53 protein-coding genes (1 of these 53 running past the window's edge) are annotated in these 57,671 nt (G+C 44.3%); 46 read left to right on the top strand and 7 right to left on the bottom strand.

Translation table 11 applies throughout. The features are described from left to right. Positions 1-167: 167 nt before the first annotated feature. Positions 168-701, top strand: coding sequence for a dihydrofolate reductase family protein (locus DV872_RS05115; protein WP_114628784.1), 534 nt, complete (start codon positions 168-170; stop codon positions 699-701). 55 nt (positions 702-756) lie between these two features. Here the strand turns inward: DV872_RS05115 and DV872_RS05120 are convergent, their stop codons facing one another. Next, a complete protein-coding gene (locus DV872_RS05120) occupies positions 757-1,362 on the bottom strand; it encodes a helix-turn-helix domain-containing protein (RefSeq protein ID WP_114628785.1) in 606 nt (201 codons plus the stop codon). A gap of 90 nt (positions 1,363-1,452) precedes the next feature. Here DV872_RS05120 and DV872_RS05125 point away from each other — a divergent pair, with 90 nt between their 5' ends. After that, positions 1,453-2,472: a low specificity L-threonine aldolase gene (locus DV872_RS05125; RefSeq protein ID WP_114628786.1), complete on the top strand. Its 1,020-nt coding sequence runs from the start codon at positions 1,453-1,455 to the stop codon at positions 2,470-2,472. A 26-nt stretch (positions 2,473-2,498) separates the two neighbouring features. On the opposite strand, the gene DV872_RS05130 is transcribed toward DV872_RS05125, so the two are convergent. Next, a complete protein-coding gene (locus DV872_RS05130; protein ID WP_114628787.1) occupies positions 2,499-3,347 on the bottom strand; it encodes an AraC family transcriptional regulator in 849 nt (282 codons plus the stop codon). A 113-nt stretch (positions 3,348-3,460) separates the two neighbouring features. Between DV872_RS05130 and DV872_RS05135 the strand changes: the two genes are divergently transcribed. Beyond that, a complete protein-coding gene (locus DV872_RS05135; protein ID WP_114628950.1) occupies positions 3,461-4,690 on the top strand; it encodes a Gfo/Idh/MocA family protein in 1,230 nt (409 codons plus the stop codon). 5 nt (positions 4,691-4,695) lie between these two features. Here DV872_RS05135 and DV872_RS05140 read toward each other — a convergent pair whose 3' ends face one another. After that, positions 4,696-5,769 carry a GntR family transcriptional regulator gene (locus DV872_RS05140; protein WP_158546842.1) on the bottom strand — a complete coding sequence of 358 codons (1,074 nt, stop codon included), beginning with the start codon at positions 5,767-5,769 and terminating at the stop codon, positions 4,696-4,698. A gap of 220 nt (positions 5,770-5,989) precedes the next feature. Between DV872_RS05140 and DV872_RS05145 the strand changes: the two genes are divergently transcribed. The 5 genes from DV872_RS05145 (at position 5,990) to DV872_RS05165 (ending at position 13,397) form a co-directional block, all read left to right on the top strand. Then, a complete protein-coding gene (locus tag DV872_RS05145) occupies positions 5,990-7,276 on the top strand; it encodes a sugar ABC transporter substrate-binding protein (RefSeq protein WP_230391427.1) in 1,287 nt (428 codons plus the stop codon). Between the two features lie 91 nt (positions 7,277-7,367). Next, positions 7,368-8,252: a carbohydrate ABC transporter permease gene (locus tag DV872_RS05150; protein WP_114628789.1), complete on the top strand. Its 885-nt coding sequence runs from the start codon at positions 7,368-7,370 to the stop codon at positions 8,250-8,252. Then, positions 8,249-9,085 (top strand): carbohydrate ABC transporter permease, encoded by an 837-nt coding sequence (locus tag DV872_RS05155; protein WP_114628790.1) that lies wholly within the window; start codon positions 8,249-8,251, stop codon positions 9,083-9,085. The genes DV872_RS05150 and DV872_RS05155 overlap by 4 nt, the downstream gene beginning before the upstream one ends. Further along, positions 9,082-10,260, top strand: coding sequence for an aminotransferase class I/II-fold pyridoxal phosphate-dependent enzyme (locus tag DV872_RS05160; RefSeq protein ID WP_114628791.1), 1,179 nt, complete (start codon positions 9,082-9,084; stop codon positions 10,258-10,260). Before DV872_RS05155 ends, DV872_RS05160 begins: the two co-directional genes overlap by 4 nt. A gap of 5 nt (positions 10,261-10,265) precedes the next feature. Continuing rightward, positions 10,266-13,397, top strand: a complete 3,132-nt coding sequence (locus DV872_RS05165; protein WP_114628792.1) for a glycoside hydrolase family 38 C-terminal domain-containing protein — start codon at positions 10,266-10,268, stop codon at positions 13,395-13,397. 11 nt (positions 13,398-13,408) lie between these two features. Here the strand turns inward: DV872_RS05165 and DV872_RS05170 are convergent, their stop codons facing one another. Together DV872_RS05170 and DV872_RS05175 are read right to left on the bottom strand one after the other, a co-directional pair. Beyond that, on the bottom strand, positions 13,409-14,758 hold the full coding sequence (locus DV872_RS05170) for a Gfo/Idh/MocA family protein (RefSeq protein ID WP_114628793.1): 1,350 nt from the start codon (positions 14,756-14,758) through the stop codon (positions 13,409-13,411). Positions 14,759-14,803: 45 nt separating this feature from the next. Beyond that, positions 14,804-15,352 (bottom strand): hypothetical protein, encoded by a 549-nt coding sequence (locus DV872_RS05175; protein WP_147283103.1) that lies wholly within the window; start codon positions 15,350-15,352, stop codon positions 14,804-14,806. A gap of 178 nt (positions 15,353-15,530) precedes the next feature. Between DV872_RS05175 and DV872_RS05180 the strand changes: the two genes are divergently transcribed. The 6 genes from DV872_RS05180 to DV872_RS05205 all read left to right on the top strand — a co-directional run bounded on the left by DV872_RS05180 (position 15,531) and on the right by DV872_RS05205 (position 21,323). Next, entirely contained in the window at positions 15,531-16,748 is a 1,218-nt protein-coding gene (locus tag DV872_RS05180; protein WP_114628795.1) for a S1C family serine protease, read from the top strand. 68 nt (positions 16,749-16,816) lie between these two features. Further along, positions 16,817-18,805 (top strand): excinuclease ABC subunit UvrB, encoded by a 1,989-nt coding sequence (gene uvrB, locus DV872_RS05185; protein WP_114628796.1) that lies wholly within the window; start codon positions 16,817-16,819, stop codon positions 18,803-18,805. Then, a complete protein-coding gene (locus DV872_RS05190) occupies positions 18,805-19,212 on the top strand; it encodes a hypothetical protein (protein WP_114628797.1) in 408 nt (135 codons plus the stop codon). Before uvrB ends, DV872_RS05190 begins: the two co-directional genes overlap by 1 nt. A 52-nt stretch (positions 19,213-19,264) precedes the next feature. Then, positions 19,265-19,960 (top strand): YggS family pyridoxal phosphate-dependent enzyme, encoded by a 696-nt coding sequence (locus tag DV872_RS05195; RefSeq protein WP_114628798.1) that lies wholly within the window; start codon positions 19,265-19,267, stop codon positions 19,958-19,960. Then, entirely contained in the window at positions 19,894-20,397 is a 504-nt protein-coding gene (locus DV872_RS26360; protein WP_147283104.1) for a hypothetical protein, read from the top strand. Before DV872_RS05195 ends, DV872_RS26360 begins: the two co-directional genes overlap by 67 nt. Continuing rightward, on the top strand, positions 20,394-21,323 hold the full coding sequence (locus DV872_RS05205; protein WP_114628800.1) for an RluA family pseudouridine synthase: 930 nt from the start codon (positions 20,394-20,396) through the stop codon (positions 21,321-21,323). The genes DV872_RS26360 and DV872_RS05205 overlap by 4 nt, the downstream gene beginning before the upstream one ends. Before the next feature lie 27 nt (positions 21,324-21,350). Here the strand turns inward: DV872_RS05205 and DV872_RS05210 are convergent, their stop codons facing one another. Further along, positions 21,351-21,920, bottom strand: a complete 570-nt coding sequence (locus DV872_RS05210; protein ID WP_114628801.1) for an MBL fold metallo-hydrolase — start codon at positions 21,918-21,920, stop codon at positions 21,351-21,353. Next, the gene (locus DV872_RS05215; RefSeq protein WP_114628802.1) at positions 21,917-22,507 is read right to left on the bottom strand and encodes a pentapeptide repeat-containing protein; all 591 of its coding nucleotides are present in this window, start codon (positions 22,505-22,507) and stop codon (positions 21,917-21,919) included. Before DV872_RS05215 ends, DV872_RS05210 begins: the two co-directional genes overlap by 4 nt. 52 nt (positions 22,508-22,559) lie before the next feature. On the opposite strand from DV872_RS05215, the gene DV872_RS05220 reads away from it, so the two are divergent. From DV872_RS05220 to DV872_RS05375, 32 genes are all read left to right on the top strand, one after another. Beyond that, complete coding sequence (locus tag DV872_RS05220; RefSeq protein ID WP_114628803.1) at positions 22,560-22,838, top strand: hypothetical protein; 279 nt, start codon at positions 22,560-22,562, stop codon at positions 22,836-22,838. After that, the gene (gene murI / locus DV872_RS05225) at positions 22,838-23,659 is read left to right on the top strand and encodes a glutamate racemase (RefSeq protein WP_114628804.1); all 822 of its coding nucleotides are present in this window, start codon (positions 22,838-22,840) and stop codon (positions 23,657-23,659) included. Before DV872_RS05220 ends, murI begins: the two co-directional genes overlap by 1 nt. Beyond that, positions 23,656-24,582 (top strand): ribosome small subunit-dependent GTPase A, encoded by a 927-nt coding sequence (rsgA, locus tag DV872_RS05230; RefSeq protein WP_114628805.1) that lies wholly within the window; start codon positions 23,656-23,658, stop codon positions 24,580-24,582. The genes murI and rsgA overlap by 4 nt, the downstream gene beginning before the upstream one ends. Positions 24,583-24,680: 98 nt before the next feature. Next, the gene (locus tag DV872_RS05235) at positions 24,681-25,283 is read left to right on the top strand and encodes a hypothetical protein (RefSeq protein WP_114628806.1); all 603 of its coding nucleotides are present in this window, start codon (positions 24,681-24,683) and stop codon (positions 25,281-25,283) included. A gap of 1 nt (position 25,284) precedes the next feature. After that, on the top strand, positions 25,285-25,683 hold the full coding sequence (locus DV872_RS05240; RefSeq protein ID WP_114628807.1) for a hypothetical protein: 399 nt from the start codon (positions 25,285-25,287) through the stop codon (positions 25,681-25,683). A gap of 51 nt (positions 25,684-25,734) precedes the next feature. After that, on the top strand, positions 25,735-26,085 hold the full coding sequence (locus tag DV872_RS05245; protein WP_114628808.1) for a hypothetical protein: 351 nt from the start codon (positions 25,735-25,737) through the stop codon (positions 26,083-26,085). Between the two features lie 15 nt (positions 26,086-26,100). Continuing rightward, positions 26,101-26,700 carry a V-type ATP synthase subunit E gene (locus tag DV872_RS05250; protein WP_114628809.1) on the top strand — a complete coding sequence of 200 codons (600 nt, stop codon included), beginning with the start codon at positions 26,101-26,103 and terminating at the stop codon, positions 26,698-26,700. Positions 26,701-26,711: 11 nt separating this feature from the next. After that, a complete protein-coding gene (locus DV872_RS05255) occupies positions 26,712-27,272 on the top strand; it encodes a DUF2764 family protein (RefSeq protein ID WP_158546843.1) in 561 nt (186 codons plus the stop codon). Beyond that, complete coding sequence (locus tag DV872_RS05260) at positions 27,269-29,032, top strand: V-type ATP synthase subunit A (RefSeq protein ID WP_114628811.1); 1,764 nt, start codon at positions 27,269-27,271, stop codon at positions 29,030-29,032. Before DV872_RS05255 ends, DV872_RS05260 begins: the two co-directional genes overlap by 4 nt. 8 nt (positions 29,033-29,040) lie before the next feature. Further along, on the top strand, positions 29,041-30,342 hold the full coding sequence (locus DV872_RS05265; protein ID WP_114628812.1) for a V-type ATP synthase subunit B: 1,302 nt from the start codon (positions 29,041-29,043) through the stop codon (positions 30,340-30,342). Next, the gene (locus tag DV872_RS05270) at positions 30,343-30,942 is read left to right on the top strand and encodes a V-type ATP synthase subunit D (protein ID WP_114628813.1); all 600 of its coding nucleotides are present in this window, start codon (positions 30,343-30,345) and stop codon (positions 30,940-30,942) included. It begins immediately after the preceding gene. 1 nt (position 30,943) lies between these two features. After that, positions 30,944-32,767, top strand: a complete 1,824-nt coding sequence (locus tag DV872_RS05275) for a V-type ATP synthase subunit I (protein ID WP_114628814.1) — start codon at positions 30,944-30,946, stop codon at positions 32,765-32,767. 135 nt (positions 32,768-32,902) lie between these two features. Continuing rightward, positions 32,903-33,325: a V-type ATP synthase subunit K gene (locus DV872_RS05280; protein WP_114628815.1), complete on the top strand. Its 423-nt coding sequence runs from the start codon at positions 32,903-32,905 to the stop codon at positions 33,323-33,325. A 166-nt stretch (positions 33,326-33,491) separates the two neighbouring features. Beyond that, the gene (gene ispG, locus DV872_RS05285) at positions 33,492-34,553 is read left to right on the top strand and encodes a flavodoxin-dependent (E)-4-hydroxy-3-methylbut-2-enyl-diphosphate synthase (RefSeq protein ID WP_114628816.1); all 1,062 of its coding nucleotides are present in this window, start codon (positions 33,492-33,494) and stop codon (positions 34,551-34,553) included. Next, positions 34,490-35,596 carry a tol-pal system YbgF family protein gene (locus DV872_RS05290; RefSeq protein ID WP_147283105.1) on the top strand — a complete coding sequence of 369 codons (1,107 nt, stop codon included), beginning with the start codon at positions 34,490-34,492 and terminating at the stop codon, positions 35,594-35,596. Before ispG ends, DV872_RS05290 begins: the two co-directional genes overlap by 64 nt. A gap of 19 nt (positions 35,597-35,615) precedes the next feature. Next, a complete protein-coding gene (gene uvrA / locus DV872_RS05295) occupies positions 35,616-38,429 on the top strand; it encodes an excinuclease ABC subunit UvrA (RefSeq protein WP_114628818.1) in 2,814 nt (937 codons plus the stop codon). Positions 38,430-38,431: 2 nt separating this feature from the next. Beyond that, a complete protein-coding gene (locus tag DV872_RS05300; RefSeq protein WP_114628819.1) occupies positions 38,432-41,803 on the top strand; it encodes an LPS-assembly protein LptD in 3,372 nt (1,123 codons plus the stop codon). Positions 41,804-41,867: 64 nt separating this feature from the next. Further along, positions 41,868-42,830, top strand: coding sequence for a PhoH family protein (locus tag DV872_RS05305; RefSeq protein ID WP_230391429.1), 963 nt, complete (start codon positions 41,868-41,870; stop codon positions 42,828-42,830). After that, positions 42,808-44,997, top strand: a complete 2,190-nt coding sequence (locus DV872_RS05310; RefSeq protein ID WP_114628820.1) for an HD family phosphohydrolase — start codon at positions 42,808-42,810, stop codon at positions 44,995-44,997. Before DV872_RS05305 ends, DV872_RS05310 begins: the two co-directional genes overlap by 23 nt. 1 nt (position 44,998) lies before the next feature. Next, positions 44,999-45,457 carry an rRNA maturation RNase YbeY gene (gene ybeY / locus DV872_RS05315; RefSeq protein WP_114628821.1) on the top strand — a complete coding sequence of 153 codons (459 nt, stop codon included), beginning with the start codon at positions 44,999-45,001 and terminating at the stop codon, positions 45,455-45,457. Then, positions 45,458-46,243, top strand: a complete 786-nt coding sequence (locus tag DV872_RS05320) for a hemolysin family protein (RefSeq protein WP_370446649.1) — start codon at positions 45,458-45,460, stop codon at positions 46,241-46,243. Next, positions 46,230-48,200: a tetratricopeptide repeat protein gene (locus DV872_RS05325; protein WP_171832058.1), complete on the top strand. Its 1,971-nt coding sequence runs from the start codon at positions 46,230-46,232 to the stop codon at positions 48,198-48,200. The genes DV872_RS05320 and DV872_RS05325 overlap by 14 nt, the downstream gene beginning before the upstream one ends. A 72-nt stretch (positions 48,201-48,272) precedes the next feature. Beyond that, entirely contained in the window at positions 48,273-49,271 is a 999-nt protein-coding gene (gene gap, locus DV872_RS05330) for a type I glyceraldehyde-3-phosphate dehydrogenase (protein WP_114628823.1), read from the top strand. 63 nt (positions 49,272-49,334) lie between these two features. Continuing rightward, a complete protein-coding gene (pgk, locus tag DV872_RS05335) occupies positions 49,335-50,516 on the top strand; it encodes a phosphoglycerate kinase (RefSeq protein ID WP_114628824.1) in 1,182 nt (393 codons plus the stop codon). Positions 50,517-50,592: 76 nt separating this feature from the next. Then, positions 50,593-51,345, top strand: a complete 753-nt coding sequence (gene tpiA, locus DV872_RS05340; protein WP_114628825.1) for a triose-phosphate isomerase — start codon at positions 50,593-50,595, stop codon at positions 51,343-51,345. 129 nt (positions 51,346-51,474) lie between these two features. Then, positions 51,475-51,831 (top strand): preprotein translocase subunit SecG, encoded by a 357-nt coding sequence (secG, locus tag DV872_RS05345; RefSeq protein ID WP_114628826.1) that lies wholly within the window; start codon positions 51,475-51,477, stop codon positions 51,829-51,831. Between the two features lie 60 nt (positions 51,832-51,891). Beyond that, a complete protein-coding gene (locus tag DV872_RS05350; RefSeq protein ID WP_114628827.1) occupies positions 51,892-52,302 on the top strand; it encodes a hypothetical protein in 411 nt (136 codons plus the stop codon). Positions 52,303-52,403: 101 nt separating this feature from the next. Further along, positions 52,404-53,420, top strand: coding sequence for a peptidylprolyl isomerase (locus tag DV872_RS05355; RefSeq protein ID WP_171832059.1), 1,017 nt, complete (start codon positions 52,404-52,406; stop codon positions 53,418-53,420). A gap of 5 nt (positions 53,421-53,425) precedes the next feature. Continuing rightward, a complete protein-coding gene (gene nusB / locus DV872_RS05360) occupies positions 53,426-53,854 on the top strand; it encodes a transcription antitermination factor NusB (RefSeq protein WP_171832060.1) in 429 nt (142 codons plus the stop codon). Continuing rightward, positions 53,835-55,499 (top strand): hypothetical protein, encoded by a 1,665-nt coding sequence (locus DV872_RS05365; RefSeq protein WP_114628829.1) that lies wholly within the window; start codon positions 53,835-53,837, stop codon positions 55,497-55,499. Before nusB ends, DV872_RS05365 begins: the two co-directional genes overlap by 20 nt. A 21-nt stretch (positions 55,500-55,520) precedes the next feature. Beyond that, positions 55,521-56,273, top strand: coding sequence for a type I methionyl aminopeptidase (gene map, locus DV872_RS05370; protein ID WP_114628830.1), 753 nt, complete (start codon positions 55,521-55,523; stop codon positions 56,271-56,273). 77 nt (positions 56,274-56,350) lie between these two features. After that, positions 56,351-57,671, top strand: the 5' portion of a protein-coding gene (locus DV872_RS05375) for a Do family serine endopeptidase (RefSeq protein ID WP_114628831.1). Its footprint extends 170 nt past the window's final position; 1,321 of the gene's 1,491 nt are visible here — the first part of the coding sequence; it begins with the start codon at positions 56,351-56,353; its stop codon lies beyond the right edge, outside the window.

Below are 57,671 nucleotides of genomic sequence, written 5' to 3' on the forward strand. Positions count from 1 at the left end.
TATTGTTCATGAAAAAAGATATCTGGCTATGGTTGAATAAGCCAAAACCAATGGCAGAATCAATGTTTTTTTCAGATGGTCAAATGGGGCTGTTTTTATGAAGCAATTTTATCTTGGACAGCTGTGATAATATATAATAAAATCGAAACCATCCCGGAGGATCGTTAGTGAGTAATATTGTTTATATAGGAACAAGTATAGATGGATATATTGCAGACAGAAATGGGGGGCTCGACTGGCTGGAGTCTGTTCCGAATCCGGATAAGGATGACATGGGCTGGGCTGAATTCATTGATAGTATTGATGCAATCCTTATGGGCAGAAAGACCATGGAGACCGTATTAGGGTTCGGGGTCGGCTGGCCGTATGAGAAAAAGGTTTTTGTATTAAGCAATAGCCTCAGCACACTGCCCGGTGGTTTAGATAATCAGGTGGAGCTTGTCAAAGGGAGTCCTGTTGAAATTATATCAAGGCTTAATGCAGAGGGGTATAAAAATCTATATATTGATGGTGGAAGTACAATCCAGAGTTTCCTGGCAGAAGATCTCATTGATGAAATGATAATCACAAGAATCCCCATATTGCTTGGGGGGGGAGTGTCTCTTTTTGGATCACTTCCAGAGCATCTTATGTTTGAACATATCTCAACACAGACTTTTCTGGGTGAGCTGGTTTCCTCCCGTTACAGAAGGAAACGATAGATGATTTTGGCCTTATAGAGAGTGGTGCTGAGAGATTATTCTCATAGATTCTGAATTACTTACTGTAATACATAATAGTAAAGGCCTTTACCACCTCAGTTCCTGAATTACTGTAGTGATGCTTTCTATGACCTTTCAGGTGAAAAACTTCAGCTTCGGCGGCAGTGTATTCCTTATTTTCCAGATGCAGAGTCAAAGATCCGTTACAGATCATCACGAATTCTTCAACACCTTCAAAGTGTGTAGAGTCTTCGGTTATACAGCCGGGTTGATATTCATTGAAATAAAGTTCAAACTTCTTATCTTCATCAAAGTCCATCAGGGGATTGAAGGTATAACTGTCTCCATGGATGCTGTTCTTCTCATTTATTTTATATATGTCAGGGCTGTCCTTGTCCGAGCCTGTCAAGAAATAATTTAGGGGCTTTTTCAGACAGTTGGCCAGATTCCAAATTGTAGTGATCGAAGGATTCCTGATTCCTCTTTCAATTTCACTGATCATGCTCTTACTGACATCCGAACCTTCTGATAATTGCTCTATTGTCATGGATCTGTGTTTTCTGATGTTCTTCAGGTTTTCACCTATGTTTGTATTTATCTCTTTCATGGTCCCGCTCTCTGCTGATTTATAACTTGCCAAATCCTGGATTAATCTGTACATTCGATATAACGATCAAATATCTACAATATCGTTTTGTGAATATTCGTTCTATTTTATCATGAGATAACAATAGAAGCAAAGGAGAGTTATATGTACAGTTTCAAAAATGATTATTCAGACGGTGGTCATCCGAAGATACTTAAAATGATGAGTGAAACCGCTGGATTCCAGGATGAAGGTTACGGAGAGGACAGCTATAGTGAGAAGGCCCGGGCTCTCTTAAAAGATCAGATTGGGAGTGAAGAGGCTGATATTCACTTTATTGTTGGCGGTACATTGACTAATCTTGTAGCAATCTCTGCTTTTCTACGTCCTCATGAGGCTGTTATTTCTGCAGAATCGGGTCATATCTATGTGCATGAAACAGGGGCTGTCGAGGCAACTGGACATAAGGTTTTTCCTTTGAATTCTGATGATGGGAAAATAGTCCCTCATAAGGTCAGAATGGTAGTACAGGAACATCATTTTGAGCATATGGTAAAACCAAGGCTTCTCTATATCTCTCAGTCAACAGAAGTCGGTACTATCTACAGTCTGGATGAACTGAAAGAACTCAGAGCACTATGCGATGAACTTGGGCTTCTTCTCTATCTTGACGGTGCCAGACTCGGTTCGGCTCTCTGCTCTGCAAAGAGTGATATGAGCCTCAAGGATATAGCAGCTCTCTGTGATGCCTTTTATATTGGCGGAACAAAAAACGGTGCCCTTTTCGGTGAGGCCCTGGTTATCTGTAATGATACCTTGAAATCGGATTTCAGATATCTAATGAAACAGCGTGGTGCCATACTGGCTAAGGGTCGATTCCTGGGGCAGCAGTTTCAGGCCCTGTTTCAGGATGGACTCTTTTTTGATCTGGCAGAACATGCCAATAAAATGGCTGCAAAATTGCAGAAGGGCATTGTTGAAGCCGGTCATGAGCTTAAGTTTACATCATATACAAATCAGATCTTTCCTGTCCTTCCTGAAAGAGTTGTCTCTGAGCTTGAAGAGAAATACCATTTCTACAGATGGGAAGAATCTGAAGATGGAATGATCACTGTCAGACTGATATGTTCATGGCAGACAGAAGAGAAGTATGTTGATTGTTTTTTAGATGATCTGAAAAAGTAATAGGGATTCAGCTGATAAGAACAATGCTATTTTTGATTCTTCCGGTACTGACTTGGTGATATGCCCATATGGTTCTTGAAAGAACGGCTCAGGGAGTAGATGCTTTCATAACCGGTCAGTACTGCAATTTCTGAAATTGTTTTATCCGTAGTACTGATATACTTCATAGCCTCGGTAAGGCGGCTTTCGAGGATGAAGCGTCCTAAAGTAATACCCATTTTTTCTTTGAAATGACGTCTCAGATAAGTTTCTGAATAGCCGAGCTCGGTGCTCAGTTCTATTATTGATATTTTTCTCTTTTTATAAAGCAGCCAGCAGATCCTCGATACTATGGGTGAGCGGTCATAGGCATCATGAAGAAGATGAACAGTCTTCAGATCAAGGTTCTCCTTCAGGTTACTGAGAATTACAGCAAGCCGGTATGTCAGCTCATTTCCCTTATTCTCGTGATACAGGGATGTCGCCCTCTCGAGTGCATCAACCTGATCCTCCCTGTATGGCAGACAGAGATTTCTCATTGATTGCAGAGGTAGGTCCTCCTCCATATCAAATGTGATGAAAAGCAGGGATAGCTCCTTCTGTGCATCATTCAGAAAGCGGTGATATTGATATGGGAAGATGAGAATATATTGTCCTTCCATCAAAGTAGAGAGTGAACCGTCAATCATCAGCCGTATGACATCCCCGCAGTTGAAAATAAGAACATGGCGATAGTGGTGGTTGGTATCTATCCCAAGTTCTTTTTCTTTGAATCCATTTCTGTAGAAGATAAGAATATTCTGAGGTGGACTGAATGTTATCTTTCCAATCCCTTTGTAGTAATCATGCGGAGTCTTCAGTTTCCGGGCCTGCTGAATAAGTGATCCATAATTCATATCTAATTATTGTGCCGGAAATGATAAGAATCAATCCGTTTATGTTATTTATTTATCATATTTTATATTGGATTATATTTATACATGAATTTGTGATCAGGGAGTTTGAGTATATGAAAAAGATCAGGGCAGCAATTATAGGAGCAGGAAACAGGGGCGTGGATGCTTATGCACAATATGCAGAAAAATTCCCCCATGAACTTGAAATTACATCTGTTGCGGAGCCGAGAGAGGAACGCCGCAAAAACTTCTCCAGCCGTTTTAAGCTTGATGAAAGCAATGTTTTTTCTGACTGGAAAGAACTTTTGGATGCTCCGAAAAAAGCTGATTTAGTCTTTATATGTACTCAGGACACAATGCATGTACAACCGGCAATTAAGGCGATGGAGAAAGGGTATCATATACTTCTTGAAAAACCGATTGCTGTCACCAGGGAGGATACTCTCCTGCTGCTGGAATCTTCAAAAAAATATGATGTATCTATAGCAGTGGCTCATGTTCTCAGATACACCCCCTTCTTCTCGGCGATGAAAAGGCAGCTGGACTCCGGTGTAATCGGAGAAATACAGGGGATCTCCCATAATGAGAATGTAGGCCACATCCATTACTCCCATAGTTTTGTAAGAGGTAACTGGCGAAATAGGACTGAGTCTTCTCCCATGATCCTGGCCAAGAGCTGCCATGACATGGATATTCTGCTTTTCCTTACCGGTCAAAATTGTAAAAAAATATCTTCATTCGGCTCCCGTAGAGTTTTTCTCCCGGAGAACAGACCGGCAGGAGCTCCGGATCGCTGTCTGGATGGTTGTTTCCATCATGCCGAATGTCCTTACTATGGACCAAAGGTTTATCTGAATGGTAACACCGACTGGCCTGTCAGTGTACTCACTACCGACCTTACAGTTTCAGGAATCAGTAAGGCATTAAAAGAAGGTCCCTACGGTCGATGTGTATATGCCTGTGATAATGATGTTGTGGAGCAGCAGGTTCTGAATCTTGTGTTTGACAATGGCATCCCTGCAACATTCACAATGAGTGCCTTTACCAATGAGACCTCCCGAACAATCAAGATCATGGGAAATAAGGGAGAGATCCGCGGGAATATGGAAAAAGGGGAAATCAAGATCTATGACTTTGAGACATCTGAAGTCAGTACTGTCTCTCTATATGCATCTGAAACAGGTCATGGCGGAGGAGATGATGGCATTGTCAGGGAATTGATTCTTCATCTGAATGATAGAACAAGGCCTCTGACAAGTTCTCTTGAAAAGTCTGTTCAGAGCCACCTTATGGCTTTTGCAGCTGAAGAAGCTATGCAGACAGGGAAGCTGATCGAGCTCTGATGCCTTCAGATTTTTCTGTTATCAAGAATATCAGCTTTTAGAACAAGCTGTGTTATGGGCATTTCAGGATCTTTGATTAATCTCAAAAGAAGAAGGGCTGCTTCTTTTCCCATCCTCGTTATCGGTTGAACAACGGAAATATCACTGTATTGTTCTCTGTTGCTGGTAACGATTGTAGCCGTAAGGCACTCCATGTTTAAATGTTGAACTATTTGTTTACCTGCATCAAGGAGTTGCTGGTTAATACCAATAACGGCCGAGAAGGGACCCCTTTCTTCAATTTCATGATAAACGGCATCAGACAGTTTATTGTTGAGATATAGTTCTTTCTCATTAACAACTAATTCATAGCATGAAAACTCAGAATCCCCGGTAGAGTAGATATCAAGAATCCCCTGGACCCGTTCATTTGAACTTGTTGCATCAAAGCCATTAACAAGAAGGATATTCTTGAGATTTTCACTCTTTAGCAATTCAGCCAGAGACCGGAAAATTTCTCTGTTATTCAATACTACCCGGTTATCTTCACGATGGATAAGGAAACGATCTACAAGAACATATGGAATTTTCCTGCTTTCCAGAAGCGTTATAACCTCATTGTTTGTATGGTCAGCCCTTGGACCTAATACCGGAGTATATATGAGACCCTTGATCTGGGCTGTGGTGATGAGTGATCGTATTTGGTCAACTATGGATTCACCTTCCTGATAAGTGTTGCAATAGACCGTGTGATAACCGTTTTCCCATAGACCTTCATGGATACCCTGAAGAATGTGTGATGCAAAAGCAGGAGTGTGGTTATCTACGGCAACAACAATAAACCCTTCATTATTCTTATCGCCTTCTATTTTTGTTTTATCTTTTATTGAAGCTACAAAAGTTCCCTGTTTCCCGGTTTTATATTCCAGCAAGCCTTCTGAAACAAGTTCTGCAAGAGCTCTTTTTATAGTCAGACGGCTGACATCATGAATTTCTGCCAATTGTCTTTCAGAGAAGATTTTGTCACCCGGGTTCCAGAATCCTTCAGCAATTTGTGCCTTTATAGTTCTGCAAATCTGCTGATATTTAAGCTCTTTCATTGTTAGCCTCATGAAGTGGTAGTACCAATATAATGAAAGTATACCACTTTTTTAAAATAAAACAAGCTAAACTTAATTGAGACAGTGTTTTACTGCCTCTTGAAGGTTGAACATATCTAGTATTATGATTTTTTATATAAAATTCTCTTGACAAATGAGCAAAGCAAATCAAGAATGGTAGTACCAAATCACGATATGGTTATACCAAAGGAGTGTTTTAATGGCTAAGATGAATAAGGTTTTCATGCTGGGGTTGATTTTCTGTGTTGCAGGATTTTCCCTTTTCGCTGGTGGACAACAGGATGCAGCTGGTGACGGTGCGGTTTCTCTGACTTTTTTTGAGACAATGACAAGCCCCGGAAGAACAGCAACAATACAGGGCATTATCGATGACTATAAAGCGGCTAATCCCGGTGCGGAGATCAATTTAATTTCTCCCCCCTACGAGCAGGCTGACAACAAATTGACATTGATGCTGACTTCAAATCAGGATCTGGATGTAGTAGAAGTAAGAGATCATACTATTAAACAGTTTGTTAATAATGGCAAACTCATGGATCTCAGTGGGTATCTCAAGGACTGGGATGAAGCAGGAGACCTTCTGCCTCTGGCTAATTCAGCTGCCAGAACAGTTGATAATACTCCCTACCTGATTCCTCAGTTTTTCTTTGTAAAGGCTCTGTTTGTAAGAACTGACATCCTTAAACAGTACGGTTATGACACGATGCCTGCCACAATGGAAGAGATGTATGAAATGGCAATTGCAATTTCCGGTGAAAATGCAGCTCAGTTCGGGTTCGGATTCCGTGGAAAAGGAAGTTCCTTCAAAATCTCTGATGTTATGATCCTTTCTGATCTTGATAATATCGATCCTGCCAATGTTTACAAAACCTCTGACGGGAAATTTTCTTTCAACAATGATGTTGCAAGAGAAGCTGTTGCAAATTATGTAGATCTTTTCAGGAATGCAGTTCCCTCAGATGGTATTAACTGGGGCTTTAATGAGCAGGTAAATGCCTTTATCTCAGGTACAACACCCTTCCTTATTCAAGACCCTGATACTGTTGCACTGGTTAATGAACAGCTTGGAGAAGAAAACTATACTGTCATTCCTATTCCTGTAGGTAAGAGCGGTAGATCTTATCTGGATTACGGTTTTGCCGGACTGGGTATCCCAAGCTACACCAAGAAGGCTGACGAAGCATGGGATTTCATCTCTTATATGACCGGTGCCGAAAAGAATGCTGAGTTCTGTAAAGCATACGGACCTCTACCCATTCACGGTGCATCATACGCTTCTGATCCCTATTTCAGCTCAGGTGTTTACAAAGCATGGGAAACAACAATGTCTGATACAGATACTTATTCCTTCATCAAATACCCTCTGGATTCTCCCAAATACCCAGGTTGGGCACAGGTCCAGGAACAGTATATGCAGTCACTTCTCATTGGAGAAATCACAGTTGATGAAGCCATTGCTAAATGGTCAGGATACTGGGAATACTGATTGCCTGAATCTATCATCAAAATAATTTAAAATAATTCAAAAGGGCGTTCCATATTTAATATTGAACGCCCTGATTTATGAAGGAGATTTCATGATTTCCGAGCGCAATACACACAGGTTTATGCTTGTACCTGCCGCTTTGCTGCTAATCCTTTTTATTTATCTTCCAGTTCTTAAAGGTGCGACAATGGCCTTTCAGAGCTATAATATGTTTGACCTTTCAAACCTGCATTTCAACGGATTCGAGAATTTTATAAATGTGATCACAAATCCTGATATCAGATTCCTTCAGATCCTTGGAAATACCCTGGTCTGGGTTGTGGGTTCTCTGGCCCTTCAGTTCCTCCTGGGATTCCTTCTGGCTATGTTGATGAAAGATCCTTTCAAGGGCCGGGGCCTCTACTCAGGACTTGTCTTTTATGCATGGGCACTTTCCGGTTTTGCCATAGGGCTCACCTGGGCCTGGTTATTCAATGGGCAATTCGGATTAGTGAATGATATCTTTATCCGTTCGGGGATATTGAAAGAGCCTGTGGGTTTTTTATCTTCCCCCAGACTCGCCATGATCTCGGTGATTATAGCCAATGTCTGGTACGGTATTCCTTTCTTCGGCATTATGCTCCTTGCAGCGCTTCAGTCAGTTCCCGGTGAACTCTATGAGGCTGCAACAATTGACGGAGCCGGAAGGTTTCATCAGTTATTCAGTGTAACTATCCCTTATATCCGTCCCACTATTATCAGTACAACACTGCTCAGGACAATGTGGATCATTAACTTTCCGGATATTATCTATGCGATGACCAACGGCGGACCGGTAAACCGTACAAATATCCTTGCCACACAGATGATTAATAAAATATTTAAGGAATACGATTACGGACAGGGTGCGGCAATCGGTGTCATTATTATGGTTTTACTCTTCGCATATGCATCTTTTTATCTGAAAATGAGTTCCAGAAAGGAGGGGGATGTATGATTAAGAAATCTCTTCCTGAAAGGATTCTCCGGACTTTAGCTCTTCTACTGTTTCTATTACTGGCTATCGGACCCCTGTACTGGATCTTTGTTACAAGCATCAAGGGACCTAAGGAAATATATACATGGCCTCTTCGATACTGGCCTGAAAACCCGACTCTGGAGAGTTACAGGAAACTGTTTTCTTTTTCGAGTTTCGGCCGATATTTTCTGAATTCAATAACCATCTCTCTCTGTGCATCTTTTGCGGCAATGATGGTTTCTGTTTCAAGCGGTTTTGCTCTAAGCCGTTACAAGGTAAAAAAAGTGAAGGGGCGGCTGCTTCTGTCCCTCTATTTCACTCAGACAATACCTACATTCATCCTTATGGTTCCTCTGTTTACCACTCTTTCAAAGATGGGTCTGATCGACAGCCTCCCAATGCTGGGGATTGTCTATGTGGCAACAGTCGTAGCCTTTTCCACCATAATGGCCAAGAGTTTTTTTGACCGTATTCCTGCAAGTCTTGAAGAGGCCGCAATGATTGATGGATGCAGTACAATGCAATCTCTGTTTCATGTCATTTTACCCGTAACTCTGCCAGGTATGGCGGCTATATTCAGTTTTGCATTCATCAATATCTGGAATGAACTCTTCCTGGCAGTAATGCTGCTCTTTTCTGATGAAAAAATGACAGTTCCCGTAGCCTTGAACTCCTTTATTTCTAAAGCTGGAATAAGTTGGGACGTCATGAGTGCCGGAATAATAATAGCTCTTCTTCCAACTATGCTTGTATTCGGAATAGGTCAGAAATATATTGTTGCCGGATTAACCGAAGGGAGCGTAAAGGGATGAGCCTGATACCTGATACAATTGATAATATTACAGCCATTCTGCATCACCAGGGAGAGGAAAATCAGCCATTCGGTGCTGTAAGCCCTCCAATTTTTCAAAGTTCTATATTTTGTTATTCATCCTATGATGATTTTCAGAAGGCCCTGGCTGATGAGAGTAAAAGTTTTTTATACAGCAGGGGAAACAATCCGACTGTCAATCTTCTCGAAGATAAAGTAGCTGCTCTTGAAAAAGGGGGCAGGGCAAAGCTTGTCTCCTCGGGGGTTGCCGCCATGACTATGGCTGTTTCAGCTTTCCTGAAACAGGGAGATCATATAATTGCTGTTGAAGACTGTTATACCTGGACCAGATATCTGGCTGATACCTATCTGAAGCGTTTCGGAATTGAATGCACATTTGTAGAGGGATCCTGTCTTGACGATTTTGAACAGGCTGTCCGCCCTGAAACAAAAATGATTATTCTGGAGAGTCCCACCACCTTTACCTTTAAACTGCAGAATCTGAAAGAGATTGCCTATTTTGCCCGGGGTAAAGGGATTAAAACGGTGATTGATAACACATGGGCAACTCCGCTTTTTCAAAATCCCCTTGACATGGGAATTGATATTGTAACCCATTCTGTTTCCAAGTATCTGGGAGGCAACTCGGATGTTGTCGGTGGAATCATAATAGGAAGTAATGATGATGTTAAGAAAATATTCAATGATGAATTCCTTGTAAACGGACCGGCTCCCGATCCAATAATGGCCTGGCTTGTTTTGCGCAGCCTCAGAACCTTACATATTCGTATGCCTGTTCATTTTGAGAATGCAAAGACTCTCTGTGGTTTTCTTGCGGATCATCCAAAAGTGGAGTCTGTCCTATATCCTTTTCTTCCGGAATTTCCCCAATATGACCTGGCCTGCCTTCAAATGAGGGGCGGATCCGGTCTGTTCTCATTCAGATTGAAAAGTAGATATCTCGAGGATATTAAACGCTTCACTAATACTCTTAAATACTTTAAAAGAGCCGTCAGCTGGGGTGGATATGAAAGCCTTGTTTTTCCGGCTGCTGTAAAATGGGATGATAATGACGAGATCCCTGATGATCGTATATCTCTGATCCGATGCCATGCAGGTCTGGAGGAGAGCAGTATGCTCCTTGATGATCTTTCCAGGGCTCTTGATGTGGTATAGTCCGGATGCTCTATAAAAAAACCGAAGCAAGAATCAGGCAGTATCTCTCTTTCCTTGATTCCAGAAAATACACTGAACTCCGGGATGAGAACGGCAGCGCGATCACCCTGGACTGGGAATATGGGGTGACTGATACTATTTTTCGTCAGGTACCTGATGATGCCGAAATTTCATGGAATTCCATCTCAGCATTCCCTTATGCATGGGGTGAGGAAAACAAGACCTGGTGGTTCCGGGCTCAATTTGAAAATACAGAAGGTGTTCCAGTCAATGATATTTTTCTGAGGGCCGACACTCAAACTGATACACTGGTTTTCCTCTCAGGGATTCCGGCGGGTGCTTTGAATCCTTTTCATAAGAAACTCAGGCTGAATGAAAAATTTGAGGAAGATGGCAAAATAGGTTTTGCTCTTGAAGCCTGGGCGGGCCATCTGTTTCCGGGATACCATCCTGATGACGGCCCCCGGGTTATGACCACTGTGGCAATGAGGCAGAAATCCTATCCTCTAATATTTGAAGAGCCTCGGCTTCTTATTAAAAATGCCCCGGTCTACGATCTTTATTATAATGCTAAGGTTCTCTTCGAGACAGCGTCTCTTCAGGAAGAGGGCAGTCTGCTGAGAACCCGTCTATATGGTGAGTTGTTCAAAGCTCTTATTCAGCTTGATTTTACATCAGGGGATGAGGATCTATCTACTAAATGTCTGGACCTCGGAAATAAAGTTTCATCTCTTTTAGAGCGTAAAAATGGAACCCTGGCACCCAGAATTTTCTCTCAGGGGAATGCCCATCTGGATCATGCCTGGCTCTGGCCCCTATCAGAAACATCCAGGAAATGTGCGCGGACCTGTGCCAATATGGCCTCTTATCTGGAAGAGTTCCCCGAATTCAGATTTTTGTTTTCACAGCCCGTACAGATGCTTGATCTAAAGGAAAATTATCCGGATATCTTTCTGAGGGTCAAAGCTGCTTTTGACAGAGGGCAGTGGGAACCTAACGGAGGGATGTGGGTCGAAGCAGACTGTAATCTATCGGGGGGAGAATCTTTAATCAGACAGTTTCTTATCGGGCGTCAGACCACAAGAGAGCTCTTTGGATATACCTCTGATGTGTTGTGGCTCCCTGATGTTTTCGGTTATACAGCCGGATTGCCGCAGATCTTGAAGGGCTGCGGTATCAGGAGATTTATCACAAGCAAAATCAGCTGGAATGATACAACCCGTTTTCCCTATGATCTATTCCGCTGGGAAGGGATAGATGGTACAGAAATCCCGACTCATTTTATCACAACGGCCTATGAAGGGAGAAATAATCCCGAGCAGATCCTGGAGTCCTGGAACAAGGTTCAGCATAAGGAGTGCCAGGAGAGTCTTTATCGTTCCATCGGTGAGGGTGACGGCGGTGGTGGAACCATGAGATCTGATCTAGAAATGATGAGAAGGATGAATGACCTGCAGGGACTGCCGCGGAACAGCTGGTCAGGACTATCGGAATCTCTGGATGAAATAGGAAAGAATGAAGAAGAACTGCCGGTTTTCAGGGGTGAACTGTATCTTGAACTTCATAGAGGGACATACACCACCCAGGCCGGAATTAAGCGTTTCAACAGAAAACTTGAATATAAAATACGTGAACTTGAACTGAAAGAGGTTCGTCTCTTTCTCCAGAACTCTGAAGAGGGCAGGCAGGTCATCGAAAAACATAAGGATCAGCTCAGAGAGTGTTGGAAAACTCTTCTGACAATGCAGTTTCACGATATTCTTCCTGGAACTTCCATACGTCAGGTCAATGTAGAGGCCCTGGAGCAATATGGAAGGCTTGAAGAAAGGATGGATGAACTCGGGAATGAGACCGATGAGGTCCTTATCTCTGATAAGGAATCAAAAGAGCTGACTTTTTCTAATTCCCTTCCCTTTGACAGAATTACCACCCTCAGAGTTGACAGTAATAATGAGGGCTCCTCCTTTCCCGTTCAGACCTTGGTTGATCAGAATGGTAAGGATTATACGGCAGCCAGAGTGTCTCTGAAGGGCCTGTCTTTAGGGGGGGCTGATAATCTTTGCAAAGATTACATCTCCGAAGAAGAGAGCCCTGTGCTGCAGGATCATATGATCCTGTCACCCTATTATTCTATAGCTCTTGATAATGAGGGAGGATTTTCCTCCTTCGTGATGAAAGAATCGGGAAGGGAGCTCATATCTCCAGATCGCTCTTTTAATGAGTTTCTCTATTGTGAGGATTTTCCGGTTAACTGGGATGCCTGGGATATTGAGGAAGATTACAGGTTGAAGGAGAGAAGAATCGGAACCCTGTTAAGCCGTGAAGTTCTCTCATCGGGTAGCCTTTGCCTGCAGTTACGTCAGGTTCTGGATATTGGAGACTCATCCCTTTTAACACAGGATATTTTCTTTTACGCCCACAGTCCCAGGATCGATTTTATCACTACTGTCGACTGGCAGGAGAGGCACAGGCTTCTGCGGGTGGATTTTCCGACATCTTTGAATTGCCGGGATGCTCTTTTTGATATTCCTTTCGGATATGTTAAGAGAGACAGTCATACGAACTATAATCAGAATAGAGCTCAGTTTGAAGTCTGTGCACATAAGTGGGCAAGGATTGCAGATACCCGTATGCAGGCGGCAGTTCTTTCTGACTGTAAATACGGTTACCGTGTTGACGGGGGATCAATCTCTTTGACACTGCTACGTTCTCCTTCGGCTCCCGATCCTGAAGCGGATCGGGGTATTCATGAGTTTACATACTCTTTTTATCCCGATGAGAGTGACGATATTTCTGCAGTGATAAAAGAGGGTTGGGATCTGAACATACCTGCCCAGTCACTCGGGATAAGTAGATCAAAACTGTTTCAAGACCCATTATTTCACTTTTCATCGGATGATATAATGGTGGAATCCCTGAAGATCGGTGAAGATGGGGATTCGGTAGTCCTGAGAGTCTGGGAGACTAAGGGTGCTCCTCTGCATACAGTGCTGAATATCAATCATTTTTTCAATTTCAGCAGTTACTGTATTACAAATATGCTGGAGGACGAAATTTCAGGATCTGAAACACTGAGTTCTGAGTTAATTCTTGATTTCAAGAGTTTTGAGATAAAGACAATTAAATTTTACAGATAAATTCCCGGGTTTCACTCAAATGAAACCTTCTTCCCGGTCTCCCATGCCTCACAGGCAGCAAAAGCCATATAGTGACTCAATGCAGACACTGATGCGGGAGACTGTGGATCGGAGCCTTTCAGTACATTGAACCAGTCATCCATGAGGGCAGAGTCTGCACCGCTGTGCCCCAGAGCTCCTGAATCAAAACTGTAAGCTTCAGAGGGGCTGCCGTCATGGAATGTCAGACTAAGCTCATGTGTATTGCCGAATTTGGCATCCAGGGTTCCTTCTGTACCGTCAATACGGAGAGTTCTGCCTTCCTCCCGGCTCATACCATGGAGGCGAAATACTGCACTTGCTCCTGAATCAAATTCTATAATACTTTCCCAGTGCTCGGGCTGATCATTATCGCAGCGGTAGACACAGCGGCCATAGGGACCTGTCTCCAGAGCCTTCCTGACTCCCCCCGGGCTGAGGTCATCACTGATTGTACTTGTGGGCCAGTCTTTCCAGAAGTGATATTTTTTTAATATCGGAAGGTTCCGTGATAAATCCGGATAGTGGTACATTACTTTACCTGCTAAACCAAACAGGCCCGGGAGGCGGGAAAGTGCCAGTTTCATGGATCTTCCGTATAGATAGGTTTTTTCAGCTTCAAACTTACAGGAAGAGTACTCCGGGCAGGAAGGAGAGCAGCGTTCAGGTCTATCGAGATTCTCCACAAATACAGATCTTTGTGCTGTACTCAATATAGAGGCTGCATTTCCGGGCATCATCCATTGAATAAGATCCAGATCGTGACAGCTCTTTGCGAGAATCAGGGGAGATGATTCCTTGCTGTTTCTCCAGTTCCCCCTGACATAGGAGTGTACATAGTGATACCAGGATACATTCTCCGCGTGATACATGGACTGTATCTTTCCCAGGCTGCCTGAGTCACAGATGTCCTTTATTTTTCTGAATAGAGGGTCATAGCGAAGGACATGACAGACAGTCAGAGTTCCTTCGGATTTTTCTGCAGCCTTCTGAATTTTTTTGATAGAATCAATATCCACGGCCATGGGTTTCTCAAGCAGTACATGGTAACCCTTTTCAAGAAAAGCCTGAGCAGGTTCAAGGTGTTGATTATCCTGAGTTGAAATAATAACAGCATCAGCTTCTATTCCGGCAGTCAGCATATCCTTCCAGTCTTCAAAACACTGTGATTCAGGAAGTTTATGTTTATCTGATAAAATCTCTCGTCTTGAGGGGATGGGGTCTGCAAGAGCAGTAAGTTCCATTGAACCTGGATTCTGTCTGATCCACTTCATATAGCCCTGTCCGCGATCTCCGGCTCCTGCCAGCATTATTCTGTATGGTTTTAAATCTGTATTACTCATGGCAATATGCTAAGACTCATTGGGATATTTAGCAATTATTTTTTATCAGATTTCATAGACATAAACAGGGGCGTAGAGTTTGGAACCTGCATATTCTACCCTTACAGGGGTCCACCCCGGCATGGCAAAGGCAATAGATATCAATAAACAATCTTTGGGGTGATCTGTCTCAAATCGGCGGCGCAGTTTTTTCATCACAGCTCCCGACAGATAGCAGACATAGATTTCCCGGTTCTTCAGTTCTCTTTTTAGAAAATTATTTCTTGAATAGCTTATGTTGGTGTATCCTGAAATAATCGAAATATACCTACTGTAGATATAGGGGATAAGGGAGAGCTCTATTGCCTCAATGTTTCGGGACGGGTAAGTGCGGGATAGAGACCGGGCAGCACCACCCCAGCCTGAACCAAGTTCAACAATGGTTTTACAGCCCTTCAATCTGGGATCTTCAGAATAATCTTCTAGTAATTGCAGAACAGTTTTCCTCTCCTTCCGGGATGATGGCATGGGAACAACAGTGGATATCATACTGTAGAGCAGTATGAGTATCAGAGTCAGAAGTGTCAGTGAAAGAGTGATAAGTAAAATAATCATGGTAATTATTAAAATAACAGTTAATGGAATCACAGGACAGGGGATTGTGAACCCCGGCATATGATGCCGGACTGTCGGGCACGTCCCTGATACAAAAGCTGAAACAAATTCGCCCGAATATTTGAAAAAGATTAAATTTTCCAGTATTTTATTAATATACCGGAGGTCGCATTAATTTATGAAACTTTACAGTAGGAACCAGGTGGTTCTTTACTCATTGGGAACAGCTCTTGTAGCCTTTCTATTATTGTTCGGATTCGGAGTTGTCTCCTTTTCATTTGCACCGGATTCCGGAGACGAAGGGGTGAGTGAAGAATTTGTAGAGACAGGCATAATTTCAACACAGCTTAATCCCTCAATTGCATCAACTGTTGTCAGCAGCGGAGCGTACTCCGAGGATGAACTGACCAATATCCGGATTTATGAAAAGTACAATCGGGCTGTAGTCAATGTCACCACTGAAGTTGTGGGGTATAACTGGTTTCTTGAACCCATTCCTCAGGAGGGATCTTCAGGTTCCGGGTCTGTCATAGATAAGAGAGGCTTTGTGCTGACCAATAATCATGTTGTGGATAAGGCCTACAAGGTTTATATAACCCTGGCAGACGGTTCCCAGCATGAGGGAGAAGTAATTGGAACAGATTATGAGAATGATCTCTCTGTTCTGAAATTTGATCCCGGCGACAGAGATCTTGTGACTATCCCATTTGGAACTTCAGATATGCTCAAAGTGGGGCAGAAGGTTATTGCCATTGGTAATCCCTTTGCTTTTGATAGAACACTTACCACAGGGATTGTTTCCGGTCTGGGTCGTCCCCTTAAAAATCAGTCGGGTCTTGTTATCCGTGATATGATTCAGACTGATGCTTCAATCAACCCCGGTAATTCGGGCGGTCCTCTGATCAATACAAAGGGAGAGATGATAGGAATCAACACCATGATCTATACGCCCTCAGGCGGATCTGTTGGTGTGGGTTTTGCCATTCCTGTGGATACAGCACGACGGGTTGTTCCCGATCTTATGAAATACGGTATGGTACAGAGAGGTTGGATTGATATTGTTCCGGTGCAGCTGTTTCCTTCTCTGGTCCGTTATGCTAAATTGCCCATCTCCCAGGGGATTCTTGTCTCCAGGGTTATCAGTGGCGGGAATGCGGAAGAGTCCGGTCTGAAGGGTGGGAAATCCAGTGAGTCTGTAAGAAGCGGCAATTCGGTAATCTATCTTGGTGGTGATATCATCACTGGAATAAATGGTGAAAAAATTGATACTCTTTCTGATTTTTACGGAGCCCTTGAAGCAACAAGTCCCGGTGACAAAATAGACGTGGAAGTTTTCAGAGACAAACAGTTAAGAACAATGCAGCTTGTTCTGTCAGAGCGTCCTTCAAATCAGTAAATAAAAAAAATGATTACAAAGCCTTCAGACTGAAGCATGCTAAACAGGCCGAAAGGCCGCGGAGAAATATGGAAAAATTCAAGGTTGTAGCTCCCTTTGAACCTGCGGGAGATCAGATTGAGGCTATAGATAAATTATCTCAGGCCTACCTGAACGGAGAGAAGAGAGCCACCCTCAAAGGTGTTACGGGTTCCGGGAAAACATTCACAATGGCTAAAATTGTTGAGAATATTCAGAAACCCACTCTTGTTGTCTCCCACAATAAAACTCTTGCAGCCCAGTTGTACCGGGAATTCACGGATTTCTTCCCGAATAATGCAGTTGAATATTTTGTCTCCTATTACGACTACTATCAGCCCGAGGCTTATGTGCCTTCCCGGGATCTCTATATTGAAAAAGACTCTTCCATCAATGATGAGATTGACAGGATGCGATTGTCCGCCACCATGAGTCTTATGGAACGACAGGATGTACTTATAGTCTCTACTGTTTCCTGTATTTATGGTCTGGGGAATCCTTCTTCCTACAAAGATATGCGGGTTCAGCTCCTCAGAGGTGAGAGCTACAACCGGGATGATATTATCCGCAATCTGATCTCCCTCCAGTATGAGAGAAATGATATGGTTCTGGAGCGTGGCAAATTCAGGGTTCGCGGGGATGTTATGGAGATCTATCCAGCCTACCTGAAAGAAGCTTACCGGGTCAGCTTTAATTGGGATGAGATAGAGAGCCTCAAGCGCTTTAATCCAGTATCGGGAGATATTCTGGAAGTTCTGCCCATGTGCACAGTCTATCCAGCCAAGCACTTTGTGATGCCCGAAGACAGAATCCACCAGACCCTGGATGACATCCGTAAGGAGATGGTTCAGCAGGTTGAATTCTTTGAGGCAGGAGGACAGATCGTAGAGGCCCAGAGACTTAAAACCAGAACAGAGTATGATCTTGAGATGATGGAGGAGATGGGGTACTGCTCGGGTATTGAGAATTATTCCCGTCAACTCTCGGGTCGGGAAGCAGGGGAGCGTCCTGAGGTTCTTCTAGATTATTTTCCACCTGACTTTATGACCATCGTGGATGAATCCCATGTCACACTGTCACAGATCAGGGCTATGTATGAGGGTGACCGTTCAAGAAAGACAAACCTTGTAAACTTTGGTTTCAGGCTTCCCTCGGCTCTGGATAACAGACCTCTGATCTATTCTGAGTTTGAAGATTTCAAGAAACAGATGCTCTATGTCTCCGCCACACCGGGTAAGGAGGAGATAGAGAAATCCTCACAGGTCGTTGAACAGGTTATCCGCCCTACAGGACTTCTGGACCCCAAGGTTGAGATAAGACCTACAGAGGGGCAGATAGAAGATCTCTATGGTGAGATTCGTAATAGAATTGATCAGAACGAAAGAATCCTCATCACAACTCTGACTAAAAGAATGGCCGAGGATCTGACCGACTATCTCTCAGAGCTGGGACTGAAGGTTAACTATCTTCATTCCGAGGTGGAGACTATCGAGCGTGTAGAGATCATCCGGGACCTCCGTCTGGGTAAAATTGATATTCTTGTGGGAATCAATCTCTTAAGAGAAGGCCTTGATATCCCTGAAGTCTCTCTAATTGCCATCATGGATGCAGATAAGGTCGGTTTTCTCCGTTCTACCACCTCTCTGATTCAGATCATCGGCCGTGCTTCCCGAAATGTACGGGGGCAGGTCATCATGTATGCCGATAAAGAATCAAATGCCATGAAAGAAGCCATTGCCGAAACCAACAGGCGCCGTGAGATTCAGCAGAAATACAACGACGATCACGGCATAACACCAGCCTCGGTAACGAAGGCTGTACAGGATATACTGATCCGCAGGACGGATGGGAAGAAGAAAGCTGAGGAGATGAATGTTCATGTGATGAAGGAGAATGTTAACCTCCTTGATCCCAAACAGAAGAAGAAACTGATAAAAGCCCTGGAGAAGGAAATGCTGGAGAAGGCGAAAAATATGGAATTCGAAGAAGCAGCCGTTCTCAGAGACGAGATTGCCGAACTTAAAGGTGAAAAGTCCTGATGCGGATAATAATCAAGATACAGAACCTGCAGATTATAAGGAAACTCATTCTTCTACTCATATTAAGCATGCTGATTTTTTCATGCACCCCCGAAGAGGAAATACCCGATTTCTCCATGCCTGCCACCCATATCATGGAAGGAACAAGCAGCTGGGGTGTAGTGAATGTCTCTTATCTGAAGATCTGCCGGGAACCGGCGGATGATCAGCATATCGTCACAACCCTCCGACAGGGTGACCTTGTTCAGATTGAATCAGTTCATTACATCCGTGAAGAGCGAGATCAGAATATATGGTACAATATCCGGAAAGATAAATTTCAGGGCTGGGTCAGAGAAAATTCTCTGGACAGTTATTCCACCATGGAAAAAGCAGAAACCGCTTCAAAGGGACTGCTTCTTGAATAAAGCCGGTAATAATCTCTTTTCCCACTCAGGGAAGCTGTGGTAGGTTAATTTTATGAGTGTCCCAAGTATAAAAGAAAATCTGGATGAAATCCGGAATTCAATAGAGAAGGCTGCAGCACGTGCCGGCAGAGCCTCGTCTGAGGTCGAATTGATGGCCGTCAGTAAAACAAAACCCCTGGAACTGATTCAGGAGGCCTATGATGCAGGTCAGCGTCTCTTTGGAGAGAACCGAATACCCGAAGCAGCCGAGAAATTCGCACAGCTTCCCGATGATACGGATCTTCACCTGATAGGGCATCTGCAGAGCAACAAGATAAAGATTGCCGTTCCGGCTTTTGACTGTGTTGAGTCTGTAGACTCCTTTGAGCTTGCAAAGAAACTTGCAGTAAACTGTGAAAAAAGTAATAAGGTCATGAGAGTTCTCATTCAGCTGAAGACTGCTGAAGAAGGTGGAAAAACCGGATTCAGTTCTGAAAAAGAGATCATTGAGGCTGCCGGCTGGTTAAGAGAGCAGAGCAGCCTTAAGGTGGAAGGGCTTATGACAATAGCTCCTTTTACATCTGATGAGACCGAAGTCCGCACTGCATTTGCCCAGTGCCGAAACCTTCAGGAAAAATTAATGTCCCTCTATCGGGATCAGGATTATTCCTGTTTATCCATGGGGATGTCTTCGGATTTTGAATGGGCCATACAGGAAGGATCAACGCTTATCAGAGTGGGTACTGCAATCTTTGGAGGTCGATTCTGAAGCAGATCTTAATACGACTTACAGGAGTATTTCTGCTGTTCCTCTTTTGCCAGGGGCTCTTTGCCCAGGAGCAGGAGATTAACGGACCGCTGAAAGAACCTCTCCCTTATCAGGATGTTGAGTTTCCTCAGTGGGCTCATGATGTAAGGCGTTATGAAGTAATCATGTTCGGTTCCTTTCCATTGACCTATATACTGTCATCCCTTGTTTATGAGACAGTGAATCTGATAAGTACAAATGGCAGTGAAGACTTTTCCCTCTATTCAGATAAAAGCCAGGATGACATTAAAATCCTTCTTATTTCCTCTGCATCCATCTCTGTGGCCATTGCAACAGCGGATCTGATTATCGGGAAGATCAAGAAGAATAAACAACGAAAACAGGAATATACAGAAATCCCGGGGGAACAAATTTCGGGAGAAGAAGAAACAAAATGACTAAAGACAGTAAAGAAATTAAAGTAGAACTCCCGACGGGAGAAACAGTCAGGGCCGATAGATATATTTCCGGTCTGGAATTAATGAAACGCAGCCAGTTTGATTCTCATAAACTGCAGGCTTTTATGGGTGGAAAGGAGATTAAACTCTCCAAAAAGCTGAGAGACGGAGATCTTCTGGAAATCAGTTGGGAGACTCCCGATGAACCTGACTACAAGGCTGAGAAGATGGATCTGGATATCGTCTATGAGAACGATGAGGTTCTGGTTCTCAATAAGGCTCCGGGAATTGTAGTCCATCCCGGTGCAGGTAATTACAGTGGCACCCTGGTACAGGGGCTTCTCTATTATAATCAGCAGTTGGGAAATCATTTCGAGGATGACCCTCTCAGGCCGGGTATTGTTCATCGCCTTGATAAAGACACCTCAGGGTTGATTATTACGGCAAAGAATCCTGAATCTCTGGAGACTCTGTCGGAGCAGTTCAGAAACAGAACAACAGAAAAATACTATCTTGCCATCATTAAGGGGAGACTTCCCCGGCGTACCGGGGATATTGAAACCTTTATTACCAGGGATGAGAAGAACAGAAAGAAGTTCAAAGTTCATGAGACAAAAGGGAAGAATGCAATTACCCGCTACAAGGTGCTTAAAGCCTGGGAACGTTACTCTCTGGTGGAATTGAAGATCGAAACAGGCAGAACTCATCAGATCAGGGTACATATGCTCTCCATGGGCTGTCCTATTCTGGGAGACAGCATCTATGCCCGTAAGGATAATATTATGGGTGATGTAGGCCTGATGCTCCATTCATGGAAACTTGGTATCGTGCTTCCCGGTGAGACTGAAATGCGTCATTTCGAGGCGCCCAGACCTTCTCGTTTTGATGAGGTCATCGCCCATCTGGATCAGATGGAAAAAAGCTGACCTGGACCCGGTCAATAACGGCCGGGGTCAGCCCAGTTCTTTCTCATATTTTCTGAAAAGATTTCTCTCGGCCTTGATTGTTGTGGGCGGACCGTGTCCCGGCAGCAAAATCCCATGGTCATCTCTGGAAAATATTTTCTCCTCCAGTTCCAGATATAGGACCTCCCGGCTTACCTGATCTGGAGTTGTACCAGTCCTTCCAGCTGAGAGTATATCTCCTGTAAAGAAGAAACCTCCCACCTTGTAAACCAATGAATCATCGCTGTGTCCCAGGACGGGGAGGACCTCGATATCGAGTCCCGACATATTGTAAATTCCCCCTTCAAGCACATTGCTGGCTGTACCGTCCAGGTCGTCTACAGCCGAATGGAGCCTGGCGTCATATAGTTTCAGCAGTGTTTTTACTCCGCCGTAGTGGTTCCAGTGACTGTGGGTAATGAGAATATCTTTGATATAGTAGTTATGATCCTCTATCAGCTTCAGCAGAGGGACATCCATCTTTCCGGGGTCGATAAGGATGGCATCTCCCTCGTTTCCGGCTGCCAGAAGATATGTGTTGCTGAATCCCACAGCGGCAAAATGATTATATAACTTCATTCTCTGTTCTCCGTTTGAAAATAGGCTTCTTCCACATTGGAATAGCGCATGCTGACTCTTTTGAGACGGGCCAGGCAGAAGTCTACTCTCTTCAAGTTGCAGTCGATAAACTTTACATCCTTGAGAGATGCGGCGACAAAGCGTGAATAGTAGAGATCAGACTCGCTGAAATTACAATGTCTGCATTTAATCCTGTTCCAGTTGACCGACACAAGATCTGATCCCTTCCAGCTGGATTCAAGGAGAGCCGATTCAGTAAAGACGCAGTGAATCATATCAACGTGTTCCATACTGGTATAATTAAAAATTGAATCATCAAAGAAAACCATTTGAAAACGGGATCCGTCAAAGCTGCAGTTATCCCACTGTGTATGGTGGAAATAACAGTTGATAAAATGCTTGTTCTTCAGATCCAGATTCTCAAAATTAAGACCTGGAGCCTTTAGATCCCTGATTACATCATGGGATTGAAGGTAGGAGATTATTTCCTCTTTGTAGGCGCCGCCTCTGTGCTTTTTACAGAGACGGGAATCCTCACTTTTTGGATCATTACAACCGGGCCAGACACAGAATTTTAGATTGAACATATAAAATTTGTAATTTATTGCCTTTTTTTTTACAAGGGGTTAAGATCCGATTATGAATAAATGTTATTTCTGCGGAGCCGAAAGTTCGGGAAAAATATATAGAAACACCCTTTGTGCCTCATGCGGAAAAGATCTGAAGGTCTGTCTCAACTGTATTCATTACAATCCACAATCAAATAATCAGTGCCGTGAGCCTCAGGCTGAACGGGTGAGTGATAAAAATCGGGCCAATTTCTGTGATTATTTTGAACCTTCAGGAAAGGGCGGATCGGGAAAGGGTGCCGAGAAGGCTGCGGAAGCACGCAATAATCTAGAGGACCTTTTTTCCTGATGTCAGTTCTTTTCTTTATGGATTCCGGGTTGGGAGGCCTTCCTTATCTTCAGTGGATCCGCCGGAAAAGACCCAATGATGAAATCATATACCTGGCAGATAATGCCGGTTTCCCTTACGGTGGGCGAAGCCCTGAGTTTCTCAGAGAGAGACTCACAACTATTTCCAGATATATTATTGACAGATACAATCCGGAACTGATGGTTATTGCCTGTAATACGGCATCTGTCACCTCACTGGATGTTCTGCGGAATCGCTTTACTGTCCCCTTTGTGGGAGTGGTTCCTGCGGTCAAACCTGCTGCCGAGAATAACGGAGATGGTGTGATCGGTGTTCTGGCGACAGAAAGAACAGTAAAGGGAGAATACCTCCAGGCTCTCATCAGACAGTTCGCCCTTGATCAGGATGTAGAGACTCTGGGAGCCCCGGATCTGGTGGATTTTATTGAAAACCGTTTTTTTGTAACTGATGATGAGGCCATATTTTCAATTCTGGAACCTTATCTCATACATATTGAGACCCATGGCTGGAGCACTCTTGTCCTGGGCTGTACCCACTTTATCCTTCTAAGACCCTGGTTGGAGCGCTGGCTTCCCTCATCAGTCAATATTGTGGATTCTACTGAAGGAGTAGGGAGGCGGATACTCTCTCTCCTTGATACCATTGAGTCAGCTGCAGATTCCTCTGTGCCGGCCCCTGTTAAAACAGAGACGGGGACGGGTGTTTTTCATATTACAGGAACAGGCTATAATGTAGATGTCTATAAGGCAGCCGCCCGGCGCTACGGCCTCGACTTCGCGGCATTAGAGGAGATTGAATGAAAGGACTGGTTCTCTGGGGGATCAATAATATTTTTACTGTCAAAGGTCTGGAAGACGGCATTCAGAGAGAGTGCCGGATCAAGGGTAAGAAGATGGATTTTGAGACTCGCTTCTATAATCCCCTGTCTGCAGGTGATCTTGTGGAGTTTGATGTTATAGAAGGGGAGGAACATAGAGCCCTTCTTCTGAGCCGTTATGACAGGACAAATTATTTCGCCCGCTGGAACAAGAAGGGGCGTGCTCTTCAGACCCTTGCGGTCAATATGGAAACCCTCTACTGCATAGTGTCTCCAGAATCTCCCCCCTTCAGACCGCGTTTTATTGACAGGGCTCTGATTCTTGCAGAACAGGGACACCTTGATGTCGGCATTATTTTGAATAAATGCGATCAGAATATTCCTGACTGGGTTCAGACCCGTCTTGAGGATTTCAAGACCATGGGCATTCCGGTATTTTATACCTCCTGTGAAACAGGAGAGGGAATAGATTCTCTTAAAGAGGAGATAAAAGGGAAGACAATCGGTTTTGCCGGACAGTCGGGTGTTGGAAAATCCACCATACTGAATCTTCTTATTCCCGGAGCCGATCAGCGGACAGCTGAAGTTTCTGAAAAAATGTGCAGGGGTAAACACACAACAAACTTTGCAATAATGATTCCTCATGCCGATGAATCAGGATATATTATCGATACACCGGGAATTCGAGATCTTCTTTTATGGGGAATCGAGAGTCCCGATCTGTCCCACTGGTTCCCTGATTTTCAGGATCTGGAGGAGGACTGCACCTTTAAGGGATGCCGCCATCTGCAGGAACCGGGTTGTTCAGTGAAGAAAGCTGTCGAGGAAAATATTATTAATCCCGACCGCTATGAAAGCTATTCCAGAATGATGACTGAACTCATGGATAATGAACAGAAATATTGAAATCTCATGTCTGCTTTTGAAGTGGATGTAGAGCTTATCTGTTTTTATTGACAGTTGAATAGCAGATGTTTTTTATGATATATGAGAAGGAATTGAATATGAAATCAAAATTACTACGGCTTTTCATACTTTTTTTATTGAGTTTATTTCTCTCATCATGTCTCAGTCTTACCAGCGGACTCTCTCATCAAAATTCTGGTGCCGGTAGTCTCAGTCTTGAATACAGACTGAATAAAAAGGCAATAGGCATACAGAAAGATTCAATTAACAGCAGTAATCTTATCCCCCTTCCTCTCAGTCGGAATGATTTTGATGAAATGACTGCCCAGGCTCCCGGTATCACACTCCGTTCTTTTTCTGAAACAGAAGACAGTGATTATGTCTATATTGAGACAGAAGTAAACTATGAAAGTCTTAATGATCTAAGCAGTTTTCTGGGCTTTCCTATTGAGTTCAGCAGCAGCGGAAACTTGGATACTTTAGTATTGAAAATTTACGAAGCCGAGGCAGCTGTCAGCAGTGATACCCAGTCCATTCTGGATTCTGTATTTGTCGATGATACCCTCAGCTTTGAATTTAGTTTTCCCCGTAATGTAATAAACAGCAGCTATGGAGCTGTAAACGGAAGAACTGTAACATATGAAATATCTCTGCCTGACGTATACAGACAGAGTGGTTTTATATGGACCCTGGAATGGTAGAATGTACCATCCTAAAACAATTGAGTGGGATAGAAAGCTAAAGGGTATCTGTGACCGTATAGATTACTGGCTGGAAGAACATTACGGCGGTATGTATCCCTTAAGGCCCAATCGGCCTGAAAGAGGGATGACAGCCAATCCGGAAATGGACGGTCTGTTTAATGTTCAGACCTTGTTTACACCGGGCTATACCAGCGAAACCGGCCGGGGTTATCTGGTCGAGATTGAGATGTCAACACTGGATGATGTGGACAAAAATATTAAAAAAGAGATACAGGACATTGTCCTGATCAAGTTTAAAAATGAATTAAAACGTGAATTTCCTGAAAGAATACTGGACATTGGTATGGATGGGAATATGATTAAAATATGGGGCGATTTGAATTTAGGCTCCTTATAGCATATTTTTTAATATCATATTCAGTTTTTTTCTAAAGAGGGGGATATACCTTTGTCTGATAATAAAAAGCTTTTTATTAAGATCTTTCGTGTTGAGCTTGAAGAAACAAGCACAGACATTGCCTTGCTGGTCGATATTTATAGAGATCGGTATCAGAGCCGGGAAATCACACATTATGTACAGCAGGAGAACGAAGCTCTCCTGGAAAGAGAAATCCATTGTCTTGAGAAGCTTGTTCCTGAATTGGATAAGTTTCCTCTGGATGACTATCCGGACAAGGATTCATTTATAGAGGGTCTAAGTGTCTTTCTGAAGAACTTTGTCAAAGTTAATCAGTTTCCTCAAGCTGTTTTTCTTCTGGCGGAGCGTAAACTGCAGAAAGTGGTAAAATATATCTATTAAAGAGGTTAGAATCGCATGGATGTTCAGGTAAAGGAACTTATTGAAAAGATCAAGAATGACGGCGTAAAAAATGCAGAAGAGAATTCTTCCCGCATTATCAGCGAAGCTGAAAAGAAAGCTGCTTCTCTTATAGAAGCTGCCGAAAAAGAGGCTGCGGAAATTAAATCACAGGCTCAGAATGAGGCCTCCCGTATGGAACAGGCCGGAAAAGAAGCATTGAAACAGTCCGGAAGGGATCTGCTCCTCAGTGTTAAAAAAGATGTTGAAGAACTGTTCGACAGAATTATTCAGGCAGGTACTGCTGAAGTTCTTAAAGGTGACAGCCTGAAAGACTGTATCGTTTCTGTTCTTACTTCCTGGAAAGATGAAGAAGCAAAAGATCTTACTGTTCTTGTTGCTCCCGAAACCCTGAAAGCCATGGAATCTCAGCTTAAATCAACACTTAAAGGCAAGATTGATAAGGGACTTGAAATTAAACCCTTTGCCGATCTTGATGCCGGTTTCAGAATCTCTGTAAAAGACGGTCGCGCCTTTTATGATTTTTCAGACAAGGAACTCATGGAACTGCTGTCCAAGTATCTGAATCCCGGACTCATGAGCATACTGGAAAAATAAAGGAGTCCATTTTGGGTCAGTTCTATTATACAGTGGCTTCACTTCCTCTGCTCCAGTATGAGGAGCCTGTGGATTTGAAGCACAGTGATTATCTGGAAGATTGCCGTAAATGGCTGAAACCTGCGGAGTGGGATATTCTCCGATCTTCCCTGATTAATCCTGAAACAGAAAAGGAATTCCCCGGCATAGCCGAACAATACCGGAGATGGGAGATCAGTCTCAGAAATGAGCTTGTTGCCCTTAGATCCGGAGCCCTGGGGCTGGAGGCGGATGATTATACCGTTCCTGGAGAACACTTCTCAGATACGGCAGCTCTCGCAGCTGCCGCATTCAAGGAAGAGTCTCCTCTGGCCGCAGAAAACGCCCTGAACAAGGGTCGATGGGAATATATTGAAAGCCTGAAGGTCGGTCATTTTTTTGACCTTGAATTTCTGGTTCTTTTTTCATTGCAGCTGCAGATTCTGGAGAGAAAACGCTGCTTTAACGAAGAGACTGGATATGCCCGATATCAGGAAATCTACAAAAATATCCTCTCCGGAATAGATGATGTTGCAGTTGGAGAACAAGCATGAAAAGCAGTGGTAAAGTAGTTGGTGTTAATGGAAATATGGTAACCGTAGAGGTTGCCGGAACCGTTCAGTTGAACGAAGTAGGTTATGTATTAACCGAAGGGAAAAAGCTCAAATCCGAAATTATCCGTGTAAACGGAGACCGGGTTCAGATGCAGGTTTTCGAAATTACTAAGGGAATCGGCATTGGAGATCCTGTAGAGTTCTCCAAAGAGCTTCTGGCTGTAGAACTGGGACCAGGACTTCTGGGACAGGTTTATGACGGTCTGCAGAACCCCCTTCCCGAACTGGCAAAAGCGGCCGGACACTTCCTGGAACGAGGATTTTACCTTGATCCTCTGAGTAAGGAGAAAAAGTGGGATTTCACACCCTCAGTCAATCCCGGTGATACGGTTGCCAAGGCTGATACAATCGGATCTGTTCCTGAAGGATCTTTCACACACCAGATCATGGTACCTTTCTCCCTTCTGGATACATATAAGGTTAAAAGCGTAAAGCCCAAGGGTAATTACAAGCTCTCCGACACTGTTGCAGAGATTGAAGACTCCAAAGGAAATGTTATTCCTCTTACTATGAGTTTTCAGTGGCCCGTAAAAAAAGCGGTCAACTGTTATGCGGAAAGACTGAAACCCGTTGAACCCATGGTTACACAGGTTCGTCTGATCGATACTTTTCTTCCTGTTGCCAAGGGTGGTACATACTGTATTCCCGGTCCCTTCGGAGCCGGTAAAACAGTCCTGCAGCAGATCACATCCAAGTTTGCAGATGTGGATATTGTAATTGTTGCCGCCTGTGGTGAGCGTGCCGGTGAGGTTGTTGAGACTCTCAAAGAGTTCCCTGAACTCCTGGACCCTAAGACAGGCCGTTCCCTGATGGAAAGAACCATCATTATCTGTAATACATCATCAATGCCTGTGGCTTCCCGTGAAGCTTCAGTATATACAGCTGTAACACTGGCTGAATACTATAGACAGATGGGACTGGACGTACTGCTTCTGGCAGACTCCACTTCAAGATGGGCTCAGGCTATGAGAGAGATGTCAGGACGTCTGGAAGAGATTCCCGGGGAAGAAGCATTTCCCGCATATCTGGAATCTACAATTGCCGGTTTCTATGAAAGAGCCGGTCTTGTTAGACTGAAAGACGGAAGAAAAGGTTCTGTAACAATTGGTGGAACCGTATCCCCGGCGGGTGGTAACTTTGAAGAACCTGTAACTCAGGCTACTCTGAAGGTAGTTGGAGCCTTCCATGGTCTCTCAAGAGAACGTTCAGATGCCCGTAAATATCCTGCCATTCACCCCATTGATTCATGGAGTAAATACAGCGGTATCATTGATCCCCATCAGACAGACTATGCCTACAGTATCCTGTTCAGGGCCAATGAGATCGAATCAATGATGAAGGTCGTCGGTGAAGAAGGAACATCCCTGCAGGACTTTATACAGTTCCAGAAGGGTGAGCTCCTGGATGCCGCTTACTTCCAGCAGAACTCTTTTGACCCCGTCGATGCAGCAGTATCGCCGGAAAGACAGAAACATGTTTTTAATCTGATGATGGAAATCCTCACCGCCGAGCTGGACCTTAGCAGCAAGGACGAAGCACGTAGCTGGTTCAACCAGCTGAGACAGCTTATTCTGGACTACAACGGTTCTGAATGGCAGTGCGAGGGATTTGTAAAACTGGAAGCTGAGATTAAAAGCTTCATTGCAGATAAGAAAATCCGTGTTGATGAAAATGCCGCCGCTCTGATGGCTAAGTACTGAGGGATAAGATGAGAAAAGTTTACAGTAAAATTGATTCAATCGTCGGAAACGTAATTACCGTTAAAGCCGACGGAGCAAAGTACGGAGACCTGGCTGAAATCTCCACAACTTATGGAGATTCTCTGGCAGAAGTTATTAAACTGGCTGATGACAATGTGTCGCTCCAGGTTTTTGCCGGTGGTCGTGGTATTTCAACCGGAGACGAAGTACGTTTCCTCGGTCATCCCATGCAGGTCTCCTTTTCGGATAACCTTCTGGGAAGAATTTTCAGTGGTTCCGGAGAACCCAGAGATAACGGACCAACACTGAATGAGAATATGATTCCCATTGGTGGTCCTTCATTCAACCCTGCTAACAGGATCATTCCCAAGAACATGATTCGAACAGGTATTCCTATGATTGACCTTTTCAATACTCTTGTAGAGAGCCAGAAACTGCCTATTTTCTCAGTTTCCGGTGAACCCTACAATGACCTGCTGGCAAGAATCGCCATGCAGGCCGAAGTTGATATGATCATCCTCGGTGGTATGGGACTGAAATACGATGACTACCTCTTCTTTAAGGATACTCTGGAAGAGGGAGGGGCTCTTAGCAGAACCATCATGTTTGTTCATACCGCAGCCGACCCCATCGTAGAGTGTCTTCAGGTTCCCGATGTATCTCTGGCAGTAGCCGAAAAGTTCGCCCTTCAGGGTAAAAAGGTTCTTGTTCTCCTTACAGACATGACCAACTTCGCCGATGCCATGAAAGAGATTGCCATTACTCAGGAACAGGTACCTTCTAACCGAGGTTACCCAGGTGACCTCTACTCTCAGCTGGCTTCCCGTTATGAAAAGGCTGTTGATATTGCCGGTTCAGGTTCCATTACAATTCTGGGTGTTACAACAATGCCCGGTGACGATGTAACTCACCCGGTTCCTGATAACACAGGATATATTACAGAAGGTCAGTATTATCTGAAAAACGGACGTATCGAGCCTTTCGGTTCACTATCACGTCTGAAACAGCAGGTAAATGATAAAACCAGAGAGGACCATAGAGCCCTGATGGATGGTATGATTAAACTCTATGCCTCATATAAAGAATCACTGGAGAAACAGTCCATGGGATTCAATATGTCAGAATGGGATACAAAATTACTGAAATATGGAGCACGTTTCGAGGCCGAAATGATGGATCTTACAGTAAACACACCCCTGGAGAAAGCCCTCGATAACGGCTGGTCCATAATGGCAGAGTGTTTCAGTTCTGAAGAAACAGGACTGAAGTCATCCCTGATCGATAAGTTCTGGCCCGTAGAGAGAGTTTAAATGGCTAAAATTAAACTGACAAAGAATGAGCAGAAGAAGCAGAAAGATGAGCTGAAAATGTACAGCCGCTATCTGCCGACCCTCATTCTTAAAAAACAGCAGCTGCAGATAGAGATCCGTAATGTGGAGATCCGGGAAGCTGAGGTTCGTCAGAAACAGGAAGCCCTGAACACTGATTTTCGGAAATGGATCGGCGTCTTCGGTGAAGATGTCGGCCTGGACGGAACACTGATCAAGGTAAAATATGTGAATACGGCCAGCGGAAATATTGCAGGGGTGGAAATCCCTGTGTTCGAAGGTGCCGAATTCCATCCTGTTTCCTACAATCTCTTTGAAATGCCTCTCTGGGTTGATAAGGCAGTTGAGAAAGTAAAACAGATCATTCTTCTTGATCTTGAATTCAAGGTTCTGGAAGAACAGATTAAGCGCCTGGCTCAGGAGCTTCGTACCACGACACAGAGGGTTAACCTCTTTGAAAAGGTGAAGATTCCCGAAGCCAGGGAGAATATCAAGAAGATTGGTGTTTATCTGGGAGACCAGCAGACTGCTGCTGTTGTCCGGGGTAAGATGTCCAAGAAAAAAATGGTGAAGGCAGGCTGACATGATAGTAAAAATGAAAAAGGCCTCTTTTATCTTTCTTGATGCGGAAAAAGACAGCGCTCTGAAAAAAATTCGAAAAGCAGGTGCAGTACATCTGAAGCAGGATTTTTCAGGCAGCAGTGATGCTCTGTCTACACTCAATTCTGCATACGACCGGATGGAAAAAGCACATATGATGCTTGATCCCAAGGTCAAAGTTCAGGATGAGAGCTATTCCGCCGAAGCAGCCGATGCACTGGTCACCGAGGTTCTTGAAAAACTGGATGCCAGGAAAGATGCCGAAGATAAACGGAATTCCATCACTTCAGATCTTGTTAAATGGGAGCCCTGGGGAGATTTTGACCCCTCAGAAGTCTCTATTTTAAGAAGCCGTGGTGTGGATCTACGTTTTTATGAGATGTCTAAACAGGATTGGGCAAAAATGTCTGAATCCTCCAGGACATATACAGTTTCAACAACAAAATCGGCTGTGTTCGGTATTGTTGCTGTCACAGCTGATGAAAAACTACCCGAAATTGAGGCTGTTCAGCTGCCGGAATTCGGAATATCCGAACTTAAACAGCAGGATCAGGCCGAAGAAAAAAGAATTGTTGAGATAGAAGAACAGCTTCTGGCTCTGGCTCCCCGAAGGGAACTCCTTGAAAAGAGGATGACCGTTCTGGGGCAGGATATTCAATACGAAAGCTTACGTTCAGGCCTGGGGTTTGAAGAGTCTCTGGTCTATTTCATTGGATTTATACCCGGCAGAGATGGAGATGCCATCAAATCACTGGCAGCTGAAAACGGCTGGGCTGTGATTTTAAGCGAACCAACCGAGGAAGACATTGTTCCCTCACTTGTTGAAAACAACAGGTTTATAACAACAATCAAGCCTCTGTTTGATATCCTGGATGTACTTCCGGGATACAGGGAAATGGATATCAGTCTTGACTTTCTGATCTCATTTACTCTGTTTTTCGCTATGATTATTGGAGATGCGGGTTACGGAACTCTCTTTCTGCTGATTGCAATCTTTGTCAGATTAAAGTCAAAGAAGGGCGGTCCCGGGTTTAATCTGATGTATCTTCTCAGTTTCGGTGCTATTGCATGGGGTCTATTGACTGGAAACTGGTTCGGTTCGCAGACTCTTGGAAACTGGGAACCTCTGAAAGGTCTTGTTATCCCTCAGATAGCGGCATTTCCGGAATTATTCAGTGCAGATTTAGATAGTGGTAATACTATCAAGTATATGTGTTTTGTAATTGCAACCGTACAGCTTTGTATCGCAAGGTTTAAAAACTTTGTTTTTAAAATGCCTTCAGTTGTTGCTTTTGAACAGCTGGGTTGGTTATCAATGCTGCTTGGTATATATCACATAGTACTTTTTCTTGTATTGGGTATCAGCCCCATTCCTCCCTATGCTATGAAGATGATTGGCGGCGGTCTTATCGCTGTAATTGTGTTCGGACAGCAGGAGAAGGGTGTGAATTTCTTCAAAGGTGTCCTGAGAGGATTGAATCCAATTGGTTTGTTTCAATTGTTTCTTGACTCTATCAGTCTGCTGTCGGACATTATTTCCTACATCAGACTCTTCGCCGTAGGTCTGGCATCTCTGGCTATCGCAATCAGCTTCAATGCCATGGCAGCACCGATGATGCAGGAACCTGGAGTGGCCATGGTCGGAGGAGCTTTAATCCTTCTGCTGGGACATTCATTGAATATTGTAATGGGAGCACTTTCACTGATTGTACATGGTGTAAGGCTCAATATGCTGGAATATTCAGGCCATTTGGATATGGAATGGTCTGGTTTCAAATATGAACCCTTTAAAAAAGTTCAGGAATAACTCCGGGGCAATGTTATTGCGCCGGTAGATTATAGTTACTAAAAATAAATTTGAATAGTTTTGTAGTGGCCCTTAGGCCTAAGCTAGGAAACAAACCGGGACTGCAAATCAGTTCCGGTACTATAGGAGAATAGTATGGATATTGGAATGATTGGTTTTGCTGCTGCGTTGGGATTAGCTGGATTTGGATCTGCTTTCGGAGCCGGATTTGCTGGACAGGCTGCTATCGGTGCATGGAAAAAGTGTTTTGCTGCTAACAAGCCTGCACCCTTTCTTCTGATTGCATTTGTTGGTGCACCTCTGACTCAGACCATCTACGGTTTCATCCTGATGAACCAGATGCTCGCTTCTGATGCTACTGGTTACAAACTTCTGGGAATGGGTATTTTCGGTGGACTGGCCATGGGTGCTTCTGCATACGCACAGGGAAAAGCCGGAGCCGGTGCTGCTGACGCCATGGGTGAAACCGGAAAAGGTTTTGTTAACTACCTGATGGTACTTGGTGTAATTGAAACGGTTGCTCTGTTTGCCATGGTATTCCTGATGGGTGCTCTCTAAGCAGAACCCTTATTATCTTAAATGATAAGGCTCTCCTTCGGGAGAGCCTTTTTTTGATTCTGAATTTTTGAATCAGCTATAAAGAAAAAGCTTCTTACTTCTGTCCATATCCACTATAATGAGTTGAAATTATAATGATCTTAAGATGATCTGAGGGGGAAGCCGTATGTCAACATCAAGAAAAGTACTTGTCGGCTCGGTAGAGATGGGAGGTGATGCTCCTGTTAGTATTCAGACTATGTGGGACAAGCCCGTTGAGGCCGTCACGCCGGAGCTTGTTTCAACAATCAACAACTTTGGGAAGAAGGGTTGCGATATAATCCGCTTCGCACTACCAAATCTGAGCTCAGTAGATGCTTTATCTCCTCTCTTGAAACAGGTTGAAATGCCTTTGGTGGGTGATATCCACTTTGATTATAAAATTGCTTTAAAAGCCATTGAGGCAGGGTTTCACAAGATAAGAATCAATCCGGGTAACATTGGTGAATCCTGGAAAGTGGAAGAGGTTATTGCCGCTGCCGCTCACCATGGAACAGTCATCAGAATAGGTGCCAACGAAGGTTCTTTGAAGGGAGATGGAGACTGGTCTCCCGTCGCCAGAAGCAACCGTCTTATTCAGGCTGCTGAAGAAAATCTTGAAATCTTTGAACAGAAAGGATTTAAGGATATTGTTATATCCCTTAAATCTTCCGATATAGAAGTGACATACCTTTCCAATAAGGAATTCAGGAAAAGGCATGATTACCCCCTGCATCTGGGGATTACCGAAGCAGGACCCCTGATCCCGGCCATTGTCAAGTCAACGATCGGTCTTACGGACCTGCTGAAAGAAGGGATAGGAGAGACTGTCAGAATCTCCATCTCGGACAATCCTGAATATGAAATTCTGGCAGCCCGTGAGCTTCTTTCAAACCTGGGGCTCCGGGGTGGACAGATTCGGATTGTAGGCTGCCCCAAATGCGGCCGTACATCCTTTGATACCCACGCATTTCTGGAATCGGTGAAGGAGGAGCTGAATACAATTCCTCTGGAGGCGACAGTCGCCGTGATGGGATGTTCTGTCAACGGACCCGGGGAAGCCAGACATGCTGATCTGGGAATTACGGGTAATGGTAATCAGGTTCTTATATTCAAGCAGGGTGAGATCATACGGAGGGAAGAAATTTGTTCTGCAAAAAAAGCATTTCTGGAAGAATTAGAGCAGTTGCGGCGGGATTACTCCTCCTGATAACAGCTTCTGTCTCCGCACAGAGCAGTGAAAGCCTTCCGGGCTGGATATTATTTGAAAAAGGGAAATACCTATATGAACAGGGAGATCTGAGCTCAGCTCTTGAGATGATCAATCTCTCTGCAGGTGATGGCGTCCTTACTCCAGAAGCCATTTACTGGGTGGGAAAGATCTATCAGGCCGAAGGTGACTATCTTCTGGCCAGCAGACGCTATGAGGAAGCTCTTGAGGATGCCCGGTTTCTCTATATCCCAGAAACAAAATGGGATATCTATTACAGTCTCTCCGAGATCTACCTCAATGAAAAAGAGTTTGACAGCTACGAACAGATCCTCCTCACTATTTTTGATGATGAAATGAAACGTAATACCGAAATTATCCGCCGGGAACACAGTTATGTTCAGGTTCTCAAGACCGAAGGTCTGGATAAACTACTTCTACTCTACAGACTCAAACTGACATACTCCCTAGAAGCAAGCAGCCGGCTGGGACGCTTCTATAACAGTGAAGAGCTGTGGAAAAGCTCACTGATCAAAAATCTCTACCCCCTGTTGACGGTATTTACCGCAGGGATAGAGTCCCTAATCAACAAGTATCCTGATTTTTCCTTTCCTGTTGATATGGATGAGGCCTGGGAGGCAGACAAGGAATTTCTGATTTCATCTTATGAGGATTTCTGTTCTGAAAGTGGAGTAGATTTTCAATTTACAAGAGATTTCAAGAGTCTGGAGCCCATCAGTATCGAGGACGATATAAAAAAGGCCGAGACTATAATCAAAAATCGCTATCCGCACTTTTCAATGACTCCATCTGCCTATACACTGTTGAAGATTGAGTACCATAATCAGAGCTTTCTGGATATGGATGCTCTCTATAGTTCGATGTACTTTCTAGCTGAGGCTCTCTATAGAGAGGGTTTCGGGGAATCCGCTGACAAGCTGTGGGCCATTCTCGACATGAGCCGGAATCAAAGTTCCTGGAAGAAACTTGCGGAGGGTAAACTTGACAATCCGGAAATGGAAACCCCTTACTTAAAGTACTGAACAGGAGTATAGTACCTTCATGAAGAATCTGATAATTAAAGGTGCCAGGGAACACAACCTTAAAAATATAAACCTGGAACTCCCCAGGGACAGTTTTATTGTCATTTCGGGGCTTAGCGGAAGTGGTAAATCGTCTCTTGCGTTTGATACAATATTTGCCGAAGGACAGAGACGCTATGTGGAATCTCTGTCGGCATATGCCCGTCAGTTTTTAGGCAGAATGGAAAAACCCGATGTGGATTACATCGAGGGACTCTCTCCTGCCATTTCCATAGAACAGAAAACAACCCATAAGAACCCCCGGTCAACGGTGGGAACCATTACCGAAATATATGACTATCTCAGACTTCTTTTCGCAAGGGTGGGAGTTCCTTACTGTCCTGAATGCGGTGTGGAGATCAAAGAGCAGTCTGTAGATCAGATCATCGATGCCGTCCGCTCCAAGGAGGAGGGTTGTAAGCTTGTTATTCTCTCCCCTCTGGTCAGGGGTAAAAAGGGCGAGCATAAAAAGATCTTTGAAGATGCATTGAAATCCGGTTTTGTCCGCGTCAGAGTGGATGGGGAAATCCTATCCCTGGAAGATGAAATAAAACTGGAAAAGAATAAGAAACACTCCATTGAAGTTGTTGTAGACAGGGTGAAGCTGAGTGACGAGACTATCTCACGCCTGACTCAGTCTATTGAGACGGCCCTTACTCTGTCTGAAGGACAGGTGATAATACAGGACAAAGGGGAAGAAACAGAACAGTTCTTTTCTGAGAAAAACTCCTGTCCCAGCTGTGGATTCAGTATGCCTGAACTGCAGCCCAGACTCTTCAGTTTCAATAACCCCTTCGGAGCCTGTCCAGACTGTTCCGGTCTGGGACAGACTCTTGAATTCTCCAGAGACAAGATATTTCCCGACCTGAGCCTCTCGTTCAATAAACACGGAGTGGCTCCTTATAATCCCAAGGCAAACTGGCATCGCAGCTGGTTTGAAGCCATGGCAAAGTTCTACGATTTTTCACTGGATACTCCCCTGGAGGATCTGGAGCCCAAAATCCTTGATATTATGCTCTATGGTTCGGATGATCCCATGGAAGTGCTTTATGAAAATAAAGAAGGAACCGGCCGTTTTGAATATAAATCCCAGTACAAGGGAATTATTGATGACCTGAAACGCCGGTATAGAGAGAGCAGTTCCGATTCAATGAAAACCTGGATCGAAGAGTATATGGAAAAAAAAACCTGCCACAGCTGTGGTGGTAAAAGGCTTAAAAGTGAAGCTCTTCATGTTCTTGTCCATAAAAAGAATATCCATGAGCTTACTAATCTTTCCATCAAGGACTGTAGTTCATTTTTTAAAAATCTGAAACTCAACGAGACCGAGACCCATATCGCAAAGCAGATCATGAAAGAGATCAAGGATCGTCTGAGCTTTCTCGAAAGCGTTGGACTCGAGTATCTGACCCTTCATCGTGAAGCCGCCACCCTGTCTGGAGGTGAAGCTCAGAGAATACGCCTGGCTACTCAGATCGGATCTTCACTGGTTGGTGTTCTCTATATTCTGGATGAACCCACAATCGGACTTCATCAGAGGGACAATGAACGCCTTATCAATACTCTCAAACATCTGCGGGATATCGGAAATACTCTGATCGTTGTCGAGCATGATGAGCAGACCCTGAAGACCGCCGACTATATTGTAGATATCGGTCCCGGAGCTGGAATCCACGGTGGGCGGATAGTCGCCGAGGGAACCGTGGAAGAGATTATGAAAAACCCGAACAGCCCGACAGGCCTTTTTTTGAGCGGAGCAATCACCATTGATGCACCCGGAGAGCGCCGCAAAGGTACAGGTAAATTTATCCATGTCAAAGGCTGTACCGAACATAACCTGAAAAACCTGGATCTCAGCATTCCTCTTGGAACCATGACAGTTATCACAGGTGTTTCAGGTTCCGGTAAATCCACATTCCTTACGGATATTTTGTATCCCGGTCTGAGTAACCATCTCAACAAATCTAAAAAGAGAGTAGGTGAGTGTACAAGTATTGAAGGGATGGATGAGATTGATAAGGTCATCTGTATAGATCAGAGTGCCATCGGCCGGACTCCCCGTTCAAACCCGGCCACCTATATAGGATTGTTTACACCCATCAGGGATCTATTCTCCTCACTACCCGATTCCAAGGCAAGAGGATATAAGCCGGGCCGTTTCTCCTTCAATGTGAAGGGTGGACGCTGTGAGAACTGTCAGGGTGCGGGTACACAGAAAATTGAAATGCACTTTCTCCCTGATGTATATGTCACCTGTGATGTTTGCAAGGGTAAGAGATTCAACAGGGAAACCCTGGAAATACGCTATAAGGGAAAAAATATTCATGATGTACTGGATATGCCCATCGATGAAGCGGTTGAATTTTTCTCTCCCATTCCAACCATCGCACATAAGTGCAGAACCCTGCTGTCAGTAGGACTGGGATACATAAAACTGGGACAGTCTGCTCTGACTCTTTCGGGTGGAGAAGCCCAGCGTGTTAAACTGTCTCTGGAGCTCTCAAAGCGACAGACAGGAAAGACCTTCTATATCATAGACGAGCCCACAACAGGTCTTCATTTTGCAGATGTTAAGCAGCTGCTGGATGTTTTACAGACCCTGGTTGAGAAAAAAAATACAATCTGCATGATTGAACATAATCTTGATGTTATAAAAGTCTCGGACCATGTTATTGATCTGGGGCCCGAAGGAGGGGATAAGGGAGGTCATCTTGTTGCCGCCGGCACACCTGAGGAAGTTGCCCGCTGTAAGAAATCATATACAGGAAGGTTTTTGAAAGAACTTCTCCCCTGAGCATGAAAAAATATCAGAGAACTGCAGCATTTCTACTCCTCTTTTATCTCCTGACACCGGTGTTCTCTCAGGAGATCGGGGAAGACGCCCCTTTGTCTGAAGCCGAGGGCGAACCTGAGGCTCAACCTGAGGCTCAACCTGAGGCTCAACCTGAGGCTCAACCTGAACTCAGCCTCTATGAAAAGACGATGATCAAAGACATCGAAACAGCCTCATACTACGAACTTGTGGCCTGGTGTCGCAGCCTGGATCTGAGTGACGGCGGTGATTCAGCCTCCCTCAAAAAATCCCTTTTCCAACACTACAGTCTGAGCCCCTCAAAGAAACGATCTGAAGATTCCAATGTCTCAATCATTACAGTCAAATCTGCTTATAATACCGACTACTTTACTGTCGAGGAAAATGATCAGCAGATGATCGTACTCAAGGGTGATGTGGAAGTGGAGATGGTCGAGAGCGGCTCAAACCCCCGTACACATATAATCAAGGCAGAAGAGCTTATCTTTAACCAGACTGAGCAGGTTATTACTGCCCGGGGTAATCTGGAATATACTCTTATCAGTTCTGATTCAAAGGATATTTTCTACGGCGACAGTCTGGACTTTTCGGTGAGTTCATGGAGCGGACTTATCTTCAAGGGAACATCCTTGAGGGATGAGGAAGTGGAAGGCGAGAGCCAGACCTTCTATTTCAATGGAAACATATTAAAAAAATCAGGGAAGGGCGGTATCTTTATTCTGGATGACGGCCTGATCAAGACTCAGGACCGGGAAGATCCGGATTTTCATCTGAAGGCAAAAAAACTGTGGCTTTTGGGGCCCCAGGAGTGGGGAATCCTCAGCGGAGTTCTCTATGTGGGACACGTACCGCTTCTGTATATTCCCTTCTATTTTAAACCTGGTAACGAGCTGATTTTTAACCCGGTGATTGGACAGAAGACCCGTAAAGGAACATTCCTGCAGACTACAACTTATCTTATGGGTCAGAAGGTTAAGTCTGATGATGATGACTCCTCTTTTTTCAATTTAGGAGGTAGTTCCGACAATTATATCCTGGTGAGGGAAGGGCTGTATTTATTCAAGGAAGAGAATCTGTCTAAAGATCCCGTCAATGAAGACTATCTTAAGTTTATGGCCGACTGGTATGGCAAGCTGGGGGCTTTTACCGGCCTGAGCGGTAGTTTTGCAAATCATGGTCTGCTTAAAAAGGTGGATTTTAACAGCGGATTAGGGGTCAGCCGTAATATAGACGGTAATGAAAACATCTATTTTGAAGATGACTCAGGTAATTATGAGCCTGAGTGGAACAGCACCATCATTGGTGATACTGACCTGCCTTTCCGCTGGGGAAGTGACCTGACATTTACAGCGGGAGATTTCAGCGGAGATTTAAGCTTTTACTCGGACCCCTATTTTAATGAAGATTTTCTGGATCGAGAAGAGAACTTTGACTGGCTGAACAATATTCTCACCGCGGATGACAGTGAAGACAGAATCCCCGAGACAGTAACTGACATGGACTGGGTTATCTCCTATTCAAGAACCTTTCAGCCTGAGTTTATGAAACCTTTTGTTGATTCCATCGCTATTTCTCCTGTGAGGATGAATATGGAGTGGAATCGAAGAGATAATGAGGCGGTTGAGAGTGAACTATCTCCTTCTCGGGTCTTTTTCTATCCTGAAAAACTGAACTTACCCTATGGTTCAATCACTCTTTCGGGTAAACCGGTTTCCTATTCAAGTAAAGAGGGCTGGGGCTGGAATCGTGATGTTACAGATGAAGAAGAGGATGAAGAGCGTGAGACCCTCTCTCCTCCCTGGGATCAGAATGAGGACGGAGATGAAGAGAGCAGCGGCGAAGAGGAGAGGGGCCTTCTCCCGGCTGTTCCCTGGTCTGCTCTTTTTACCAGCACCATACCCCAGTTTTACAGCGGAAGCTTCAGTTATAATTTTAAGACGGATTTCAATATTGAAGGATTTACAGACCACGCGGAGTGGACAGAGCCTGGTCATATCAACTTTAAGATGGAAGAGTCCTATTTTCTGAACAACAATAGACTTACCACTGTTATAGATAACAATTTTTTGGATAGCCGTATTCAGCTGGTGAACAACAACTCCTATACAAATAACTACAGGAATCATCTTAAGGTATTCGGTCTGGATGACAGTGATGTGGATTATGACCAGAAATTGAGCGACTACCGGGCCAGGTCCATCGACTGGAATAACACCTTCAAGTCAACGGTCTATCCATTAAAGTTCAACAAGGTATTCGGGGCAAGCAATTTCACATATAATCTGGATAATCAGCTCTATAAAAAAACTTTTGAGTCCTATGAAGAAGGGGGAGACCCTGTTTATGACGAGGTATGGGCTGAATGGGATGAAGATACCATCAATCAGCATAAAGTCGGTGCCATTCTGAAATATACCGGGAATTATATCTTCGCTTCCAGCGATTCCAATTTCAATCTGCCCCCCCTGGACCGGAGGGAGACCTATACAAATACCCTGGGATATGATGTGTTCAAATGGAGAACTTCCGTAAGCCAGACATCTATCAGAGAAGAGAAACAAGAGGATAATCCGGACTGGGATGGAGAAGTCTGGACATTTCAGCCCTTTATCTTTACTTCTTCCTATAAACCTATGGATAAAATTTCAATTAATCAGTCTCTTGAGTACGATATCGAAGAGAAGGAACTTACAAAAAGTATCTCATCTGTCTCAGTCTTCGGTCTGTACTCAAGTTACACCCACGAGTATACAACTCCCTATACCTGGGACAAGGAAAATCACAGCTGGATTGCCGGTGATGATGCCTTCATTCCCTCCAAGCTCAGTGCGGGGTATAAGTATGATCTAACAGACTGGACTTTCTGGAAAAAAAGGATGCGCTTCACCACCAATCTGGATATTGGATGGACCACCAATCTACAGCAGTTCAATGATAATTCACTCAGTTTAGGCTGGGGATTCAATTACCATATCCATGAATTTCTTGATTTTAAATTCACAATGAGTTCAAAAAACAAGAATATGTATCTCTACTTTGAACAGTACAGGAACAAACTGGGAATAGATGAGAACTACAGCTTTTGGGAAGATATGTTTAAGTCCCTGAACTTCTTCAGTAAGGATCAGCAGGACCGTTATGACTCTAACTTCAATTTGGACAGCATCAATCTTGAACTTGTTCATCATCTGAGAGACTGGGACTTGACTTTCCTCTATTCAGGTTCTCCCAAACTGGAGGATAAATCCTATGATTGGTACTCTGAATTTTCTATTGCTGTGGTCTGGAATCCCATACCCCAGATCAAATCACTGGTACAGAGAAAGGGTGAAGACTGGACCGTGGATAATCGCTGATGGCATCAAGTTCTTGACTATGGCTGTGTTCAGGCGTTAGAATGTTCGCTATTAAGGATTCTAATTGATAAAAACAGAAATGATCGTCATTGAAGATCCGGATACTCTTGGGAAAGTCTGCGGCGCAAATGACCGCAACCTGAAGCAGCTTGAAAGCCTGCTCGGATCTAAGATTTATACCCGGGGTAACGAGATTCATCTTTCATCAGATAACGGGAAAATATACCACATATTTGAATCTATTCTCAATGACCTTCTTTTTTCTGTAAAAAGAAACCGTATTCCTGATGCCTATATGATAGATACTCTGTTTCAGGCTTATGGTGATGAACAGAGCAGTATGGGAAGCATGGATTTTCTGGAAAATGAGCTGAATATACCCGGAGGCAGCGGTAGAATCAGAGCCAGAAATCTTAATCAGGCACGTTATCTTTCTCAGATGCAGTCTCACGATCTCAGTTTTGGTATCGGACCTGCAGGTACGGGAAAGACTTTTCTTGCAGTCGCTTTTGCCCTGAATGAAATTCTTAACAGACGTTATAGAAAACTGATTCTTTCACGTCCTGTAGTAGAAGCAGGAGAGAGTCTTGGCTTTCTTCCCGGAGATCTGACTCAGAAGCTAGATCCCTACCTCAAACCTCTGTTTGACGCCATGGAAGAACTTTTGACCGCATCGGCTTTTCAAAAAATGCAGGAGATGAACCTTTATGAAATATCCCCCCTTGCCTATATGAGGGGGCGAAGTTTGAAAAATTGTATTATAGTGCTTGATGAAGCACAGAATACTACACGGGAACAGATGAAAATGTTTCTCACCCGGATGGGTGTGGGCTCCCGTGCTATTATTACGGGAGATCTGACACAGATAGATCTTCCTAATAAAGAAAAATCCGGTCTGCTTGAGGCAGAGCGACTGCTTAAGGATGTGGAAGGTATAGGCTTTTCATCATTCAAGCGGGGAGATGTCGTAAGGCATCATCTCGTATCAAAAATATTAGAGGCTTATGAACAGGAACATACGAGTTAATTTTCTCGAACATCCCTTACTCAAAGACAACAAAACCGTCAATCGCAGACGGCTTATCTTATTTTACAGTTTATTTGTTGTCACAATTTTACTCCTGACCCAGTTTGACAAGATCTTTTTAAGAGAGACCTTTTACGGCTACAAGGTTGGAGACGTTGTGGAAGAGGAAGTTCTTCTCAGTAAATCACTGACATTTATAAATCAGGAAGCCAGTGAGAAAAAGATGAAGCTGGCAATGGAACTTATCCTGCCGGTTTATGTCGTTAAAGATGATATCTCTCTGCGGATTTTGAGCAGTTATGACGAATTTTACAGCAAGCTGACCAAAATTGATGAGGATGAAGGGAACTACAGGGCAATCCTGGAGTCCATGGAGAGCCATTATCCCGGTATCCAGTATCTGAATCATCTTCAGAATATAGATCCAGTCAGGGTTAACCTGATGCTAAACGGAGCCAGAGCTGTCATTGAGGAAATCCTTACAGGTGGTCTTATCAGTCATCTCAATGAGAGCCGCTCAGGGGCAACCGGTTTAATCGATATTGTCCACTCAGATTCCGGTGAAAAGTCAACACAGATGGTGGAGAACAGTATTCTTATCGATAACTGGCAGGAAAAAGCCCGTTCACGACTCGACAAGTTTGAGTTCTCAAGCGGTGAGGCCAAGTTTATCGAGATGATTGTCTACTACTTTCTGGAACCCAACTGTTTTTTCTCTGCTGATCTGACAGATCTGAAGCAGCAGGAGGTCATGAAAACTATGACCCCTGTATGGATTCATCTGGATTCGGGAGATAAACTCCTTTCTAAAGACACCGTGATGACAGCATTCGAGATGGAAAAGCTCAATGCCTATCTGGATTTGAAGGGACGTTTCAGTCTTCAGAACCTGGTAGCGCCCTTTTTCTATACATTTCTGGTGTTTGTTTTCCTTCTAGTGCTGCTTATCGCCTTTCCGGGGACTGCAGGGCTTCTTGTGAATCCTAATCTTCTGTTTTCCCTCTCCTGGTTTCATCTGGTGTCGACCCTTCTGATCTTCCGTTTTCTTTCGGTACCAGGAGGCGTTCCCGCGGTTCTTTTTATGCCCACCGGACTGGTCTGTATACTTCTCTCTCTGTTGCGTAACAGGAGGGAGACTATCGTTTTTGCCATGGTGCAGTCGGTTTTTGTTTTTTTTGTATTGAATTTTAATTCACAGGCTATGTATATGACCCTTTTCAGCGGTCTGGCCTCCTGTCTTGTGATTGAGGGAGCCGAAAAGAGAATAGACCTGATCAAGGGCGGCGTATTTCTTGCGCTGTCACAGATGGCTCTGGCCATGCTGATGATGATGGTTCTGCCTCTCTCATTGAAAGTAATGCTTTTTGCAGTTGTATTGGCCGGTATCAATGGAATCTTAAGTGGATTCTTATCTCTTACAATTCTTCCTCTTTTTGAACATATTCTTAATCCCTGTACCACATTTCGGCTGCAGGAGCTGTCAGATCTGAATGCACCCATTATCAAGAGAATGCTGGCTCTGGCACCGGGAACCTATTCCCACTCCGTTAACGTAGCCAATATGGCCGAGACGGGCTGCCGGAATATCGGTGCCAATGCGCTTCTGGCAAGGGTTGGTGCTTACTATCACGATATAGGTAAGATCGATCAGGCCAAGTATTTCAGTGAAAATCAGAAGGAATATAATAAACATGATGATATGAAAACAACTTTATCGGTTGCAGTCATCAAATCTCATGTTAAAATCGGTATTGAGATGGCCCGGAACTTGAACCTTCCTGAGGGAGTCATCGACATTATCGCCCAGCATCACGGTACCAGTGTCATTGAGTATTTTTACCAGCAGGCGGTGAAAGAGAAAGGGGTTGAGAATGTACCCCTTGAGGCTTATTCCCACAGCGGCCCCCGTCCTCAGAGCAAGGAGGCGGCGGTTGTTATGCTGGCGGATATGGCTGAGGCCGCAACCCGCAGTATGCAGAAACCTACTGTAAACAAACTGGAGAAATATCTCTGGGATCTGATCATGGTCAGATTTAAAGACGGTGAGCTGAACGAGTGCGGAATGACTCTGCAGGAACTGGAAACAGTGAAATCTTCATTTGTTCATGTACTGACAGGGCATTATCATACTAGAATAGAGTATCCAGACAGGGAAGAAAGGAAATAGAATGACAGAAATTGATATAATATCGCGTCTGGAAGAGGAACCGGGCTGGCTGGAAAATTACAGTGCATTTGTTCAGGCCGTACTGACCCTCGAGGATCTGACAGAATGGGAAATTTCATTGACTCTCTGTCATGATGCTTATATAAAAGAATTAAACGCTACCTACAGGGATAAAGATGAAGCAACAGATGTTCTCTCATTCTGTCAGAATGAGGGAGACGAGATTATGAGCTTTCCGGGTCAGCAGCTGAGCGCTGGAGATATTATAGTCTCCATGGATACCCTCGAGCGTAATGCAGAGCTTTACTCTGTTCCCCTGGAGGAAGAACTCAAACGTGTTACCATTCATGGAATACTACACCTCAAGGGCATGACCCATGAGACAAGAGAACCTGAAGAGAAAATGCTGCAGTACCAGGAGAATCTTCTGGAAAAGACAGCGGAGTTCAAGGTTTTTTAGGTGAGAACATTCAAATCTCTGTTTAAGAAAAAAGATAATCGCTCCTCCATCGTGAATCATGAAGCCCTTACCGACCTTAATGTGGTTGAAAAAGGTATGATCAAAGGAGTCGTGGAGCTTTCAGATACAAAAATCAAGGAAGTTATTATTCCCCGTATCGATGTAGTTTTTATACCTGCCGATATTGAGGAAGAGGAACTCTATGACATCCTCATGGAGTCGGGACACTCCCGCTTTCCTGTTTATGAAGATACCATCGACAATGTTGTGGGTGTTCTCTATGTAAAAGATCTTTTGAGCCTTCTTGTCAGAAAGAAGAGTATTGTTATCCGCGAGCTGATGAGAAAAGCCTATTTTGTCCCGGAGAGCATGAAGCTCGACGCTCTTTTGAAGGAATTCAAACACAGAAGAGTTCATATCGCCATTGTTGTAGACGAGTATGGTGGTGTTTCTGGTATTGTCTGTATGGAAGATATTATTGAAGAGATAGTAGGAGACATACAGGATGAGTTTGACAATGAGGATGATGATCTTCTGGAGATTGGAGACGGAACCTACCTCTGCGACGCCAGACTCAATATTGAAGATCTCAACGAGAAGCTGAATTTCAAGCTTCCCGAAGAAAAATTCGATACCTTCGGCGGATTTGTATTTGACCTGTTCGGTAAGATACCCGTAAGATTCGAAAAAGTAAGCTACAGTAATCTGGACTTCATAATTCAGAGTATGGATGGTCACAAAATAAAAACTGTTAAAATAATGTTCAGGGATGATGCAGAAAAATAAAAGATATTTACTGACAGCTGTGTTTTTCTTCTCAGTTTTTCTTCTGACGGCACAGCAGTCTCCTCTGGAACTCTATGAGGATGGACGCCACGCCTTACGATCGGGAGACTATTATTCCTCCCTGGATCTGTTTAAAAAGGCACTGGCTGTAAATTCTGCCTATGTGGATGCCCGTAAGGGGATGGCGGAAGCCTATTTCCTCCTTCAGGAATATGCCGAAGCCCTGTACCATGCAGAAGCAGCCCTGAAAGGTGCCGACAGCAGGGTAGACCTGCTGACTCTGATCGGTCGGATTTATCTGGGGATGAACCGGATGGAAGATGCCGAGTCCCAGTTTCAGAAAGCATTGGCCATGGAACCCAATAATGCGGAAGCCGCCTACGGTAAGGCCGAGATAGCAGTTTTCAGGGGTAACTACTCTGAAGGTACTGGTCTCTTTGAACGGAGCCTGACCATTAACCCTGACAGTAGAAGAGCTCTTTTATCACTCTCATTACTCCATGAAGACTCAGGGGACAGCACACGCTCCCTCTATTATCTGAACTCCGCCCTTGAACACTATCCACAGGACCCTGTCGTTCTGGACTTTGCCATCCGTCATTATGACAGAAGTGAAGAGTGGAGCAGGGCGGAAGCACTGGCAATAAAATGGAGGGCTCTGGAGCCCGATAACGACACTATTCCCATACTTTTAGGGACAATCTATAACAGAATGGGTAGAAACGAAGAGGCCGTCACTGCTTTTACTGTAGCGGTGCGCAGCCGACAGGAAGATCCCCTTGTCTGGTATATGCTGGGACGCAGTTATATGGACCTGGGCCGCTATGAAGAGGCTCTTTTAAGCTTTCGAACAGTCAATATCATCGATCCGGGGAACGAGATGTCCAGGCTCTCCATGGAATATCTACTCTTAAATGAATATCCCATCGGACATGAAGAACGGATAAAAGCCGGGGAATACCACTTCAATCTGGCAAAAGATTTTCAGAAGAGTTATCAGTACGACAAGGCCATGGACGAATACAGACTGGGCAGACTCCTCTCTCCTCTGGATCTGGACGGCTGGTGGCTCTATGCTTCCATTCAGAACTCTTTAGCTTATACCAACCGCTACCGTGAGGAGATGACGGCCCTTAAGCTTGAAGGCTACGATAACGAACGCTTTTTAAGGGTAATGGAACTGCTGGAGAGCACTGAGGATGAATCTTTCCTGAATACCTGGGATGGTCCTCTGACACATTCCCATACACCCATAACACTCTCCCTTTTTTTTGACAGAGAGAACAGCAGCATGATTCATAGGGGTATGGAAGAGGCTCTTACAGGCTTTATTGCCGACCAGATGATGAGTGATCCTCACTACGACATCAATATGACAAAAACTATCACTGATCCCGCCGAGGCCTACAGGCTGAGCCATTCGGGAAACAGTGATTTTTATATCATTCTCAAGATGACAGAGACCGAGAGGACTATCAGAATGAGCTGCTCCATCCATCTGGCCAGAACAGGCAGCGAAGTTTTCCGCTTCCATCTGCTGCGTTCAGGCAACAGACGGGTTAGCGATGTTTTGATCAAGAGTGCCCGGGATATCCTCAATGCCTTGCCTGTCAAAGGATATCTGATGGGAATTGAAGAAGATCAGGTGCTGGTTAATCTTGGAACTATGGATGCCCTGGAAGAGGAGAGTGAGTTTATCCTCCTCAGAAAGGATACAGGCCGTTGGACCGATGAGGTTCCCTATCTGGAGTTTACTCCAGACAATCTGCTGGGTACTGTGGTTCTGGATGATCTTCAGGAGGAATATTCACTGGGAACTGTCTCCAGGAATTCTCCCTTTGACCTGATCAATGCGGGGGATGAACTCTACCTTCTGACAGAAGAGATGGAGCTCCCCGATACAGTATTGCCACCGGTGAATGAAGAGCTCAAATCTCAGCTTTTGAGGCTCTACTAGTTATTGACCTGCCACTCTGATTTGTCTATAGTGAATTCAGTAAAAATTTAACAAATTCAGGAGGCAAAAACCTTGAAAATCGCAATCAACGGATTTGGCCGCATCGGCCGTAATGTATTCAAAATAGCCATGGAGAGGGAAGGAATTGAGATTGTCGGAATCAATGATCTGACAGACGCCAAGACTCTTGCCCACCTGTTGAAATATGATTCCACTTTCGGTGTCTACAGTAAAGAAGTAAAAGCTCTTGATGATAAAATCGTTGTAGACGGTCAGGAAATCCCCATTTTCGCCATTAGAAACCCTGCAGAACTTCCCTGGAGTGATCTGGGTGTTGATGTAGCCATCGAATCCACCGGTATATTCCGGGTGGCAAGCAGTCCTGAGGGCGGTTATATGGACCACATCGCAGCGGGTGCTAAAAAGGTTATTCTCACTGTTCCTGCCAAAGACGACATTGAAACAGTTGTTCTGGGTGTGAATGAAGATAGAATCATCCCCGAAATCAACGCATATTCTAATGCATCATGTACAACAAACTGTCTGGCTCCAATAGCCAAGGTATTAAATGATCTCTACGGCATTGAAAAGGGTCTGATGACCACTATTCATTCCTATACCAATGACCAGGTTATTCTGGATACTCCCCATCCCGACCTCAGGCGTTCCCGTTCTGCGGGGCTGAACATTATCCCCACCTCTACCGGTGCGGCTACAGCGGTGGGCAAGGTTATTCCCCAGCTTAAGGGTAAGCTTAACGGTGGTGCCATGAGAGTTCCCACACCCACAGGTTCTATTGTTGATCTGACTGTACAGCTTGAAAAGGACTGTAGTATTGAAGAGCTCAATGCGGCTATGAAGGAGGCTGCCGAGGGTGTTCTGGAAGGGATTCTGGAATATACGGAAGATCCCATTGTTTCAATGGATATCAAGGGTAATCCCCATTCATCAATCTTTGATGCCGGATGTACCATGAAAATGGGAGAGGGATTCTTCAAGGTTCTGTCCTGGTATGATAATGAGATGGGATATTCCACCAGGGTCGTGGATTTAGCTCAGAAGCTTGTATAAGTAATTTTAAATAAAGGCGGCATCATCCGGTGCGGTCCATCAAGAATATATTAGGAGTACCGAATGAGTGTTGTTACAGTTAAAGATCTGGACCTGAAGAACAAACGTGTTCTTGTCCGTGTAGACTTCAATGTTCCTCTGAAAGAGGGAAAAATCACCGATGATACCAGGATGCAGAGAGCCCTGCCTACCCTCAAGTATATTCTTGAGCAGGAAGGAACTTCTCTGATTGTTATGAGTCACCTTGGACGTCCCTCTGAAGAGAGAGAGCCCCAGTTCAGCATGAAACAGCTTGAAGCTCACCTGGCTGAAATCACAGGAGTAACAGTAAAGACTGCTTCTGACTGTATCGGCAGTGACGTTGAAGCCATGGTTGCAGCTATGAATCCCGGAGAAATTCTGCTTCTGGAAAACACACGTTACCACAACGCCGAAAAGAAAAATGATCCCGAGTTTGCCTCACAGCTGGCTAAACTGGCTGATGTTTATGTAAACGATGCCTTTGGTGCCGCTCATAGAGCACATGCTTCTACAGAAGGAATCACAAAGTATCTTCCTTCCTGTGCCGGTTTCCTTATGGAAAAAGAGTGTCTGTTTTTCGATAAGGTTCTTGAAGCTCCCGAAAAACCCTTTGTCGCCATCATCGGTGGTGCCAAGGTTTCTTCTAAAATCGAAGTTCTGGATTCCCTTCTTGATAAATGCAACACCTTCGTTATCGGCGGTGGTATGGCATACACATTCTTGAAAGTTCAGGGATACACAATCGGAAACTCACTCTTCGAAGAAGATTATATCGATACTGCAAAGGCTTTCCTGGAAAATGCAGAAAAAGCCGGTGTTGAAGTAATCCTTCCTATGGATCATGTAGTGGCAGCTAAATTTGATGAAAATGCAGATGCTGAAGCCATTGATGAAATTAATATTCCCGATGGAAAACTGGCCATGGATATTGGACCCAAGACAATCGCAGCTATTAAAGTCAGAATTGCATCAGCCAAAACTGTTGTATGGAATGGACCTATGGGTGTATTCGAGTTTGACAAGTTTGCCAGGGGAACAGCAGAAGTTGCCGAATTTGTTGCAAACTGTGCCGGAACCACTGTTGTGGGCGGAGGAGACTCTGTCGCGGCTGTTAACAAGTTCAAACTGGCCGATAAAATCGACCATGTATCCACCGGTGGTGGAGCATCCCTGGAATACCTGGAAGGAAAAGCCCTTCCAGGTGTAGTCGCATTGCGTAAATAATATCTATTGCCCCTGTCTATTTATTTGAACGGGGCAGGCTGAATAAACAAGAAAAAATATCTTTAGGAGATTAATTATGAGAAATTACCTGATCGCAGGAAACTGGAAAATGAACAAGACTCCTTCCGAAGCATCAGCTTTGGCAAAGGAAATCGTTTCCGTAGTAAAAGATGCTGACTGTAGAGTAATGGTAGCACCTTCTTTCGTATGTATTCCTGCTGTTGTAGAAGCCGTTAAGGGAAGCAATATCATCGTAGCCGCTCAGAACATGGCAGGAACAGAATCCGGTGCCTTCACTGGTGAAACTTCTGTACTTATGCTCAAAGACCTGGGTGTAGAGATGGTTCTTCTAGGACATTCCGAAAGACGCCACGTTTACGGTGAAACAAACGAAATGATCAACGAAAAAGTAAAACTGGCTCTGGTCCATGGCGTTGATCCCGTACTTTGTATCGGTGAGCTCCTTGAAGAAAGAGAAGCTGGAAAAGCCGAAGCAGTATGTTTCGAGCAGTTGGAAAAAGGTCTTGCCGGTGTTTCTGAAGCCGAACTGGATAAGGTAGTGATTGCTTACGAACCTGTATGGGCCATCGGAACAGGTAAAACTGCAACTCCCGAAGATGCAGATTCAATCCATGCAGCATGCAGAAAGAAAATTGCCGACATGTACTCTGATGCAGCAGCAGAAAAAATGGTTATTCAGTACGGTGGTTCCATGAATCCCGGTAATGTAAAAAACCTGATGTCAATGGACAATATTGATGGTGGACTGATCGGCGGAGCTTCTTTAAAGGCTGATTCTTTCGCAGAACTTGTAAATTTCAATAAATAACTTGCATATAAGTCCTTGCAGGGCTTTATGGAGTATGATATTTTATGGAGTCTGTTAAAAGCAGGCACATAATAAAAGTCCTTTCCTTTAGGGGAAAGGATTTGTTTATTTTCCGGGAGATATATAAAAATGGGTATAATTGGAACTTTATTGATCATCCTCTTTGTTATTGTCAGCGCTCTGCTGATTCTGATGGTTCTTCTTCAAGACGATCAGGGCGAAGGTCTGGGCGGTCTTTTCGGTGGCTCCAGCGGTTCACCTTTTGGCGGCGCTACCAACAATGGTCTTGTTAGATTGACATCCATATTGGGTACCATCTTTATGGTCAGCTCACTGCTTGTCGCAGTTGTAGTCAAGTCACCTAACAGCAGCGACGTAATCGGTGAAGCCAGAAAGGCCAATGTTGAAAACAGCACAGGCGACTGGTGGGAAGCTGATGTACAGGAAGGAAGCGAAGGCAACGCCCTCGTCATTCCTGAAAACTGATTCAGCGGAATGGGAGAATAACTTCTCCCATTTCCGTACCTTTTTAGGGGAGACTTCCATATGCGTGTAGCAGTGCTTTACTTCAAGAACGGATCTGAAAAAGTCAAAAAAATTGCGTCCTATTTGTCCAGAGGAGTTGAATCTCTGGGGCATCAGGTTACTTTAATTGATGCCGAAACCGATAGCGATGCAAAACTCACTATTTATGAGTATGTTATTGTCGGTACAATCTCGAGCTCATTCTTCAGCGGCAAAATATCTGACAAAGTTTCAGTATTTCTGCAGAATGCCGGAAGGGTTACCGGCACTAAATGTTATGCATTTATTGTAAAAAACGGCCCGTTTGTTCAAAAATCCCTCCACCTTCTCATGAAAAGTATGGAAAAAGAAGGTATGTTTCTTAAAATCTCCGATACAATCAGCACTCCGGAAGAAGCGGAATTAATCGGAAAGAAACTTCACATCAAGTAAGTTGTTATTAAGATAAATACTGTGGAAAAGTAATACACTTCGTTTTCCGCAATTCATTAGAGGTTTGTTTCATGTTTAGAAAAAGAATTTTAGCAATACTTATGTTACTGATTACTGCAGGACTGTTTGCACAGAACTCCTTTGTAGATAAACCGGTGGCAATTGTAAAGCTTACCAGAACTGATGTTATCTCTCAGAAAAAACTGGCTCAGAATATAGGTTTTTATGAGCAGCAGTCCGGCCGTGCTCTCTCGAAAGATGAGAAAGAGCAGGTTCTCCAGACTCTGATCAATCAGATGTTGGTATATCAGGCAGCAGAACGTGACAATGTCGCTGTTACTGAACAGCAGGTCCTTCAGGCCGGTATGAATCAGATGATGCAGCAGGTTGGTCAGCAGCTTACTGAAGCTCAGTACAGACAGATTATCAAAGACCAGGCTGGTGTGGAATACGACACATACGCTCAGAGTATCAGGGATCAGCTGATTCTTGAGAAATATGTGAGCGAGAAAAAAATGGAATTCATCAGAGCCACAGCAATGGCTACAAAAGAGGATATTGAACTTTTCTATACACAGAACGAAGAAAAGTTTCTCAATCCTGAGATGATTAAGTTCAGCCATATCTTTTTTGCTACAAAAGGCCAGGGTGCCGGCAGCAGAGAGGATCAGAAAAAAGAAGCTGAATCTGTATACCAGAAGATCATTAAGGGCGATGTTGACTTTGTCAGTATGGTACGTGAACACTCCGATGACAAAGGCTCTGTTGTAAGAGACGGCGATATTGGAAATTTCATTGACCGCAGCGAGCAGAATGTCACTATTTTCGGCCGTGATTTTCTTAACTCAGTATTTGATCTGAAAGTACACAAGATGAGCGAAGTTATCGAATCCAACCAGGGATTCCATATCGTTATTGTTAATCAGCACAACGAAAAACGTTTCCTCGGTCTTGACGATCCCATTTCACCTGTCGAGACAACAACTGTTCGCCAATACATTGGAAATGTGGTATCCTACCAGAAACAGCAGCAGGCATTTCAGGCAGCAGCCGAGCAGGTCGTGAAAGAACTGTCCGATGATGCGGAAATACAGCTGTTTACGGAGAACATTGAATAAAACATATGAAAGGTATCGGCAACAGAAGGAAGGCCAGAATTCTTGCCTTCCAGGCTTTATACAGTTATGACATCAGTGCCGCCCAACTTGAAGATCTTTTTCAATATACCTGGGTCAAAGAAGAACTTTCGGACGATATAAAAATTTTTTCGAGTTTTCTTATTAAGGGCGCTGTCGATAATCTGGATGAGATCGACGAACTTATTAAAGGCAGTCTTCAGAACTGGGATTTTGACAGGTTGGAGAAAGTAAGTCTTGCGATACTCCGTATGAGTATTTATGCTCTAAAGTATCAGAAAGATATTCCACCAAAGGTTGTTATCGATGAAGCCGTCGAAATCACCAAGGAATTCGGCACAGACGACTCATACCGTTTTGTTAACGGTATATTGGACAACATAAAGAAAAAGATTGATGAGCAGCCTAGCGCCTGAAGACAGATATAAACGCCGCCTGATTGTAAATGCGGGTGTGCTGTTTCTTCTGGGAATAGTCATTTCACTGTTCCTGCTCTTTTTTCCCTCAGATGATTACTTCCAATTTTATCTCAATCAATCGGATAAATTCCTCAGCCAGAGCAAATATTCAGATATGGAAGAACAGCTGGACCGGGCCGCACGTCATGCCAAAAGCAGGGAGCAGTGGTTCAGTCTGTTTAAGCGAGCCTATCAGGCTTCATTGTCTCAGGATGACTTTGGGTATTACCAGAGTATTGTAGAGCGCTCCAGACGCTTTGTGAAAGGCGGAGCAGACCATGAGGCACTCAATACAGCAGGTCTTTTATGGACAGGACAGTATGAGAAGGCCGCAGCATCCCTCTATACAATTCAAAGTGATAAATACAGCAGCCTTATTGCAGAATCTCTTTTATCCTATGATGTATTCAGAAACTATGACCTTCAGGAGATGTCTCCTCTGGAGTTTATCAAAGAGAAAATCCAGTTTCAGGAGGATCCTGAGTTTTTCCACTCTGTGGGAACCAGGGCGGATAACCCCATACTCCTCTATAACGCAGCGTTACTGAGTCTGGAAGCTGGAGATTATGACAGGGCCGCATCCATTGCCGAAGGAATCCCCGGAAACAGGATCAGCCCCTATCACCGCGGCATCCTCTATTACGACCTGGGATACATCGATCAGGCCTATGACGCATTCAAGGCGCAGTCTGTACTGGATGATATTAACAATACCCAGCGATATGCCGTGCATCAGCAGCTCGCCGACCTTGCCCATGAGCGGGGGGACAAGCAGGAAGCTCTGCAGCATTACGGTAAAGCCATGATGATAAAGGCCAACGGCAGCTGGAAGAATTTCAGAAACATGGCCAGGATCTACCTGGATGACGGCTATTCAAATAAAGCCAGAGCAGTGCTCAGAGAAGGTATTCAGGTCTTTCCCGATTCCATTGAACTTCTGGAAGACTATGTTCTCTACTACCATATGGATTATCCCGTTGAGGTTCGAAAGGAGCTGGAGTCTTTTATCAAGGTTTATCCCCGTCTTACGGAGGCACATCTCTTAAAGATCCGCTATTTTCCCGAACAGAAATCTGCAGTACAGTATCAGGCGGAGATCTGGGATCTATTTAATCAGGATGAGTCCAACGATGTTGTGACCCGTTTCCTTCTCTGGTATCTGTCCGGAGTGGGGGATCTTGAAGGCATGATAATCGTTCTGGAACGCTATAAGAGTCCAGATGAAGAGCTTCCCTACTGGCACCATTTTTATCAGTCTGTCATCGCCCTGACTAAATTTGATCTGGAAACTGCCGTTAAAGAGATGGATATAGCTTACTCTGCGAAGGAAGACTGGCTTTTTACCTATAATAAAGCCGTCCTTGCTACTGTAAAGGGAGATAAAGAAAGTGCCGCTGAACTGTTAAAACAGGCTTCGGATGATTTATCAACAGAAAATACTATTTTCGGCCGGGATGTCTATCTCTCGGGCATATATTATGAGCGGGCCCTTCTTCTGGCGGAAGAGGAAGAGTTTGAACAGGCCATCGCTCTTCTTGAAGATGCCATCAGACTGGATGAAAACAACATCCGGGCAGGCACTGTACTCAATAGAATAAAATAACTATCTAAGGATCGAAGAAATATGATCAGATTGAAGAATGAGAAGCAGATTGACGGGATCAGAAAGTCCTGTAAGCTGCTGGCTGAGCTCTTTGTTGAGCTGGAACAGCATATTGTACCTGGTGCAAGCACCTGGGATATTGACCGCATCGCAGCGGAATTTATCAAAAAAAATAATGGAATTGCCGCCTTCAAGGATTATGGAGGATTTCCCGGTTCTATCTGTGCTTCTGTCAATGACACAGTCATACATGGTATCCCCAGTAAAAAAGAGATCCTTAAAGAAGGAGATGTCTTCGGTGCCGATATTGGTATCAATCTGGATGGCTATTTCAGTGACCGTGCCTACACATACCCCGTAGGAAAGATCTCAGAAGAGGTGAGGTTACTGTTGGAGAGAACTGAGGCAGCCCTGTACAAAGGAATAGAAGCTGCCGTGGCAGGTGGAAGAATCAAAGATATCGGTAAGGCCGTCACAAGCTATATAGAGCCCTTCGGTTACGGTATTGTCGACTCTTTCTGCGGTCATGGTGTGGGTCTGGATGTTCATGAAGAGCCCTCGGTTCCCAATAACTATCCATCCAGGGGTATGAATCCCCGTCTGAAACCCGGTATGGTTCTGGCTCTGGAGCCTATGATCAATCTCGGTTCTCCAGATGTGGATGTCCTGGATGATGATTGGACAGTAAAACCTGTGGATCGTTCCATTTCGGCTCATTTTGAGCATACCATCGTAATTCTCAAGGATAAAACAGAAATTCTTACAACTTTGTAAGAAAAATGTAACCCCATGAATTCTCTCTATGTTTTGTTTATTAGATAGATTCAAACTATTATAGGAGTACATAAGTAATGTCCAGCAAATACAAGACAATGGCAGTAGCCTTTTTCAGTACAATTGCAGGGTTCGCACTCTGCTTGACCTTATATACATTTCTCCCCTCTGTGCAGCCGTCACAGCAGGTACATGCAGCTCCAAATGCGGAAGAAGCAACAACAATGGAGAATTTCCAGAATACCTTCAGAAAGGTTTCTGCCGAATCTCTCCCCTGGGTAGTGGAGATCGATGTGGTTGAAGTAACTACCAGAACGGCCCAGTCAGATAACGGCATCCCCTGGAACTTTTTCTTTGGTAATCCCCAGGGGAACGGAAACCCTGAAGGTGAAGAAGGAGTAGAGCAGGAGTACAGAAATCCGGGTCTCGGCTCCGGTTTTATCGTGCAGCAGAAGGGTAATGAGTATTATGTTGTTACCAACAATCATGTAGCCGGAAAGGCGGATGAAATCTCCATTAAAATGGATAATGGTGATGAATACGAGGCAGAACTTGTAGGGGCAGACGAACGTAAGGATCTTGCTCTCTTAAAGTTTACAAGCAGGAAAAAGCTCCCCGTGGCAACCTTAGGCGATTCAGACTCCCTCTATGTAGGTGACTGGGTATTGGCCATCGGCAGCCCTTTCGGCTACAAGTCATCTGTATCAGCAGGTATAATCAGCGCCCTGGGCCGCCAGAACGGTCCTGACGGCAATATCAATGACTTTATACAGACAGATGCAGCAATCAACCAGGGTAACTCAGGCGGCCCCCTGGTGAATATGAATGGTGAAGTTATTGGAATCAACACCTGGATCACAACCTCCACAGGAGGAAGCATCGGCCTTGGTTTCAGTATCCCCATAAATAATGTGAAAAGAACAGTAGATGATTTTATAGAGCACGGAGAAGTTCAGTACGGTTGGCTCGGCGTGAGTATCGGTGACCTCTCTGATGAAGTCTCTAAGGATATGGCTGTTGATGAAGAGAAAATCGGTGCCTTTGTTTACCAGGTCTTCAGTAAGTCTCCTGCAGCAGAGGGTGGTATCCTCCCTGGAGACTTCATTCTCTCAGTCAATGGAGAAGAGGCTTCCGACAAGAATCACCTGACCCGTATGATCGGCGATATGCGTCCCGGAGACAGAGCCGAATTTGTCCTTATCAGAGACTCTCAAAAAATCTCAGTAATCGTTGAGATCAAGAAAAGAGCCGAAGAAGAGGAAGTCAAAAAGATGAACTCCGAAGCCTGGCCCGGTCTGTCAGTCTTTCCCCTGGTTGAAGGTCTCAGAGAACGTCTGAAAATAGAAGAGACAACACAGGGTGTCTTTATCGCAGAGGTCTACCCCAAAACGACTATGC

Origin of the sequence: Oceanispirochaeta sp. M1, from assembly GCF_003346715.1 — a bacterium.
In the GTDB taxonomy this organism is placed as follows: Bacteria; Spirochaetota; Spirochaetia; order DSM-2461; family DSM-2461; genus Oceanispirochaeta.

Excerpts from the sequence above, each read along its gene's own strand:
- DV872_RS05180 (WP_114628795.1), top strand. The coding sequence starts at position 15,531 with ATGAAACTTTACAGTAGGAACCAGGTGGTTCTTTACTCATTGGGAACA.
- ybeY (WP_114628821.1), top strand. The coding sequence starts at position 44,999 with ATGACAGAAATTGATATAATATCGCGTCTGGAAGAGGAACCGGGCTGG.
- map (WP_114628830.1), top strand. The coding sequence starts at position 55,521 with ATGATCAGATTGAAGAATGAGAAGCAGATTGACGGGATCAGAAAGTCC.
- DV872_RS05260 (WP_114628811.1), top strand. The coding sequence starts at position 27,269 with ATGAAAAGCAGTGGTAAAGTAGTTGGTGTTAATGGAAATATGGTAACC.
- tpiA (WP_114628825.1), top strand. The coding sequence starts at position 50,593 with ATGAGAAATTACCTGATCGCAGGAAACTGGAAAATGAACAAGACTCCT.
- DV872_RS05170 (WP_114628793.1), bottom strand. The coding sequence starts at position 14,758 with ATGAGTAATACAGATTTAAAACCATACAGAATAATGCTGGCAGGAGCC.
- DV872_RS05365 (WP_114628829.1), top strand. The coding sequence starts at position 53,835 with ATGAGCAGCCTAGCGCCTGAAGACAGATATAAACGCCGCCTGATTGTA.
- uvrB (WP_114628796.1), top strand. The coding sequence starts at position 16,817 with ATGGAAAAATTCAAGGTTGTAGCTCCCTTTGAACCTGCGGGAGATCAG.
- DV872_RS05240 (WP_114628807.1), top strand. The coding sequence starts at position 25,285 with ATGTACCATCCTAAAACAATTGAGTGGGATAGAAAGCTAAAGGGTATC.
- DV872_RS26360 (WP_147283104.1), top strand. The coding sequence starts at position 19,894 with ATGGGCCATACAGGAAGGATCAACGCTTATCAGAGTGGGTACTGCAAT.
- DV872_RS05190 (WP_114628797.1), top strand. The coding sequence starts at position 18,805 with ATGCGGATAATAATCAAGATACAGAACCTGCAGATTATAAGGAAACTC.
- DV872_RS05220 (WP_114628803.1), top strand. The coding sequence starts at position 22,560 with ATGAATAAATGTTATTTCTGCGGAGCCGAAAGTTCGGGAAAAATATAT.
- DV872_RS05145 (WP_230391427.1), top strand. The coding sequence starts at position 5,990 with ATGGCTAAGATGAATAAGGTTTTCATGCTGGGGTTGATTTTCTGTGTT.
- uvrA (WP_114628818.1), top strand. The coding sequence starts at position 35,616 with ATGAAGAATCTGATAATTAAAGGTGCCAGGGAACACAACCTTAAAAAT.
- DV872_RS05235 (WP_114628806.1), top strand. The coding sequence starts at position 24,681 with ATGAAATCAAAATTACTACGGCTTTTCATACTTTTTTTATTGAGTTTA.
- DV872_RS05300 (WP_114628819.1), top strand. The coding sequence starts at position 38,432 with ATGAAAAAATATCAGAGAACTGCAGCATTTCTACTCCTCTTTTATCTC.
- nusB (WP_171832060.1), top strand. The coding sequence starts at position 53,426 with ATGAAAGGTATCGGCAACAGAAGGAAGGCCAGAATTCTTGCCTTCCAG.
- DV872_RS05210 (WP_114628801.1), bottom strand. The coding sequence starts at position 21,920 with ATGAAGTTATATAATCATTTTGCCGCTGTGGGATTCAGCAACACATAT.
- DV872_RS05355 (WP_171832059.1), top strand. The coding sequence starts at position 52,404 with ATGTTACTGATTACTGCAGGACTGTTTGCACAGAACTCCTTTGTAGAT.
- DV872_RS05150 (WP_114628789.1), top strand. The coding sequence starts at position 7,368 with ATGATTTCCGAGCGCAATACACACAGGTTTATGCTTGTACCTGCCGCT.
- DV872_RS05205 (WP_114628800.1), top strand. The coding sequence starts at position 20,394 with ATGACTAAAGACAGTAAAGAAATTAAAGTAGAACTCCCGACGGGAGAA.
- DV872_RS05130 (WP_114628787.1), bottom strand. The coding sequence starts at position 3,347 with ATGAATTATGGATCACTTATTCAGCAGGCCCGGAAACTGAAGACTCCG.
- DV872_RS05155 (WP_114628790.1), top strand. The coding sequence starts at position 8,249 with ATGATTAAGAAATCTCTTCCTGAAAGGATTCTCCGGACTTTAGCTCTT.
- DV872_RS05135 (WP_114628950.1), top strand. The coding sequence starts at position 3,461 with ATGAAAAAGATCAGGGCAGCAATTATAGGAGCAGGAAACAGGGGCGTG.
- DV872_RS05125 (WP_114628786.1), top strand. The coding sequence starts at position 1,453 with ATGTACAGTTTCAAAAATGATTATTCAGACGGTGGTCATCCGAAGATA.
- DV872_RS05325 (WP_171832058.1), top strand. The coding sequence starts at position 46,230 with ATGCAGAAAAATAAAAGATATTTACTGACAGCTGTGTTTTTCTTCTCA.
- DV872_RS05275 (WP_114628814.1), top strand. The coding sequence starts at position 30,944 with ATGATAGTAAAAATGAAAAAGGCCTCTTTTATCTTTCTTGATGCGGAA.
- ispG (WP_114628816.1), top strand. The coding sequence starts at position 33,492 with ATGTCAACATCAAGAAAAGTACTTGTCGGCTCGGTAGAGATGGGAGGT.
- DV872_RS05250 (WP_114628809.1), top strand. The coding sequence starts at position 26,101 with ATGGATGTTCAGGTAAAGGAACTTATTGAAAAGATCAAGAATGACGGC.
- DV872_RS05270 (WP_114628813.1), top strand. The coding sequence starts at position 30,343 with ATGGCTAAAATTAAACTGACAAAGAATGAGCAGAAGAAGCAGAAAGAT.
- DV872_RS05120 (WP_114628785.1), bottom strand. The coding sequence starts at position 1,362 with ATGTACAGATTAATCCAGGATTTGGCAAGTTATAAATCAGCAGAGAGC.
- rsgA (WP_114628805.1), top strand. The coding sequence starts at position 23,656 with ATGAAAGGACTGGTTCTCTGGGGGATCAATAATATTTTTACTGTCAAA.
- secG (WP_114628826.1), top strand. The coding sequence starts at position 51,475 with ATGGGTATAATTGGAACTTTATTGATCATCCTCTTTGTTATTGTCAGC.
- DV872_RS05140 (WP_158546842.1), bottom strand. The coding sequence starts at position 5,769 with ATGAAAGAGCTTAAATATCAGCAGATTTGCAGAACTATAAAGGCACAA.
- DV872_RS05160 (WP_114628791.1), top strand. The coding sequence starts at position 9,082 with ATGAGCCTGATACCTGATACAATTGATAATATTACAGCCATTCTGCAT.
- DV872_RS05280 (WP_114628815.1), top strand. The coding sequence starts at position 32,903 with ATGGATATTGGAATGATTGGTTTTGCTGCTGCGTTGGGATTAGCTGGA.
- DV872_RS05310 (WP_114628820.1), top strand. The coding sequence starts at position 42,808 with ATGAACAGGAACATACGAGTTAATTTTCTCGAACATCCCTTACTCAAA.
- DV872_RS05165 (WP_114628792.1), top strand. The coding sequence starts at position 10,266 with ATGCTCTATAAAAAAACCGAAGCAAGAATCAGGCAGTATCTCTCTTTC.
- DV872_RS05175 (WP_147283103.1), bottom strand. The coding sequence starts at position 15,352 with ATGATTATTTTACTTATCACTCTTTCACTGACACTTCTGACTCTGATA.
- DV872_RS05195 (WP_114628798.1), top strand. The coding sequence starts at position 19,265 with ATGAGTGTCCCAAGTATAAAAGAAAATCTGGATGAAATCCGGAATTCA.
- DV872_RS05265 (WP_114628812.1), top strand. The coding sequence starts at position 29,041 with ATGAGAAAAGTTTACAGTAAAATTGATTCAATCGTCGGAAACGTAATT.
- DV872_RS05350 (WP_114628827.1), top strand. The coding sequence starts at position 51,892 with ATGCGTGTAGCAGTGCTTTACTTCAAGAACGGATCTGAAAAAGTCAAA.
- murI (WP_114628804.1), top strand. The coding sequence starts at position 22,838 with ATGTCAGTTCTTTTCTTTATGGATTCCGGGTTGGGAGGCCTTCCTTAT.
- DV872_RS05215 (WP_114628802.1), bottom strand. The coding sequence starts at position 22,507 with ATGTTCAATCTAAAATTCTGTGTCTGGCCCGGTTGTAATGATCCAAAA.
- pgk (WP_114628824.1), top strand. The coding sequence starts at position 49,335 with ATGAGTGTTGTTACAGTTAAAGATCTGGACCTGAAGAACAAACGTGTT.